The 56870-nt window shown below is 69.6% G+C and carries 53 protein-coding genes and 2 tRNA genes (2 of these 55 running past the window's edge); 35 read left to right on the top strand and 20 right to left on the bottom strand.

The window, feature by feature from the left end; all coding sequences use genetic code 11:
* On the bottom strand, positions 1-342 hold the 5' portion of the coding sequence (locus SACGLDRAFT_RS04500; RefSeq protein WP_005462160.1) for a hypothetical protein. It extends 270 nt beyond the left edge of the window; the window shows 342 of its 612 coding nt (coding positions 1-342); it begins with the start codon at positions 340-342; its stop codon lies off the left edge, out of view.
* A gap of 82 nt (positions 343-424) precedes the next feature.
* Complete coding sequence (locus SACGLDRAFT_RS04505; protein WP_005462164.1) at positions 425-1078, bottom strand: ACT domain-containing protein; 654 nt, start codon at positions 1076-1078, stop codon at positions 425-427.
* Positions 1079-1305: 227 nt separating this feature from the next.
* On the opposite strand from SACGLDRAFT_RS04505, the gene gatC reads away from it, so the two are divergent.
* From gatC to SACGLDRAFT_RS04525, 4 genes are read left to right on the top strand one after another with little or no spacing between them, the layout of a single operon-like run.
* Positions 1306-1605, top strand: coding sequence for an Asp-tRNA(Asn)/Glu-tRNA(Gln) amidotransferase subunit GatC (gene gatC, locus SACGLDRAFT_RS04510; RefSeq protein WP_005462166.1), 300 nt, complete (start codon positions 1306-1308; stop codon positions 1603-1605).
* Entirely contained in the window at positions 1602-3107 is a 1506-nt protein-coding gene (gene gatA, locus SACGLDRAFT_RS04515; RefSeq protein ID WP_005462167.1) for an Asp-tRNA(Asn)/Glu-tRNA(Gln) amidotransferase subunit GatA, read from the top strand. The genes gatC and gatA overlap by 4 nt, the downstream gene beginning before the upstream one ends.
* The gene (gatB, locus tag SACGLDRAFT_RS04520; RefSeq protein WP_005462169.1) at positions 3104-4609 is read left to right on the top strand and encodes an Asp-tRNA(Asn)/Glu-tRNA(Gln) amidotransferase subunit GatB; all 1506 of its coding nucleotides are present in this window, start codon (positions 3104-3106) and stop codon (positions 4607-4609) included. Before gatA ends, gatB begins: the two co-directional genes overlap by 4 nt.
* Before the next feature lie 2 nt (positions 4610-4611).
* The gene (locus SACGLDRAFT_RS04525; protein ID WP_005462171.1) at positions 4612-5154 is read left to right on the top strand and encodes a hypothetical protein; all 543 of its coding nucleotides are present in this window, start codon (positions 4612-4614) and stop codon (positions 5152-5154) included.
* Here the strand turns inward: SACGLDRAFT_RS04525 and SACGLDRAFT_RS04530 are convergent.
* Positions 5114-6301, bottom strand: a complete 1188-nt coding sequence (locus tag SACGLDRAFT_RS04530; protein ID WP_040918550.1) for a PQQ-dependent sugar dehydrogenase — start codon at positions 6299-6301, stop codon at positions 5114-5116. The two genes, SACGLDRAFT_RS04525 and SACGLDRAFT_RS04530, sit on opposite strands and share 41 nt — an antisense overlap.
* A 72-nt stretch (positions 6302-6373) precedes the next feature.
* On the opposite strand from SACGLDRAFT_RS04530, the gene SACGLDRAFT_RS04535 reads away from it, so the two are divergent.
* Positions 6374-7294: a 2-hydroxyacid dehydrogenase gene (locus tag SACGLDRAFT_RS04535; protein WP_005462175.1), complete on the top strand. Its 921-nt coding sequence runs from the start codon at positions 6374-6376 to the stop codon at positions 7292-7294.
* A gap of 72 nt (positions 7295-7366) precedes the next feature.
* On the opposite strand, the gene SACGLDRAFT_RS04540 is transcribed toward SACGLDRAFT_RS04535, so the two are convergent.
* Positions 7367-7819: a hypothetical protein gene (locus SACGLDRAFT_RS04540; protein ID WP_005462177.1), complete on the bottom strand. Its 453-nt coding sequence runs from the start codon at positions 7817-7819 to the stop codon at positions 7367-7369.
* Positions 7820-8020: 201 nt separating this feature from the next.
* Between SACGLDRAFT_RS04540 and SACGLDRAFT_RS04545 the strand changes: the two genes are divergently transcribed.
* Complete coding sequence (locus SACGLDRAFT_RS04545; RefSeq protein ID WP_005462180.1) at positions 8021-8641, top strand: DoxX family protein; 621 nt, start codon at positions 8021-8023, stop codon at positions 8639-8641.
* Between the two features lie 45 nt (positions 8642-8686).
* Here the strand turns inward: SACGLDRAFT_RS04545 and ilvD are convergent, their stop codons facing one another.
* Positions 8687-10531, bottom strand: coding sequence for a dihydroxy-acid dehydratase (gene ilvD / locus SACGLDRAFT_RS04550; RefSeq protein WP_005462182.1), 1845 nt, complete (start codon positions 10529-10531; stop codon positions 8687-8689).
* A 51-nt stretch (positions 10532-10582) separates the two neighbouring features.
* Positions 10583-11140, bottom strand: coding sequence for a PH domain-containing protein (locus SACGLDRAFT_RS04555; RefSeq protein ID WP_005462184.1), 558 nt, complete (start codon positions 11138-11140; stop codon positions 10583-10585).
* 359 nt (positions 11141-11499) lie between these two features.
* Between SACGLDRAFT_RS04555 and SACGLDRAFT_RS04560 the strand changes: the two genes are divergently transcribed.
* The 7 genes from SACGLDRAFT_RS04560 to SACGLDRAFT_RS04590 all read left to right on the top strand — a co-directional run bounded on the left by SACGLDRAFT_RS04560 (position 11500) and on the right by SACGLDRAFT_RS04590 (position 19032).
* Positions 11500-13362 (top strand): acetolactate synthase large subunit, encoded by a 1863-nt coding sequence (locus tag SACGLDRAFT_RS04560; RefSeq protein WP_005462186.1) that lies wholly within the window; start codon positions 11500-11502, stop codon positions 13360-13362.
* Between the two features lie 40 nt (positions 13363-13402).
* On the top strand, positions 13403-13909 hold the full coding sequence (ilvN, locus tag SACGLDRAFT_RS04565) for an acetolactate synthase small subunit (RefSeq protein ID WP_005462187.1): 507 nt from the start codon (positions 13403-13405) through the stop codon (positions 13907-13909).
* Positions 13910-13947: 38 nt separating this feature from the next.
* Positions 13948-14961, top strand: a complete 1014-nt coding sequence (ilvC, locus tag SACGLDRAFT_RS04570) for a ketol-acid reductoisomerase (RefSeq protein ID WP_005462188.1) — start codon at positions 13948-13950, stop codon at positions 14959-14961.
* A gap of 100 nt (positions 14962-15061) precedes the next feature.
* A complete protein-coding gene (locus SACGLDRAFT_RS04575) occupies positions 15062-15319 on the top strand; it encodes a DUF397 domain-containing protein (RefSeq protein ID WP_040918554.1) in 258 nt (85 codons plus the stop codon).
* Between the two features lie 201 nt (positions 15320-15520).
* Complete coding sequence (gene serA / locus SACGLDRAFT_RS04580) at positions 15521-17116, top strand: phosphoglycerate dehydrogenase (protein ID WP_005462190.1); 1596 nt, start codon at positions 15521-15523, stop codon at positions 17114-17116.
* 572 nt (positions 17117-17688) lie between these two features.
* A complete protein-coding gene (locus tag SACGLDRAFT_RS04585; RefSeq protein WP_005462191.1) occupies positions 17689-18729 on the top strand; it encodes a 3-isopropylmalate dehydrogenase in 1041 nt (346 codons plus the stop codon).
* 54 nt (positions 18730-18783) lie between these two features.
* Positions 18784-19032: a hypothetical protein gene (locus tag SACGLDRAFT_RS04590; protein ID WP_005462192.1), complete on the top strand. Its 249-nt coding sequence runs from the start codon at positions 18784-18786 to the stop codon at positions 19030-19032.
* 11 nt (positions 19033-19043) lie between these two features.
* On the opposite strand, the gene SACGLDRAFT_RS04595 is transcribed toward SACGLDRAFT_RS04590, so the two are convergent.
* Entirely contained in the window at positions 19044-19802 is a 759-nt protein-coding gene (locus tag SACGLDRAFT_RS04595) for a GNAT family N-acetyltransferase (RefSeq protein WP_005462193.1), read from the bottom strand.
* Between the two features lie 205 nt (positions 19803-20007).
* On the opposite strand from SACGLDRAFT_RS04595, the gene cimA reads away from it, so the two are divergent.
* Both cimA and SACGLDRAFT_RS04605 read left to right on the top strand, forming a co-directional pair.
* A complete protein-coding gene (gene cimA / locus SACGLDRAFT_RS04600) occupies positions 20008-21621 on the top strand; it encodes a citramalate synthase (RefSeq protein WP_005462194.1) in 1614 nt (537 codons plus the stop codon).
* A 135-nt stretch (positions 21622-21756) separates the two neighbouring features.
* Positions 21757-22536: a fumarylacetoacetate hydrolase family protein gene (locus tag SACGLDRAFT_RS04605; protein ID WP_005462195.1), complete on the top strand. Its 780-nt coding sequence runs from the start codon at positions 21757-21759 to the stop codon at positions 22534-22536.
* A 1-nt stretch (position 22537) separates the two neighbouring features.
* On the opposite strand, the gene SACGLDRAFT_RS04610 is transcribed toward SACGLDRAFT_RS04605, so the two are convergent.
* Positions 22538-23770 (bottom strand): FAD-dependent oxidoreductase, encoded by a 1233-nt coding sequence (locus SACGLDRAFT_RS04610; RefSeq protein WP_005462196.1) that lies wholly within the window; start codon positions 23768-23770, stop codon positions 22538-22540.
* Between the two features lie 87 nt (positions 23771-23857).
* On the opposite strand from SACGLDRAFT_RS04610, the gene gltX reads away from it, so the two are divergent.
* From gltX to SACGLDRAFT_RS04630, 4 genes are all read left to right on the top strand, one after another.
* Positions 23858-25339 carry a glutamate--tRNA ligase gene (gene gltX, locus SACGLDRAFT_RS04615; RefSeq protein WP_005462197.1) on the top strand — a complete coding sequence of 494 codons (1482 nt, stop codon included), beginning with the start codon at positions 23858-23860 and terminating at the stop codon, positions 25337-25339.
* A gap of 177 nt (positions 25340-25516) precedes the next feature.
* Positions 25517-26212, top strand: coding sequence for an HAD family hydrolase (locus tag SACGLDRAFT_RS04620; RefSeq protein ID WP_005462198.1), 696 nt, complete (start codon positions 25517-25519; stop codon positions 26210-26212).
* A gap of 93 nt (positions 26213-26305) precedes the next feature.
* Positions 26306-26377 (top strand) — tRNA-Gln (locus SACGLDRAFT_RS04625).
* 51 nt (positions 26378-26428) lie between these two features.
* Positions 26429-26501, top strand: a tRNA-Glu gene (locus tag SACGLDRAFT_RS04630).
* Between the two features lie 177 nt (positions 26502-26678).
* Here SACGLDRAFT_RS04630 and SACGLDRAFT_RS04635 read toward each other — a convergent pair.
* A complete protein-coding gene (locus SACGLDRAFT_RS04635) occupies positions 26679-27416 on the bottom strand; it encodes an IclR family transcriptional regulator (RefSeq protein ID WP_005462199.1) in 738 nt (245 codons plus the stop codon).
* 94 nt (positions 27417-27510) lie between these two features.
* Here SACGLDRAFT_RS04635 and leuC point away from each other — a divergent pair, with 94 nt between their 5' ends.
* From leuC to SACGLDRAFT_RS04650, 3 genes are all read left to right on the top strand, one after another.
* Positions 27511-28926 carry a 3-isopropylmalate dehydratase large subunit gene (gene leuC / locus SACGLDRAFT_RS04640; RefSeq protein WP_005462200.1) on the top strand — a complete coding sequence of 472 codons (1416 nt, stop codon included), beginning with the start codon at positions 27511-27513 and terminating at the stop codon, positions 28924-28926.
* Between the two features lie 37 nt (positions 28927-28963).
* Positions 28964-29557: a 3-isopropylmalate dehydratase small subunit gene (leuD, locus tag SACGLDRAFT_RS04645; protein ID WP_005462201.1), complete on the top strand. Its 594-nt coding sequence runs from the start codon at positions 28964-28966 to the stop codon at positions 29555-29557.
* Positions 29558-29805: 248 nt separating this feature from the next.
* On the top strand, positions 29806-30660 hold the full coding sequence (locus tag SACGLDRAFT_RS04650; protein ID WP_005462202.1) for an HU family DNA-binding protein: 855 nt from the start codon (positions 29806-29808) through the stop codon (positions 30658-30660).
* An 81-nt stretch (positions 30661-30741) separates the two neighbouring features.
* Here SACGLDRAFT_RS04650 and SACGLDRAFT_RS04655 read toward each other — a convergent pair whose 3' ends face one another.
* The 3 genes from SACGLDRAFT_RS04655 to cofC all read right to left on the bottom strand — a co-directional run bounded on the left by SACGLDRAFT_RS04655 (position 30742) and on the right by cofC (position 34659).
* A complete protein-coding gene (locus SACGLDRAFT_RS04655; protein WP_005462203.1) occupies positions 30742-31659 on the bottom strand; it encodes an NUDIX hydrolase in 918 nt (305 codons plus the stop codon).
* Positions 31656-33923: an RNA degradosome polyphosphate kinase gene (locus SACGLDRAFT_RS04660; RefSeq protein WP_005462204.1), complete on the bottom strand. Its 2268-nt coding sequence runs from the start codon at positions 33921-33923 to the stop codon at positions 31656-31658. The genes SACGLDRAFT_RS04655 and SACGLDRAFT_RS04660 overlap by 4 nt, the downstream gene beginning before the upstream one ends.
* A gap of 64 nt (positions 33924-33987) precedes the next feature.
* Positions 33988-34659 (bottom strand): 2-phospho-L-lactate guanylyltransferase, encoded by a 672-nt coding sequence (gene cofC, locus SACGLDRAFT_RS04665; RefSeq protein ID WP_005462206.1) that lies wholly within the window; start codon positions 34657-34659, stop codon positions 33988-33990.
* Between the two features lie 141 nt (positions 34660-34800).
* Between cofC and SACGLDRAFT_RS04670 the strand changes: the two genes are divergently transcribed.
* The 3 genes from SACGLDRAFT_RS04670 (at position 34801) to SACGLDRAFT_RS04680 (ending at position 37307) form a co-directional block, all read left to right on the top strand.
* The gene (locus SACGLDRAFT_RS04670; protein ID WP_005462207.1) at positions 34801-35520 is read left to right on the top strand and encodes a lysophospholipid acyltransferase family protein; all 720 of its coding nucleotides are present in this window, start codon (positions 34801-34803) and stop codon (positions 35518-35520) included.
* A gap of 2 nt (positions 35521-35522) precedes the next feature.
* Positions 35523-36533, top strand: a complete 1011-nt coding sequence (locus tag SACGLDRAFT_RS04675) for an NAD(P)H-dependent glycerol-3-phosphate dehydrogenase (RefSeq protein ID WP_005462208.1) — start codon at positions 35523-35525, stop codon at positions 36531-36533.
* Positions 36534-36800: 267 nt separating this feature from the next.
* Complete coding sequence (locus SACGLDRAFT_RS04680; RefSeq protein WP_005462209.1) at positions 36801-37307, top strand: cysteine dioxygenase; 507 nt, start codon at positions 36801-36803, stop codon at positions 37305-37307.
* On the opposite strand, the gene SACGLDRAFT_RS04685 is transcribed toward SACGLDRAFT_RS04680, so the two are convergent.
* Entirely contained in the window at positions 37217-37924 is a 708-nt protein-coding gene (locus tag SACGLDRAFT_RS04685) for a pyridoxamine 5'-phosphate oxidase family protein (RefSeq protein ID WP_005462210.1), read from the bottom strand. The two genes, SACGLDRAFT_RS04680 and SACGLDRAFT_RS04685, sit on opposite strands and share 91 nt — an antisense overlap.
* A 61-nt stretch (positions 37925-37985) precedes the next feature.
* Here SACGLDRAFT_RS04685 and pdxR point away from each other — a divergent pair, with 61 nt between their 5' ends.
* Both pdxR and SACGLDRAFT_RS04695 read left to right on the top strand, forming a co-directional pair.
* Positions 37986-39392, top strand: coding sequence for a MocR-like pyridoxine biosynthesis transcription factor PdxR (gene pdxR, locus SACGLDRAFT_RS04690; protein WP_051036173.1), 1407 nt, complete (start codon positions 37986-37988; stop codon positions 39390-39392).
* Positions 39393-39403: 11 nt separating this feature from the next.
* Positions 39404-40501: a D-alanine--D-alanine ligase family protein gene (locus SACGLDRAFT_RS04695; protein ID WP_005462212.1), complete on the top strand. Its 1098-nt coding sequence runs from the start codon at positions 39404-39406 to the stop codon at positions 40499-40501.
* A 33-nt stretch (positions 40502-40534) separates the two neighbouring features.
* Here the strand turns inward: SACGLDRAFT_RS04695 and SACGLDRAFT_RS04700 are convergent, their stop codons facing one another.
* Together SACGLDRAFT_RS04700 and SACGLDRAFT_RS04705 are read right to left on the bottom strand one after the other, a co-directional pair.
* Positions 40535-41101, bottom strand: coding sequence for a DUF3515 domain-containing protein (locus SACGLDRAFT_RS04700; RefSeq protein WP_005462213.1), 567 nt, complete (start codon positions 41099-41101; stop codon positions 40535-40537).
* 16 nt (positions 41102-41117) lie between these two features.
* Positions 41118-41351, bottom strand: a complete 234-nt coding sequence (locus SACGLDRAFT_RS04705) for an Lrp/AsnC ligand binding domain-containing protein (protein WP_040919592.1) — start codon at positions 41349-41351, stop codon at positions 41118-41120.
* 136 nt (positions 41352-41487) lie between these two features.
* Here SACGLDRAFT_RS04705 and SACGLDRAFT_RS04710 point away from each other — a divergent pair, with 136 nt between their 5' ends.
* From SACGLDRAFT_RS04710 to SACGLDRAFT_RS04720, 3 genes are all read left to right on the top strand, one after another.
* Positions 41488-42456, top strand: coding sequence for a thiamine-phosphate kinase (locus tag SACGLDRAFT_RS04710; RefSeq protein ID WP_005462215.1), 969 nt, complete (start codon positions 41488-41490; stop codon positions 42454-42456).
* Positions 42457-42550: 94 nt separating this feature from the next.
* Positions 42551-43021 (top strand): GNAT family N-acetyltransferase, encoded by a 471-nt coding sequence (locus tag SACGLDRAFT_RS04715; RefSeq protein WP_005462217.1) that lies wholly within the window; start codon positions 42551-42553, stop codon positions 43019-43021.
* Between the two features lie 102 nt (positions 43022-43123).
* A complete protein-coding gene (locus SACGLDRAFT_RS04720) occupies positions 43124-43801 on the top strand; it encodes a uracil-DNA glycosylase (protein ID WP_005462219.1) in 678 nt (225 codons plus the stop codon).
* 69 nt (positions 43802-43870) lie between these two features.
* Here SACGLDRAFT_RS04720 and rpmB read toward each other — a convergent pair whose 3' ends face one another.
* Positions 43871-44062, bottom strand: a complete 192-nt coding sequence (rpmB, locus tag SACGLDRAFT_RS04725) for a 50S ribosomal protein L28 (RefSeq protein ID WP_005462220.1) — start codon at positions 44060-44062, stop codon at positions 43871-43873.
* A 150-nt stretch (positions 44063-44212) separates the two neighbouring features.
* Between rpmB and SACGLDRAFT_RS04730 the strand changes: the two genes are divergently transcribed.
* The 5 genes from SACGLDRAFT_RS04730 to SACGLDRAFT_RS04750 all read left to right on the top strand — a co-directional run bounded on the left by SACGLDRAFT_RS04730 (position 44213) and on the right by SACGLDRAFT_RS04750 (position 54006).
* Positions 44213-45823, top strand: a complete 1611-nt coding sequence (locus SACGLDRAFT_RS04730) for a DAK2 domain-containing protein (RefSeq protein ID WP_005462221.1) — start codon at positions 44213-44215, stop codon at positions 45821-45823.
* A gap of 1 nt (position 45824) precedes the next feature.
* Positions 45825-47984: an ATP-dependent DNA helicase RecG gene (gene recG / locus SACGLDRAFT_RS04735; RefSeq protein ID WP_005462222.1), complete on the top strand. Its 2160-nt coding sequence runs from the start codon at positions 45825-45827 to the stop codon at positions 47982-47984.
* A 267-nt stretch (positions 47985-48251) separates the two neighbouring features.
* Positions 48252-51635 (top strand): pyruvate carboxylase, encoded by a 3384-nt coding sequence (locus tag SACGLDRAFT_RS04740; RefSeq protein ID WP_005462223.1) that lies wholly within the window; start codon positions 48252-48254, stop codon positions 51633-51635.
* A 144-nt stretch (positions 51636-51779) separates the two neighbouring features.
* Positions 51780-52601: an arginase family protein gene (locus SACGLDRAFT_RS04745; protein ID WP_005462224.1), complete on the top strand. Its 822-nt coding sequence runs from the start codon at positions 51780-51782 to the stop codon at positions 52599-52601.
* A gap of 160 nt (positions 52602-52761) precedes the next feature.
* Entirely contained in the window at positions 52762-54006 is a 1245-nt protein-coding gene (locus tag SACGLDRAFT_RS04750) for a PucR family transcriptional regulator (protein ID WP_005462225.1), read from the top strand.
* A 140-nt stretch (positions 54007-54146) separates the two neighbouring features.
* Here the strand turns inward: SACGLDRAFT_RS04750 and SACGLDRAFT_RS04755 are convergent, their stop codons facing one another.
* The 4 genes in view from SACGLDRAFT_RS04755 to SACGLDRAFT_RS04770 are tightly spaced (each overlapping or abutting the next) and all read right to left on the bottom strand, a layout consistent with a single transcriptional unit that may run on beyond the window.
* Positions 54147-54644, bottom strand: a complete 498-nt coding sequence (locus SACGLDRAFT_RS04755; protein ID WP_005462227.1) for a hypothetical protein — start codon at positions 54642-54644, stop codon at positions 54147-54149.
* Positions 54641-55171 carry a hypothetical protein gene (locus tag SACGLDRAFT_RS04760; RefSeq protein WP_005462228.1) on the bottom strand — a complete coding sequence of 177 codons (531 nt, stop codon included), beginning with the start codon at positions 55169-55171 and terminating at the stop codon, positions 54641-54643. Before SACGLDRAFT_RS04760 ends, SACGLDRAFT_RS04755 begins: the two co-directional genes overlap by 4 nt.
* Entirely contained in the window at positions 55153-56343 is a 1191-nt protein-coding gene (locus SACGLDRAFT_RS04765) for an MCE family protein (RefSeq protein WP_005462229.1), read from the bottom strand. Before SACGLDRAFT_RS04765 ends, SACGLDRAFT_RS04760 begins: the two co-directional genes overlap by 19 nt.
* On the bottom strand, positions 56343-56870 hold the end of the coding sequence (locus tag SACGLDRAFT_RS04770) for an MCE family protein (protein WP_005462230.1). Its footprint extends 537 nt past the window's final position; the window shows 528 of its 1065 coding nt (coding positions 538-1065); its start codon lies off the right edge, out of view; the stop codon is at positions 56343-56345. Before SACGLDRAFT_RS04770 ends, SACGLDRAFT_RS04765 begins: the two co-directional genes overlap by 1 nt.

Here is a 56870-nt window from a genome sequence, read left to right on the forward strand (position 1 = left end):
CAGGATGCGGAACGCGCCGAGGGCGAGCAACAGCCGCAACACCTGGGCGGGACCGACGAGAAACACCACGGCGGGCACGGTGAGCCCCACGACGACAAGATGTGCCCGATAGCGTCGTAGGTAGGCGTGCAGGCTGCCGCTGGCCCACAACAGCGCGACCGACTCGCCCATGAGCACGGCCAGGGACAGCCAGTTGAGTACGGTGCCGATCACGCCGGGCGTGCCGGGCGTGGTGGCGAGGAAGACCGCCGGAACCGACACGACCGCCGCGGACAGGACAGGTACCGCGAGCCGCTGTTGTACCCGCTGCGTCCGGTGGTCGTGGGGATCGATTTCCGGCATATCGTGCGCAAGGGTACGTGTTCGCCCGCGCTTCGGGTCGTCGAAGCCCGGACGGCACCCGCGCACGGAGCGCGGATGCGGCTCAGTTGTCCAGGACCACCGCCACGATCCCGGCGAGGTGGGCCAGGCGTGCTACTTCGGCGGCGCGGAACATCGGGCCTCCGGGCCGGCCCACGAGGAGCGCGCGGTCGGGCTTGCCCACGGGGGTGGCGGCGAGTTCGGTGCCGAGCTCGCGCCACATCTCCGGCACCCACGACGCCTCGGCGTCGAGTACGGAGGCGCGTTCGAGTGGCAGCCACGGAAGCTCACCCAACGGGGCCTCCGGGGCCGCCGTCGAGGATGCCAGCCGGGTGATGTCGCCGTCGTCGTACTGCACCACGAGCGACCACCCGGCGCGCACGATTCGCGGCACACCGTCGGCGAGCAGCTCCAGCCCCGAGGCGGGGTGGGCCGCGATCTCCTCGACGAGTTCCAGTTCCCGGTGGGTGTCGAGCACCCCCGCGTACGGCCGCACCGCGTCGACCTCGACTCCCTCGACGCTCTCGGCCGCGGTGATCAGCGTGTCGGGCAGCCGTCCCGACGGCAGTTCGACCACGAGGTCGTCGACCGCGACACCGTTTCCGCGTTCGACGACGTCGACACTGAGGATGTCGGCGCCCGCCAGCCCCAGGGCGCTCGCCACGGCGCCGAGGACTCCGGGGCTGTCCGGGAGTTGCACCCGGATCAGGAAGGACAACGTGGACCCCTTTCCTCGGCCAGTGTTCTCACCTCGTCCACTGCTCGTGTTCGCCGACCGATGATTGTGGCAGTTCCGACCCACTCATGGGTAGTCGCCGTGGGCCCGGACCCGAGACGACCGATCGGGGCCACACGCCATAGACTGCCCTGGGTAACACCCGAAATCGACAACCAGAGACAACACTCGCGTCGTCGAGAAACGAGAACATTCCGGGAGTCGCCCGCGTGTCGAACATTTCCCGCGACGAGGTCGCGCATTTGGCCAAACTGGCGAGGATGGCCGTCACCGAGGAGGAACTGGACGTCTTCGCGGGCCAGCTCGACCAGATCCTGGACGCGGTGGCGAAGGTGGCCGAAGTCGCCTCCGACGACATTCCGCCCATGTCGCATGCCGTGCCGTTGACGAACACCTTCCGTGAGGACGAGGTCCGGCCGGGGCTGAGCCAGCAGGAGGCGCTGGCGGCCGCACCGGCGGCGGAGGACGGAAGGTTCCGGGTGCCGCGCATTCTTGGGGAAGAGCAGTGACCGATCTGACGAGGCTGTCCGCCGCCGAACTGGCGGAGAAGATCCACTCCCGTGAGGTGTCCTCCGAGGAGGTGACTCGGGCCCACCTGGACCGGATCTCCGAGGTGGACTCCGAGATCCACGCGTTCCTCCACGTCGACGCCGACGGCGCCCTGGCGGCCGCGCGGGCGGTCGACGAGACGATCGCCGCCGGTGAGCCCGCGTCGCCGATCGCGGGTGTGCCGTTGGCGCTGAAGGACGTGTTCACGACGCGCGGCATGCCCACGACGTGCGGTTCGCGGACGCTGGAGAACTGGGTCCCGCCGTACGACGCCACGGTGACCCGCAAGCTGCGCGAGGCGGGCGTGCCGATTCTCGGCAAGACCAACATGGACGAGTTCGCGATGGGCTCGTCGACGGAGAACTCGGCGTTCGGTCCCACCCGCAACCCGTGGGACCGCGAGCGGGTGCCCGGCGGGTCGGGCGGCGGCTCGTCGGCCTCCCTCGCCGCGTTCGAGGCGCCGTTGGCCATCGGGACCGACACGGGCGGGTCGATCCGTCAGCCCGCGGCCGTCACGGGCACCGTCGGTGTCAAGCCGACCTACGGCGGGGTCTCGCGCTACGGGCTCGTGGCGTTCTCGTCGTCGCTCGACCAGGGCGGCCCGTGCGCGCGGACGGTGTTGGACGCCGCCCTGCTGCACGAGGTCATCGCGGGCCACGACCCGCTCGACTCCACGTCGATCGACGCGCCGGTGCCGCCCGTAGTGAAGGCCGCCCGTGAGGGCGCGAGCGGCGACCTCACCGGGGTGAGGATCGGTGTGGTGCGGGAGCTGTCCGGCGAGGGCTACCAGCCCGGCGTGCTGGCGTCCTTCGACGCCGCCGTGGCGCAGTTGCGTGAGCTGGGCGCGGAGATCGTCGAGGTGTCCTGCCCGCACTTCACGTACGGCCTGTCGGCGTACTACCTGATCGCGCCGAGCGAGTGTTCGTCCAACCTGGCCCGGTTCGACGCCATGCGTTACGGGCTGCGGGTGTCCGACGACGGCGAGCACAGCGCCGAGGAGGTCATGTCCGCCTCGCGGGAGGCCGGTTTCGGTCCCGAGGTGAAGCGCCGCATCATGCTCGGCACCTACGCGCTGTCGTCGGGTTACTACGACGCCTACTACGGCTCCGCGCAGAAGGTCCGCACCTTGATCGCGCGTGACTTCACCGCCGCGTTCGAGAAGGTGGACGTGCTCGTGTCGCCGACGACGCCCACCACGGCGTTCCGCCTCGGCGAGCGCGTGGACGACCCGCTGGCGATGTACTTGGCGGACCTTGCCACGATCCCGGCGAACCTCGCGGGCAACGCGGCGATGAGCGTGCCGAGCGGGCTCTCCGACGACGACGGTCTGCCCGTCGGGTTGCAGATCATGGCGCCGGCCCTGGCCGACGATCGGCTCTACCGCGTCGGCGCGGCCTACGAGGCCGCCCGTGGCCCGGTGCTGGACAAGATGCCTGAGCTGAAGGGAGCGCCGACGACGTGACTGCGGTTGCCGACGTGATGGATTACGCCGAGGTCGTCGAGTCCTACGACCCGGTGCTCGGGCTCGAGGTGCACGTCGAGCTCAACACGAAGACCAAGATGTTCTGCGGCTGCCCGAACCAGTTCGGTGGGGAGCCGAACACGCACGTGTGCCCCACGTGCCTCGGGCTGCCCGGTGCGCTGCCGGTGGTCAACGGCAAGGCGGTGGAGTCGGCCATCCGCATCGGCCTGGCGCTGAACTGCGAGATCGCGGAGTGGTGTCGGTTCGCCCGGAAGAACTACTTCTATCCGGACATGCCGAAGAACTTCCAGACGTCGCAGTACGACGAGCCGATCGCCTTCAACGGCTACCTCGACGTGGTGCTCGACGACGGCGAGGTGGTGCGCGTGGGCATCGAGCGCGCACACATGGAGGAGGACACCGGCAAGTCGCTGCACGTCGGTGGCTCGACGGGCCGCATCCACGGCGCGGAGCACTCGCTGCTCGACTACAACCGTGCGGGTGTGCCGCTGATCGAGATCGTCACGAAGCCCATCGTGGGCATGGGGGCGCGGGCGCCGGAGGTGGCGCGGGCGTACGTGACCGCGTTGCGGGACCTGCTGCGGGCCATGGACGTGTCCGACGTGCGCATGGACCAGGGCTCCCTGCGGTGCGACGCCAACGTGTCGCTGATGCCGAAGGGCGCCACCGAGTTCGGGACGCGCACCGAGACGAAGAACGTGAACTCGCTGCGCAGCGTGGAGCGCGCGGTGCGGTACGAGATGACGCGGCAGGCGGCGGTCCTGGCCTCGGGCGGCAGTGTCACGCAGGAGACCCGCCACTTCCAGGAGGCCGACGGCACGACGTCGCCGGGCCGGGTGAAGGAGACCGCGGAGGACTACCGCTACTTCCCGGAGCCCGACCTGGTGCCGATCGCGCCCTCGCGCGAGTGGGTCGAGGAGCTGCGGAAGACCCTGCCGGAGCTGCCGTGGGAGCGCCGCAAGCGCATCAAGGAGGAGTGGAACCTCACCGACGAGGAACTGCGTGACCTCATCAACACGGGCGCCGAGCAGCTGGTCGCCGCCACGGTGGAGGCCGGTGCGAAGCCGAACGAGGCGCGGAGCTGGTGGGTGCAGTACCTGACCCAGCAGGCGAACACGCGGGAGGTGGAGCTGGCCGAGCTGCCGATCACGCCCGCGCAGGTGGCTCGCGTGATCGAGCTCGTCAACTCCGGCGAGCTGACCAACAAGCTCGCGCGCGAGGTCGTGCAGGGCGTGCTGGCCGGCGAGGGAGAGCCCGACGAGGTCGTGGAGAAGCGGGGCCTCAAGGTCGTCTCCGACGACTCGGCGCTGATCGCCGCGGTCGACGAGGCGCTCGCCGCGCAGCCGGACGTGGCCGACAAGATCCGGGGCGGCAAGGTGCAGGCCGCGGGGGCCATCGTCGGTGCGGTGATGAAGGCGACGAAGGGCCAGGCCGACGCCAAGCGCGTTCGCGAGCTGGTGTTGGAGAGGGTCGGCGCCTGACCGTGTCGAAGCGCGGCCGACGGGAGCCGGGCTGGTCGATCGCTCGGATTTCGTGGCGCGAGTGGCTCGGCCTCGCGGCCGGGCTGCTCGCCCTCGGGTCGTTGTTCCTGCCGTGGACCCAACTGAGTTCCGCGCATCCCGAGGTGAGTGCCGCACTGGCGGAACTGCCGGACGCGGACATCCACCGCTCGGTGTGGCGGACGACGTTCCTCGCTTGGCTGGCGCCGCTGCTGGTGGCCCTCGCGGGGGGCTGCGTGGTGGTGCTCGGGCAGCGGCCCGCGTTGCGGGTGGCGGGCCTGCCGCACGTGTGGGTGGTGGCCGCCTCGGTGGCTGCGTGCGCGACGGCCCTGACGTGGGCGTTCATCGACTGGGAGTTCGGCGAGGAACAGTACGCCTTCCTGGCCGAGAGCGGGGTGGCCGTGCAAGCCGCTCCGGGGCGGTACCTCGCCGCCGTGGCGGTGCTGGTGTCGCTCGTGGCGGCCGTGCTGGACGTCCGCGCGGGGGTCAGTCGCGACCGGAACCGGAGGAAGGCTGCCGCACGATGACGACCACGCGGTCGTCGCTGGAGATCGGTTCGCCGCCGTCCTTGTTGACCGTGCCCGCGACGGCGACGTCGCCCGTCACCTGGGCGAGGCTGCCGAGCCGCCCGTAGGTGACGCCGTCCTCCCCGTCCAGCGTGACCTGCGGTTCGCCGCCGATCGAGCCGTCCTCCGTCAACGGCAGGTTCTGCATGTTGCCCGACTCCTCGGTGGAGACGGCGAGCATGTCGGTCCAGTCGGCGCACCCGCTGACGCCGGGCTTGTCCTTCCAGGTCCAGGCGGGCACGGAGAGATCCTCACCCGCCTCGATCCGGTACACCGCGTCGTGTTCGTCGGCCTGGTCGGTGCCCCACAGGCGGGAGCCGTCGGCGGTGCCGCACAGGCCTCCGGGAGCGTGCAGTCCGCTCGCGTAGACGGCGGAGTCGGCTTTCGGATTGCCCTTCGCGGGTCCCCCCGCGGGGTCGATGCGCAGCACTTTCCCGGCCAGTGAGGCGGGATCGGCGGCTGCCGTCGCCTTCCCCGCGTCGCCGGTGGCCACCAGCAGCGCCCCGTCGGGTCCGGAAAGCAGCGCACCCCGGTTGTTGGTCGCCCCCTTCGGGATGCCGGTGAGGACGGGCTTGGGGTCCCGTCCCTGCGCGAAACGCACCACCCGGTTGTCCTCCGACGTGGTGATGTAGGCGAAGACGAGACCGTCCTCGGCGTACGTGGGGGAGAGCGCGAGCCCGGTCAGACCGCCGTCGCCGGTGGCCTCCACGTCCAGCTTCGCGACCTCGCGTGGCTCACCGTCGGTACCGACGAGGAACACCCGGCCACTGCGTCGCTCGCCCGCGAGGACGGTCACGGCGGACCCGTCGGACGGCAACGGTGCCACGGCCGACACCGTGTCCAGGCAGGTGGCGATGACGGCCTTGTCGTAGTCGGTGCACCCTTCGGGCGGAGGGACGGGGGTCTCCGACGTCGACGGCCCTCTGGGAGTGGGGGCCTCGTCGACCTCGGGAAGTTCCGGTTGCGGTGCCGCCTCCGCCGTGAGTTCCGGGGCGTCGTGCCAGTCGGTGGCGGCGGTCGAGTCGTCGAACCGTGCGCAACCGGCGGGTAGTGCGGCCACAGCGGCCAGGACCGCTATCGGCCATGAGCGTCTCGGACCCCTGCGCACAATGGCCCAGCCTAGGCGGGGCGAGGTGAACTTCGGGTAAGTGGGGCGCGGCGCATCGGCCACGATGGGGGAGTGACCATCACCGTTCTCGTTCCCCACGACGACGGCGTGACCGCGCTGTCGGAGGTGCCGGGTGTGCGGGCCGTGCGCTACGACGTCGACTCCCTCGCCGAGGGGGTGCCCGCAGAGGCCGCCGAGGCCGAAGTGCTCGTCCCCGGTGCCAAGCCCGCCGCGTTGCTGCCGTTGCTCGACGCCATGCCGAGGCTGCGATTGATCCAACTGCTCTCGGCCGGCGCCGAGGACTGGATCGACCGGGTGCCCGACGGCGTGCTGCTGTCCACCTGCCGGGGTGCCCACGGAGGGAGTACCGCCGAGTGGGTCCTGGCCGTCCTGCTTTCCCTCTATCGGGGGCTTCCGGAGTTCGCGCGGGCCCAGCGGGAGCGGACGTGGAGCCCGAGCACCTCCCGCACCTTGCAGGGCAGCAGGGTCCTCGTGGTGGGGGCCGGTGACGTCGGCCGGGAGGTACGGCGCAGGCTCGTTCCGTTCGACGCGTGGGTCACGATGGTGGGCTTCACGCCCCGCGAGGGCGTCCACGGGGCCGAGGAACTGCCGGAGCTGTTGCCCGACGCCGACGTGGTGGTGCTGGTGACGCCGCTGACGTCACGGACGCGGGGGATGGTGGACGCCGCGTTCCTCGCCGCCATGTCCGACGGTGCGGTGCTCGTCAACGCCTCCCGAGGCCCGGTCGTGGACACCGACGCGCTCCTGGCCGAACTCACCGCGGGCCGATTGAGCGCGGCCCTGGACGTCACAGATCCGGAACCGCTGCCTCCCGACCACCCGTTGTGGACCGCGCCGAACGTGCTCATCACCCCGCACGTCGGTGGAGCCGTTCGTGACGCGCGGCGTCGCTCGTACCGGGTGGCGGCCGCCGAGATCGAGCGCTACGTGCGCGGGGAGCTGCCCAACAACCTGGTGCAGGGCGAGTACTGACCTCGGCCCGGTGACGACCGGAGGCGGTCTCCTCCGGTGCGGACGTCGGTGTCGTAGGGCGTCGTCGTGACGTCAGTGGCCGCCCACCGACGTCACGACGACCCAGTGCTCGTACTCCTCTTCGGACACCGAGACGATCGGGCTGCCCGTCGGTGAGGCGGAGACGAACTCGAACGTCGTCGTGTGCTCCCGGAGGACGGGGAGGAAGCCCCCGTGCTCGGGCGGGCGGGCGAGAAGCCACGGCAGGGTTGAGGCGCCGGGGCCGGTGAGGCAGATCAGGCACGCGCCGTCGTCGTCGAACAGGCCGACGTCGCGGCCCGTGTCCCGCCACGCCTGCTCGGTCCGTTCCGACACGTCGTCGGCCTCGGAGTCGATGCGGACCGCGGGAGCCACGCCCCCCGAGGCCGCGGCCTTGATCGCCGCCAGCGGCGTGACGCCGGAGGCCTCCTCGATCTCCCCGAACACCGTGAATCCCGCCGCCCGAAGGATCGCGATCCGGCCGGCCGGGGTCACCTTGCCCGCCATGCTGTCGTCCCCCTGTTCGCTCAGGACGGCGGTGCGACGCCGTGGAACACGTGGTGGCTTACGTCGCCGGAGGCAGAGGCGGCACCAGTGCCGTGCGTCCCCCGGTGACATCGGTGAGATCTCCGATGTGACGTGCTCACGTGGGCTCGGTTGCCGAAAAGGGCAACATCGTGGCCGGGCGTTACTCTACGCTGCCCGCCCATGACGATTCACGACAACGACGGATTCGACGCCCCGACGACCGCGTTTCCGACCGCCGCTTTCGACAGCAGCGGCTTCACGACGTCGGAGGCGCTCGTGGACGACTCCGAGCCCGCACGCCCCGTCGAGTCGATGCACGGAGGAGTCGACTTCGGGCTCTTCGTCGTCCGGCTCGCGGTCGGCGGACTCGTGATCGCCCACGGATTGCAGAAGCTGGGCCTGCTCGGGGGCCCCGGCATCGACGGCTTCGCGCAGGCACTCACGGCGATGGGGTTCAGCGACCAGACGACGCTGCTCGCGTGGGTCACCGCACTGGCGGAAGTGGGGGGTGGCGCGTTGCTGGTGCTGGGACTGTTCACGCCGTTCGGCGCGGCGGCAGTGCTCGGCGTGCTCGCCAACGCCGTCTACGTCAAGTTCGAAAACGGGTTCTTCGCAGCGACGGGTGGGTTCGAGTTCGACCTGTTGATCGCGCTGATCGCGTTCGCGTTGCTCTTCACCGGTGCGGGCCGCGTGTCGATCGACAAGAACACCCCGTGGCGGCGCAAGCCGTGGCCGCTCGGGCTGGTCTCGCTGGTGATCGCCGCCGGGCTGACGACGGCCGTCGTCGTGCTGTTCCGGTGAGGGCGTGGGGGCGAGCGGCGAACCGCATCGCCCCCACGCCGTCGATCACTTGTCGGGGTCGCGCACCGCTCCGGTGTCGGCCGAGGTGGCCATCCGCGCGTAGGCGCGCAACGCGGCGGGGACGGGCCGGTCGCGGTCGACGGGTTGCCACGGTCGTTCCGAGGCCTCCATCTTGGCTCGGCGTTCGGCGAGCACGTCGGCGTCGACGAGCAGTTCGAGCTTGCGCTCGTGGATGTCGATGAGGATCTGGTCGCCGTTCTCGACGAGGCCGATGGTGCCGCCCGCGGCAGCCTCGGGGGAGATGTGGCCCACGGAGATGCCCGAGGTGCCGCCCGAGAATCGGCCGTCGGTGATGAGCGCGCACACCTTGCCGAGTCCGGCTCCCTTGAGGAACGCCGTCGGGTGCAGCATCTCCTGCATCCCCGGCCCACCCGCGGGGCCCTCGTAGCGGACGACGATGACCTCGCCCGGCTGTACTTCCTTGTTCAGGATCGCCGAGACGGCCTGCTCCTGACTCTCCACGACGCGGGCGGGTCCCTGGAAGCGCCACAGTTCCTCGTCGACACCGGCCGACTTGATCACGGCGCCGTTCTCGGCGAGGTTCCCGCGCAGCACGGTGAGGCCACCGCTGGCGGTGTAGGCGTGCGCGACGTCCCGGATGCAGCCCTTCTCGGCGTCGGTGTCGAGTGAGGACCACCGGTTCGACGTCGAGAACGCCTCCGTGGTGCGCACTCCACCCGGCGCGGCGTGGAACAACTCCAGCGCGCGTTCGGACGGCGACTTGCCTCGGATGTCCCACGTGGACAGCCACTCCTCCAGGGAGGAGGAGTGCACGGCGTGTACGTCGGTGTTGAGGAACCCACCCCGGTGCAACTCGCCGAGGATGGCGGGAATGCCGCCCGCCCGGTGCACGTCCTCCATGTGGTAGTCGGAGTTCGGTGACACTTTGGACAGGCAGGGGACCTCGCGACCGATCCGGTCGATGTCGTCGAGGGTGAAGTCGATCTCGCCTTCCCGCGCGGCGGCGAGGATGTGCAGGACGGTGTTGGTGGAGCCACCCATCGCCATGTCGAGCGCCATCGCGTTCTCGAAAGCCTGCTTGGTGGCGATGGAGCGGGGCAGCACGGAGTCGTCGTCCTCGCCGTACCACCGCTTGGCGAGCTCCACGACGGTTCGGCCCGCCTCGACGAACAGTTCCCGGCGCGCCGCGTGAGTGGCCAGAGTGGACCCGTTGCCCGGCAGGGAGAGGCCCAGCGCCTCGGTGAGGCAGTTCATCGAGTTGGCGGTGAACATGCCCGAACACGAGCCGCACGTCGGGCAGGCCGACTGTTCGACGAGCGACAGTCCTTTGTCGTCGACGGACGAGTTGGCCGAGGCCGAGATCGCGGTGATGAGGTCGGTGGGAGCGTGGGCGACGCCGTCGACCACCACCGCCTTGCCGGCCTCCATCGGGCCACCGGAGACGAAGACCGTGGGGATGTTGAGCCGCATGGCGGCGTTGAGCATCCCCGGCGTGATCTTGTCGCAGTTCGAGATGCATACCAACGCGTCGGCCCGGTGCGCGTTGACCATGTACTCGACCGAGTCGGCGATGATCTCGCGGGAGGGCAGCGAGTAGAGCATGCCGCTGTGTCCCATGGCGATGCCGTCGTCCACCGCGATGGTGTGGAACTCGCGGGGGACGCCCCCGGCCTCGCGCACCGCCTCGGCGACGACCTCACCGAGATCCTTGAGGTGTACGTGCCCCGGCACGAACTGGGTGTAGGAGTTGGCGATCGCGACGATGGGCTTGCCGAAGTCGCTGTCGGTCATGCCGGTCGCGCGCCACAGGGAGCGGGCTCCCGCGGCGTTGCGGCCGTGGGTCGTGGTTCGGGAACGCAGAGCAGGCATGGGCAAACTGTACGCCCGGCTCGGACGCCCGAAACCGCCGGTCGCTGCTCGTCACCGGCCTTCGGTGTCGTCGGAGCGTTCGGTCGTCGCCTCCGCGTCGGACCGGTTCCCGGCCTCTCGGCCGGCCTGCCCGTCCGTCTTCGGCTCGGCGGAATCCGTTTCCTCGGCAGAGTCGAGGACGCCCGAGGGATCGGGCACCCGGCCCTCGCTGACCAGCGACAGCACGGGCAGGTGCCGGGTGCGCACGGAGGGCAACGGCACGGTGGTGTCGTCGGTGAGCACCGCGACCACCGTGGACTTCGGGGTGATGGTGAAGCCCTTGATCGCGTCCCACGGCACGTCGCGGGTGCCGAGCAGGGTACGCACGGTGAGGCCCTCGCGCGTGGCCGTCGTGCGGGTCCTGACGATCCACACCGCCAGCACGATGGGCACGAGCAGCAGCACCAGCAGGTACGGCAGTGCGGCCGCGAACGGGAACATGCACATGAACAGCATCAGCACGCCGATCAGCGCGGTTCCCGGAACTCGGAACACCGCCCTGTGCCCGCGTTCGCGGGTGTCGGTGTCGGTACCGGTGTCGGCGTTGTCGTCGCGTCGTGTCGCTGTCATGGTCGTGTCCTGCTCTCCATCCGCCACTCCACGATGGTGCACCGCAGGTCGGAGGCCGGGCCACTCGGGGGCTTCCGATTGTTGAAGGGTCCAGTATCCGGGATCACTGTCCCGCAGAGTTGACACTTCTCGCCGTGGACCATTAACGTCATCAGCGTGACACCGCAGATTGTTCTCGTACTTCCCCAGCGCGTCGACGCGTAGGGGATTCTCTGCGTCGACGCGCGGCCCTCGTGCGACCACACCTGGTCGGCGGGGGTTTTTTGTTGCGCTGACGACGTGGACGTGACCTCCCCGCCCGCGAAGACGACCGAAAAGCCCTGACCAGACAACCGGACGAACCCACGAGGCGAGAACCGATGACCAGCGCCACCTCGCGATCGGACACGACCGCCGGGTCGACCCCGAACCCGGCGTCACCCGCCAACTCTGGCCCCCGCCCCAAACCGGCCCCACCCGCAGGAACACCCGTTCGGGTGACGGGCGCGCAGTCTCTAGTCAGGTCACTCGAGGCCGTCGGAGTAGAGGTGGTCTTCGGCATTCCGGGTGGCACGATCCTTCCGGCGTACGACCCGCTCCTCGACTCCGCCAAGGTCCGGCACATCCTCGTGCGGCACGAGCAGGGCGCGGGACACGCGGCGACCGGATACGCGCAGGCCACCGGAAAGGTGGGCGTGTGCATGGCGACGTCCGGCCCCGGAGCGACCAACCTGGTGACGCCGCTTGCGGACGCCTACATGGACTCGGTGCCGGTGGTGGCCATCACCGGGCAGCAGACCCGGACGCTGATCGGCTCGGACGCGTTCCAGGAAGCCGACATCTGCGGCATCACCATGCCCATCACCAAGCACAACTTCCTCGTCACCGAGCCCGCCGACATCCCGAGGGTGATCGCCGAGGCGTTCCATCTGGCGGGCACCGGCCGTCCCGGTCCCGTGCTGGTGGACATCCCCAAGGACGTGCTGCAGGAGACGACGTCGTTCGTGTGGCCGCCCGAGATGCGCCTGCCGGGATACCGGCCCACCCTGCGCCCGCACGGCAAGCAGGTCAGGGAAGCGGCCCGTCTCATCACGCGGGCGAAGCGACCCGTGTTCTACGTCGGTGGCGGGGTGATCAAGGCCGGTGCGTCCGAGCAGTTGCGGGAGCTGGCCGAGCTCACCGGGATCCCCGTGGTGACCACCTTGATGGCACGTGGCGCGTTCCCCGACTCCCACCCTCAGCACCTGGGGATGCCGGGCATGCACGGCTCGGTGGCGGCGGTCGCGGCGATGCAGCGCGCGGACCTGCTCGTGGCGCTGGGCGCGCGGTTCGACGACCGGGTGACGGGCAAGCTGGAGTCGTTCGCGCCCGACGCCACGGTGGTGCACGCCGACATCGACCCCGCGGAGATCTCCAAGAACCGCAAGGCCGACGTGCCGATCGTGGGTGACTGCGCCGAGATCATCACGGAGCTGATCGCGGCGGTGAAGAACGAGACGGCCGAGGCCGAACCGGCGGATCTGTCCGCGTGGTGGCTGCAGCTCAACTCGTGGCGGGACACGTTCCCCGCGGGCTACGAGTGGCCCTCCGACGGCACCCTCGCCCCGCAGTACGTCATCGAGCGCATCGGGAAACTCGTGGGACCCGACGCCATTTACGCGGCCGGGGTGGGACAGCACCAGATGTGGGCGGCCCAGTTCATCTCCTACGAGCATCCGCGGTCGTGGATCAACTCGGGGGGCCTCGGCACGATGGGCTTCGCCGTGCCCGCGGCGATGGGTGCCCAGTTCGGCAGGCCCGACAAGCAGGTGTGGGCCATCGACGGCGACGGCTGTTTCCAGATGACCAACCAGGAACTCGCCACCTGCGCCATCGAGGGCGCGCCCATCAAGGTGGCCGTCATCAACAACGGCAACCTCGGCATGGTGCGGCAGTGGCAGAACCTCTTCTACTCGGAGCGGTACTCGAACACCGACCTCGGTACGCACAAGCACCGCATCCCGGACTTCGCGCTGCTGGCCGAGGCGCTCGGCTGCGCGGGGCTGCGCTGTGAGAGCAAGGACGCCGTCGACGACACCATCCGCAGGGCCATGGAGATCAACGACCGTCCGGTCGTGATCGACTTCGTGGTGGGCAAGGACGCGCAGGTGTGGCCGATGGTGGCCGCGGGCACGAGCAATGACGAGATCATGGCGGCGCGAGGAATCCGGCCGCTGTTCGACGAGGACGAGGTGTCGCAGTGAGGTTTCCGCGTACCGAGGAAGGAAAGGAGCGGAAACGCTCATGAGCCACCACACTCTCAGTGTTCTGGTCGAGAACGTGCCCGGCGTGCTCGCCAGGGTCTCCGGCCTGTTCTCCCGCCGTGGTTTCAACATCGAATCCCTCGCCGTGGGACCCACGGAGAACCCCGAGGTCTCCCGGATGACGATCGTGGTCGCTGTCGATCAGCAGCCACTCGAACAGGTGACCAAGCAGCTCAACAAGCTCGTCAACGTCATCAAGATCGTGGAACTCAACCCTGCCCAGTCGGTGCAGCGGGAACTGCTGCTCGTGAAGGTCAGGGCCGATGCCACGGTGCGTAGCCAGGTGCTGGAGACCGTGCAGTTGTTCCGGGCGAAGGTCGTCGACGTTTCGCCGGAAGCGCTGACGATCGAGGCCACCGGCACCGCCGACAAGATCAACGCACTGCTGCGCATGCTGGAGCCCTACGGCGTGCGTGAGCTCGTGAAGTCGGGAATGGTCGCGGTGGGGCGGGGCGCCCGCTCGATCACGGCGACGGCGACCCGCTGACGCCCGCCCAACCGAAGTGAAAGGAAGTACCACCCCTCATGTCAGTTGAGATCTTCTACGACGCCGACGCCGACCTCGGAATCATCCAGGGCCGCAAGGTCGCCGTGATCGGATACGGCAGCCAGGGCCACGCGCACGCGCTCAGCCTGCGGGACTCCGGTGTCGACGTCCGCATCGGGCTTCCCGAGGGGTCGAAGTCGCGAGCCAAGGCCGAGGAGGAGGGGCTGCGGGTCCTCACGACGGCGGAGGCGGCCGCCGAGGCGGACCTGATCATGATCCTCACGCCCGACACGAAGCAGCGCGCGATCTACGAGCAGGACATCGCACCGAACCTCAAGGACGGCGATGCGCTGTTCTTCGGCCACGGCTTCAACATCCGCTACGGCCTCATCAAGCCGCCCGCCAATGTGGACGTCGCGATGGTGGCGCCCAAGGGGCCGGGCCACCTGGTGCGCAGGCAGTTCGTGGACGGCAAGGGCGTGCCGTGTCTCATCGCGGTGGAGCAGGACCCGAGCGGCAACGCGCAGGCGCTGGCGCTGTCGTACGCGGCGGCCATCGGAGGTGCCAGGGCGGGCGTCATCAAGACGACGTTCCGCGAGGAGACCGAGACCGACCTCTTCGGTGAGCAGGCCGTGCTGTGCGGTGGCGCCTCCGCGCTCGTGCAGGCCGGTTTCGACGTGCTGACCGAGGCCGGTTACGCGCCGGAGATCGCCTACTTCGAGGTGCTGCACGAGCTGAAGCTGATCGTCGACCTCATGTACGAGGGCGGGATCGCGCGCATGCGGTACTCGATCTCCGACACCGCGGAGTACGGCGACCTCACGCGCGGTCCACGGGTGATCACGCCCGAGGTCAAGGAGAACATGAAGGCGATCCTTCGGGAGATCCAGGACGGCACGTTCGCCAAGGAATGGGTCACCGAGGACGAGCAGGGTCGCCCGAACTTCGCCAAGCTCCAGGCGGCCGGCGCGAAGCACCCGATCGAGGAGACCGGTCGCAAGCTGCGCGGCCTGATGTCGTGGGTGGACCGGCCGATCACCGAGACGGCCTGATCCGTACGGACATCGGGTTCCCCGGGAAAGCGTCGCCGTTCTCGGGGAACCCGGTCCGTTCCTCGTGACCACGGATCGCCGGATGCCCTACCGTGCCCCCATGAAGAACGCTTCTTCCGTCGTCGACGACAAATCCGGCGTCCGTGACGAACTCGACCTCTCCTCCGCGCGGTGGCGGCGTCTTCCCGGAGACGCCGGGGACGCCGTGGAGTACGCCTTCATACCCCACACCGACGGCGTGACGTACATGGCCCTGCGTCAGGCCTTCGAGGGCAACGACACCGTGCTGGTTTTCACGCCGTCCGAATGGGACGCCTTCCTGCTCGGCGTCAGGGACGGCGAGTTCGACCGTCCGTAGCCGATTTTCGCACTGTTCGAGACGAACCGAACACCCCGGAGTATTCGCGGGTGACCGCATCCGGACCGCGTTTTTCTCCTCAAGACGCATTGCGGTGACGGGGTCGTCCGGGACTAGACTTCCTGCTTCGAGGGCACAGTGTCGTGGCCTGTCGGTAAGCGTCTGGGAACGGCCCCAAACCTCTGAGACGAAAGGCGCATCGTGAGCAATTCCAGCCAGCCCGTCGTTCTCCTCGCCGAGAAACTTGCCCCGTCCGCGGTCGAGGTATTCGGCGACGAGGTCGAGGTCCGGCACGTGGACGGCACCGACCGTCCCGCGCTGCTGCAGGCGGTGAAGGAGGCCGACGCGCTCCTGGTGCGATCCGCCACCAAGGTCGACAAGGAGGTTCTCTCCGCGGCCCCGAAGCTGAAGGTCGTCGCGCGAGCGGGAGTCGGTCTCGACAACGTCGACGTCCCCACCGCCACCGAGCGCGGGGTGCTGGTGGTCAACGCGCCGACGTCGAACATCGTCTCGGCGGCCGAGCACGCCATCGCCCTGCTGCTGGCCGTGGCCCGCCGGGTGCCCGCGGCCGACCAGAGCCTGCGGGGTGGGGAGTGGAAGCGCAGTGCCTACACGGGGGTGGAGCTGTCCGGCAAGACCATCGGTGTGGTGGGCTTCGGCAAGATCGGGCAGCTCGTGGCCGCGCGGCTCGCCGCGTTCGACACCAAGTTGCTCGCCTACGACCCCTACGTCTCGGCCGCGCGAGCGGCGCAGCTGGGTGTCGAGCTGGTGTCGTTGGACGAGTTGTTGGAGCGCTCCGACGCCATCACCATCCACCTGCCCAAGACCCCCGAGACCAAGGGACTCATCGACGCCGCCGCGCTGGCGAAGGTCAAGCCGGGCGTGCTGGTGGTGAACGCCGCTCGGGGCGGCCTGATCGACGAGAACGCGCTCGCGGAGGCCCTGCGCGAGGGACGTGTCGGTGGCGCGGGCATCGACGTGTTCGCCGAGGAGCCCACGACGTCGAGCCCGCTGTTCGAGCTGCCCAACGTCGTCGTCACCCCGCATCTGGGCGCCTCGACCCGCGAGGCGCAGGACCGGGCGGGCACCGACGTGGCCCGGTCGACGTTGCTGGCGCTGCGCGGTGACTTCGTGCCGGACGCCGTCAACGTCGCGAGCGGCAAGGTCAGCGAGGAGGTCCGGCCGTACCTGTCGCTCACCCAGAAGCTCGGCACCGTGCTCTCCGCGTTCAGCACCAAGCCTCCGGCGTCGGTGTCCGTGACGGCGGCCGGGGAACTCGCCAGCGAGGATGTGAGCGTGCTGCAACTGGCCGCGCTGCGCGGGGTCTTCGCCGGCGTGGTGGAGGACCAGGTGACGTTCGTGAACGCTCCCCGGCTCGCGGAGGAACTCGGCGTCCAGGTGAGCGTGTCCACCGAGCCCGAGAGCCAGAACTACCGCAGCCAGGTCACCGTGCGCGTCGTACACGGCGACGGCAGCTCGCACTCCGTCTCCGGTGCCGTGACGGGCAAGGACGAGGTCCCCAAGCTGATCGAGGTCAACGGCAGGCACTTCGACATCCGCGCCGAGGGCCACATGCTGCTGCTGGAGTACCCCGACCGGCCGGGCATCATGGGCCGGGTCGGCACCCTGCTCGGCGAGGCCGGCATCAACATCGAGGCCGCGCAGATCAGCCAGACCACCGACCGTTCCGACGCCGTGATGCTGCTGCGGGTCGACCGCGCCGTCGGCAGCCACATGCTCGAACCGATCGGTGCCACCGTCGATGCCCGGATGATCCGGGCGCTGAGCTTCGACTGATTCCCCGGACCCGAGAACCGGCTGCCGGTGGCCGATGAGGCCGGGCGGCCGGTTCTCGGACTATGAAAGGCCCGCGACGTGATCGTGAATCGGGGGACGAGTTCGCCGACTACGGGATGATGTGGACGAATCCCGTGGGGTTCGAGGACTCGGCGTGAATCGAGGCCGACCGGGACACTGTGTACGGCTTCGGTGAGAACGCGTCCGCGCGGATTAAGAACGGGGTCGTCGGGCCGAACTCGGCTCGGATTACTACGCCGCGGAGTGAGCCACGGGTTTTCGGTCGGGACGGTGCCGGGCGGGCGAAGCCGTGGGGCGCCGACCGGGCCCGAGGCCCGATGGAGTTCCACTATGGATCGGCACGGGAGTGGAAGGGTGGGGAACCACACCACTTTCGGGTGCCTTTTTCTCCGATTCCCATGACACGATTGAGTGACGAGTGTTTGTCCGGCTGCGGCGTATGGGTGGTCGTGCTTCGACCGATTGGCAACCAACGGTAACCTGCCGTCGCTGGAGTTCGATCGCGGATGGGCTTCCGGGGCGCCGGGTGCCTGACTGACGGAGGTGTGTGGATGCGGCTCGCTGTGATCCCCGGCGACGGGATCGGACCCGAGGTCGTGACCGAAGCGCTGAAGGTGCTTGCCGAGGTTGTCCCGAACGCTGAGATCACCAAGTACGACCTCGGCGCGTCCCGCTGGCACGCCACGGGGGAATTGCTGCCCGAATCGGTGCTGAACGAATTGCGCCAGCACGATGCCATTCTGCTCGGTGCCGTCGGTGATCCGAGCGTGCCGAGCGGCATCCTCGAACGCGGGTTGCTGTTGCGCCTGCGGTTCGAACTCGACCATCACGTCAACCTGCGGCCCGGCCGGCTCTATCCGGGCGTGCGCGGCCCGCTGGCCGACCCCGGTGAGATCGACCTGGTCGTGGTGCGGGAAGGCACCGAGGGTCCGTACGCGGGCAACGGCGGCCTGCTGCGCAAGGACACCGAGCAGGAGATCGCCACGGAGGTCAGCGTCAACACGGCCTTCGGCATCCGCAGGGTGGTGGCCGACGCCTTCGCTCGTGCCGAGCAGCGTCCCCGCAAGCACCTCACGCTCGTCCACAAGACGAACGTCCTCGAACACGCCGGTTCCCTGTGGTCGCGGATCGTCGAGGAGGAGTCGCTGGCGCACCCCGACGTCACCGTGGCGTACTCGCACGTGGACGCCGCGACGATCCACCTCGTCACCGACCCGAGCCGCTTCGACGTCATCGTGACCGACAACCTCTTCGGCGACATCATCACCGACCTCGTGGCCGCGGTCACCGGAGGTATCGGACTCGCCGCGAGCGGCAACCTCGACATCACGCGGCGTAACCCCAGCATGTTCGAGCCCGTGCACGGCAGCGCGCCCGACATCGCGGGCCAGAACCTCGCCGACCCCACCGCGGCTGTGCTGTCGGTGGCGTTGATGCTCGACCACCTGGGCGAGCGGGAGTCCGCGCGCCGTATCGAGGCGTCCGTGGCGTTCGACCTCGCGACTCGCGACCAGAACTCGCCCGGCAGCACCCAGGCCATCGGCGACCGCCTGGCCGCGCTCGTGTCCTCGAACACCCGCCAGGCGAGCTGACCGACCGAGACCGGGCCGTCGTTTCCGGGCCCGGTCTCGGGGTATCCCGCCGCCATGCGTGCTTGGTTGAGGAACCTGCTGGGACGCCGGGAACCCGCGTCGTCCAGTGCGCCGGAGGCCGACGTCGCCGACGACCCCGCGACGGCGCGGACGCGGGCCACGGGCGGCAGGCCGGGGGACGAGCGGGGTGCCAACGCCTCGTCCACCGGTCCCGGTCACAACGACACGTTCGTCGGCAGGATCGAGGGTGACGACCTCGGTTACGCGGGCGAGACGGGGGCCGAGCGGCGTAGCGAGAACTGACACCGTGGACGTTACGAGTCGCCTTCGGGACCCGTCGCCGTGCGGTAGTGGTAGCCGCAGAGTTCGGTGAAGCCGGCGCGCGCGTAGAGGCGCCGGGCCGTGACGTTGTCCCGCTCCACCTGGAGATAGAGGTGGTCGGCATGCCGCGCGGCGGCCCAGCGGGCCAGCGCGGCGACCACCGCACGCGCCGCGCCCTTGCCCCGAGCCTTCGGAAGCGTCGCGATCCCGAACAATCCCGCCCAACCCGTGTCGACGACGGCCCGGCCCACCGCCACCACCTCGCCGTCGCGCACCGCGCGGGCGAACCCGGTAGGTCGTCCCACCCGCTCCAGCAGCGCCCATTCGGCCCGGCGGTCACCGCCGTGCACGGCGTGCCAGGTGTCGAACCACGCTCGTGTCGGCTGCTCGTCCACCACCACCCACGGTGGAGGCGGGCCGAGGCGGCCGGCGACTCGCGCGGTGACGGCCGTCTGCAACGACATGGGACTCTGCTCGCGGTAACCGCGCTCGGCGAGCAGGGAGTCGAGTGAGTCGGGGCACGCCCCCGGAGTGATCTGGAACCGCGCGAGCGTGCCCCGGCGGGCGTAGAACGCCTCCGCCTCCGCGATCCGGGACGTCAGGTCAGAGGCATCCGCGTGGGGAAGTACCGACCGCACCCACCACGCCGCGTCGGCGGCGTCACGTAGCCACCAACCGTCCACGCACCGCACGGTCTCGGCGGGTACCGCGCGGGCCGTTCTCTCCTGCAGCAGGCGCGCCAGTTCGGGCAACGACGGACTCCTCACGAAATGGACTCACGGGCGTGTCGGAGGGTAGTTGTGGCAGGATGTCCGGCGTGACCACCTCTCGCGTGATCATTATCGGCAGGCGCGCCGGGTAGTGCTGAACCAGTCAGCACCCGGCGCGCGGACCTCTCGCATCCTCGGCGAGGGGTCTTTTTTGTTGGTCCGCTAACCCCTTTCGCAAGGAGATCCCGTGAGTCGCACGGAACCCGCAGGAACCCCGCTCGGTGACCGATTCCACCTGTACGACACGACATTGCGCGACGGAGCCCAGCGGGAGGGCATCTCGTACTCCATCACCGACAAGTTGGCCGTGGCGAGGCTGCTCGACGATCTCGGGGTCGGGTTCATCGAGGGAGGCTGGCCCGGCGCGCTGCCGAAGGACACCGAGTTCTTCGCCCGCGCCGCCGCGGGAGAGCTGGAGCTGCGGCACGCGGTGCTCGTCGCGTTCGGCTCCACACGGCGGGCGGGGGTCGCCGTGGCCGACGATCCGCAGGTGCGGGCGCTGCTCGACTCGCAGGCCCCGGTCGTGACGTTGGTGGCGAAGTCGGACGTCCGGCACATCGAGCGGGCGTTGCGTGTGGACGTCGACGAGGCGTGCGCGATGGTGAGCGACACGGTGTCGTTCCTCGTCGGCGAGGGCAGGCGGGTCTTCGTGGATGCCGAGCACTTCTTCGACGGCTACGCACACGACCCGGACACGGCACTGCGGGTACTCGACGCGGCGGGCACGGCGGGCGCCGACGTCGTGGTGCTGTGCGACACCAATGGTGGGCAGCTGCCCCTGGGCATCGCCGAGACCGTGCGGGAGGTGGCCGAACGCACCGGGTTGCGCCTGGGCGTCCACTGCCAGGACGACACGGCGTGCGCCGTGGCCAACACCGTCGCCGCCGTGCAGGCCGGGGTGACCCACGTGCAGTGCACGGCCAACGGGTACGGCGAGCGCGCGGGTAACGCCGACCTGTTCGCGGTGGTGGGGAACCTCGTGGCGAAACTCGGGATGCCGGTGCTGCCACCGTCGCGCATGGCGACGTTGACCCGCACCGCGCACGCGTTGGCCGAGCTGGCCAACATTGCGCCCGACACTCACCAGGCCTACGTCGGTGCTTCGGCGTTCGCGCACAAGGCCGGGCTGCACGCGAGCGCCATCAAGGTCGATCCGTTGCTGTACAACCACATCGACCCGGCGACGGTGGGCAACGACATGCGGGTCCTCGTGACCGAGATGGCGGGACGGGCGAGCCTGGAACTCAAGGGACGGCAGCTCGGCGTCGACTTCGCGGGAAAGCCGGAGGCGTTGGCGGGCGCGCTGAAGAAGGTGAAGGCCCTGGAGGCGGAGGGCTGGTCGTTCGAGGCCGCGGATGCGTCGCTGGAGTTGTTGTTGCGTTCCGAGGCCGATGACCTGCCGGTCGAGGCGCCGTTCCGGCTCGAGTCCTATCGGGTGGTGCTCGAACGCCGCATGGACGGCGACGTCGTGTCGGAGGCCACGGTCAAGGTGCACGTGGGTGGGGAGCGGGTCATCGCGACCGCCGAGGGCAACGGTCCCGTCCACGCGCTGGACGCCGCGTTGCGGCAGGCGTTGCGGGGGCACCTGCCCTGGTTGGACAGTGTGGAGCTGTCCGACTACAAGGTGCGCATCCTCGCGGGCAAGTCGGGCACGGACGCCACCACCCGTGTGCTGGTGGAGTCGAGCGACGGCGACCGGAGCTGGACCACCGTGGGCGTGCACCCGAACATCGTCGAGGCGAGCTGGCTGGCCCTGTGCGACGCGCTCGTGCACAAGTCTCTGGCGCTCTCCCGCTCCTGACCGGTGTGTCCGCAGGCTATGCACTCGTGTCCGCAGGTTATGTACGGGTGTTCGCAGCGCACGACGCGAACACCCGTACGCAGACTGCGGACACGCGTACCCAGCCTGCGGACACGGCTCGGTTAGGATGCTTTCGTGCGTTTGGCTCGGATCGCTCACTCTGAGGGCGTCGCGTTCGTCTCGATCGAGGCCGAAGGCGACAACGACGACGCGGCCCAGGTTCTGGAGATCGCGGACCACCCGTTCGGAAAGCCCAACTACACGGGCAGGCGGTGGCCGCTGGCGGACGTCCGGCTGTTGGCGCCCATCCTGCCGACGAAGGTCATCGCGGTGGGCCGCAACTACGTCAAGCATGCCGAGGAGTTCGGCAACGAGGTCCCGGCCGACCCGATGATCTTTTTGAAGCCGTCGACGAGCGTCATCGGCCCCAACGCGGCCATCAAGCTCCCGCCCGCCTCCTCGCGTGTCGACTTCGAGGGCGAGCTGGCCGTGGTCATCGGCAGGCCCATCAAGAACATCCCCGCCGAGGCGGCTCCCGCCGCGATCCTCGGCTACACGATCGCGAACGACGTCAGCGCGCGCGACCTCCAGGCCGCCGACGGCCAGTGGGGCAGGGCCAAGGGCTTCGACACGTTCTGCCCGCTCGGCCCGTGGATCTCCACGGACGTGGACCCCGCCGACCTGCGGCTTATCTCCGAGGTCGACGGCGTGGTGAAACAGGACGCCCGCACCTCGGAGATGGTGCACAAGGTGAACGACCTCGTGGCGTTCGTGTCGTCGGTGATGACTCTGCTGCCGGGCGACGTGATCCTCACCGGGACGCCCGAGGGCGTGGGGCCCATCGACGAGGGCCAGCAGGTGTCGATCACCGTGGAGGGCATCGGCACCCTCACCAACCCGGTTCAGGCCGCCTGACTCATCGCCGCGCGAACACGGGCGCTCGTTCGGGCCGCGGCCCGACGCCGATGACGAGGGCGGGCACGGTCGACAGCCACGGTGCCCGTCGCAGCAGCGTCGTGAACGATTTCGGCGGCCCCGAGCGCCTGCCCTCCACGGTCGGTGAGACGACCGCTCGGTGCAGTATCTGCTGCAGTCCCTGCACCACCACGGTGGGCAGGAGCCTCCGGTGTCGGACGGCCGCCAGGGTCCGCTCGTCGACACGGCCTCGGCGCAGCGGACCCGCCAGTAGGCGTGCGGCGCCAACGGCGTCCTGCACGGCGAGGTTGATGCCCACCCCGCCCACCGGCGACATCGCGTGTGCCGCGTCGCCGATGCACAGCAGTCCGTCGACGTGCCACCGCTTCAGGCGGTTCAGGCGGACGTCGAGGTGTTTGACCTGATCCATCGTGGTGAGTTCGTCGACGCGGTCGGCGAGTTCGGGCAGCAGCTCGGCGACGTCGCGCCGGAACGCCTCGATGCCGCGTCGGCGCAGGTCCGCGTCCGAACCTTTCTTGTTGATGTAGGCGATCTGGAAGTAGTCCCGCCTGGGGATCAAGACGCCGAACTTCGTGCCGTTCATGCGCGGTCGGAGCCGGTCGACTCCCTCGCCCGGCGCGCGGCTGAGGCGGAACCACCACACGTCCATGGGAACGGGCAGTTCCTTGGGCCGTAGCCCCGCCTGCTCGCGGGCCAGGGACCAGCGTCCGTCGCAGGCCACGGTGAGGTCGGCGAGCAGTGTGTGCGTGGTCCCGTCCTCGGTGCGGTAGCGCACGCCCGTCACCCGGCCCCGTTCCTTGACGAGTTCGGTGACCTCCGAGCGCATGCGTAGCGTGAAGGTGGGTTCCTCGGCCGCCGCGTCGGCGAGCAGGTTCAGAAAGTCCCACTGCGGGGTGATGGCGATGTACGGGTGGGGGTGTCCGAACTTGCCCAGGCGCTTGAGGTCACCGACGACGACCTGACCACCGTCGTCGGTGGGGAAGGCGACTTCGGTGATCTTCGTCTGTGGCAGGCGGGCGAACCGTTCGCCGAGTCCCAGATCGTCGAGGAGACGAATGGTGGAGGGGTGCACGGTGTCGCCCCGGAAGTCCCTCAGGAAGTCGGCGTGTTTCTCCAACACGGTCACGTCGATGCCCGCTCTGGCCAGGAGGAGCCCCAGGACCATCCCGGCGGGGCCGGCGCCGATCACGGCACATCTTGTCCGCTCGCTCATCGCCGCTCCTATATTTCAATCATTGTTGAATAAAATTACGATGCACGAATTCGCGGCCCCCGTCAAGGGAGATACGCTGACAGAGCTATGAGTGAGACGAAGGCTGTACGTGCCCGCTTCTGTCCGTCGCCCACCGGTACCCCGCACGTCGGGCTGATCCGAACGGCGCTGTTCAACTGGGCTTTCGCCCGCCACCACGGCGGCTCTCTCGTGTTCCGTATCGAGGACACCGACGCCGCGCGCGACAGTGAGGAGTCCTACGAGGCGCTGATCGAGGCGCTGCGCTGGCTCGGTCTGGACTGGGACGAGGGTCCCGGTGTCGGCGGCGAGTACGGGCCGTACCGGCAGAGCGAGCGCGGCGACATCTACGCGGAGGTCGCGCGGAAGCTGCTCGAAGCCGGGGAGCTGTACGAAGCCTTCTCCACGAACGAGGAAGTCGAGCAGCGCCGCCGTGAGGCGGGGCAGGACCCGAAGCTGGGCTACGACAACTTCGACCGCGATCTCACCGAGGAGCAGAAGCAGCGCTACCGCGAGGAGGGGCGTACCCCCGTGCTGCGGCTGCGGATGCCGGACGAAGACCTCACGTGGAACGACCTCGTGCGCGGGGAGATCACGTTCAAGGCCGGCACCATCCCCGACCCCGTGCTCGTGCGGGCCAACGGGAAGCCGCTCTACACGCTCACCAACCCGGTCGACGACGCGCTCATGCGCATCACCCACGTGCTGCGGGGAGAGGACCTGCTGCCCTCGACGCCGCGTCAGCTCGCCCTGTACGCCGCGCTGCGACGGATCGGCCTCACCGACTTCACCCCGGAGTTCGGGCACCTGCCCTACGTGATGGGCGAGGGCAACAAGAAGCTGTCCAAACGCGACCCGAAGTCGAACCTGTTCAACTACCGTGAGCAGGGCTTCATCCGGGAGGGTCTGCTCAACTACCTGGCCCTGCTGGGCTGGTCGATCGCCGACGACCGGGACGTCTTCACCGTCGAGGAGCTCGTGGAGGCGTTCCAGATCACCAAGGTCAGCGCCAACCCGGCGCGGTTCGACCCCAAGAAGGCCGAGGCCATCAACGGCACGCACGTGCGCGCGCTGCCCGTCGAGGAGTTCGTCCGGCGCACCGTGCCGTACCTGACCGCGGCGGGAGTGCTGCCCGAGGAGCCCAGCGAGGAGCAGCTGGAGAAGTTCCGCGCCATCGCGCCGCTCGTGCAGGAACGTGTCACCGTCCTGTCGGACGCCGCGAACCTGGTGCGTTTCCTCTTCGTCGACGAGGACGCGTTCGCGCCGGAGGAAGCCGCCGCGGCCAAGGCCCTCGGCCCGGACTCCGAGCCCGTGTTGCGTGCCTCCGTGGAGGCGCTCGAAAAGCTCGACGACTGGCGTGCCGACGCCATCGAGGCGGCGTTGAAGGAGGCCCTCGTGGAGGGGCTGGGGCTCAAGCCGCGCAAGGCGTTCGCCCCCGTGCGGGTCGCTGTGACCGGGCGCACTGTCTCGCCGCCGTTGTACGAGTCGATGGAGCTGCTCGGCCGAGAGATTTCACTCGGGCGGTTGCGTCGAGCGCTGGCAGACCACTGAGCGTAGAGGTCGTTGGGCGAAACGGAGGCTCGTTTATCACCTACTCAGCAGAGTTGGTGAGGCGAAATCTCCCCTAGCCTCGCGGGGGTGGCTTTCGCTCCTGGCTTTCCTTCCGCATCGCACGCTGTCTCGGAACTCGACGGTGCTCCTCCTTGGACACCGCCCGAGCTGAGTTTGGTGTGCCTGGACATCGACGACACACTGATCGACTTCACGGCGGCGGGTCGAAGCTCGCTGGAGAGTCTGATCGGCAGAGCCGACATGTGGCCGCTGTGGGAACGGATCACGGACGATCACGTCGCTCGGGTCGTGGCGGGCGACCTCGCGTACGCCGACATGCACACCACCCGCACCCGTGCGTTCCTCGCCGAGCTCGGTGTGGCCGTCGACGCCGCCCAGGCAGGGGAGTTCGAGCGGCGCCGTAAGGAACGTCTCTGGCGTTCCTTACGGCTGTTCGACGACGTTCTGCCCTGTTTGGAATGGCTTGTGGCCGCCGGGGTGAAATTGGCGGCTGTGACGAATGCCTCAGGCGGGCATCAGCGAGACAAACTCGCCCGCCTCGGGCTCGCGGGTTTTTTCGACCACGTCGCCATCGCAGGCGAAATGGGGGTCGCCAAACCCGATCCTGTGATGTTCCACAAAGTCTGTTCCGCCGTCGGCTGTGATCCGGCTCGCGCCGTGCACGTCGGCGACAAACTGACCACCGACGCCGTCGGTGCGCGGGACGCCGGTCTCGGAGGGGTGTGGCTCGACCGGCGCGGCCGCGACGACGTCGACGTCCCGGCGGGCGTGCACGTCCTGCGCACCCTCTCCCAGCTCCCTGAGCTGCTGGTTTCCGAGTTTGCCCGGCTCGGCGTCCCCGTCCAGCGGTGAAGTAGGGACCCCCCGGTGTGAGGCCGTTTCGGGGCATGCTCTATATTTCTTTCCAGCGGCGCCGATCCGGAGAGATTCGGTGAGGGGCTGCGATGGGGTATGGTGTAATTGGCAGCACGACTGATTCTGGTTCAGTTAGTCTAGGTTCGAGTCCTGGTACCCCAGCGCGAAGCGAAAAAACCGGTCTGGTAAGATTCTCTTCGCAAAGAACGACAAGCCCCCGTCGTCTAGCGGCCTAGGACGCCGGCCTCTCACGCCGGTAGCGTGGGTTCGAATCCCATCGGGGGTACTGGAAAAAGACCCTCTCCGTGATCGTACCGGAGAGGGTCTTTTCCTTTGTCCATCGGCGTGTCCGCAGCTTGTGCACGCGTGTCCTCAGTTCCCGCACGCGTGTTCGCACTTCATGGACGCGCCGCGGCTCGTCGCGTGCTCGTCGCCGGACGAGCCGTCGGCGCCCCTCGCTCGGTCAGAGACGCTCCTGGAGCTCCTGGGCGGCCTGCAGAAGGTCGTCGGCCCACTTCGCACCCGGACGACGTCCTATGCGGTCCACGGGGCCCGACACGGACACCGCCGCCACCACGTTGCCCGCGTTGTCGCGTACCGGAGCCGACACGCTCGCCACGCCGGGTTCCCGCTCCGCGACGCTCTGCGCCCAGCCGCGGCGACGCACCTCCAACAACGTGCGCTCACCGAACACGGCGTCCGCCAACACCGCCTGGCGCGTGTGCGCGTCCGCCCACGCCACCAAGACCTTCGCGCCGGACCCCGCCGTCATCGGCAGTCGGGCACCGACCGGCACCGTGTCCCGCAGGCCACTCGGCGGTTCCGCCGCCGCGACGCACACTCGTACGATGCCGTCCCGGCGGTACAACTGCACGCTCTCGCCCGTCAGGTCCCGCAATTTCGGCAGCACCACGCTCGCCGCGTCGAGCAGCGGATCCACCGTGCCGCCGCCCAGCTCCGCGAGCGCCGGCCCCGGTCGCCACCGGCCGTCCGGGCCTCGCCGCAGCATGCGGTGTACCTCCAACCCCACCGCGAGGCGGTGTGCCGTCGCGCGGGGGAGTCCCGTTCGCGCACACAACTCCGCCAGCCCGCACGGTTGTTCCGCCACTGCGCGCAAGACGGAGACGGCCTTGTCCAGAACGCCGATTCCGCTCTGCTGGACCTGTTCGGCCCCATTGTTGCTAACATCGGGTTGTCCCACGAGGCGATACTACAATCTCGCGATTTGGGAAGTCCACGTTTCACGAAGTGAGTCCGCTCGCTTTCCGAGCGACACGTTCAATGGAGGAGCCCTGATGACCGAACGGCGGGGCCGCACCCTGGCGGAAAAGGTGTGGGACGCACACATAGTGCGTCGAGGCGACGGCGCCGAACCGGACCTGCTCTACATCGACCTGCACCTCGTTCACGAGGTCACCAGCCCGCAGGCCTTCGACGGGCTGCGGCTCGCGGGTCGGAAGGTGCGGCGCCCCGACCTCACGATCGCCACCGAGGACCACAACGTGCCCACCGTGGGCATTGAACTCCCGATCGCCGACCCGGTGTCGCGGACCCAGGTGGAGACGCTCCGGCGCAACTGCGAGGAGTTCGGTATCCGGCTTCATCCGATGGGGGACGACGAACAGGGCATCGTCCACGTCATCGGTCCGCAGCTCGGCCTCACACAGCCCGGCATGACCGTGGTGTGCGGTGACAGCCACACCTCGACCCACGGTGCCTTCGGCGCGATGGCGTTCGGAATCGGCACCTCCGAGGTGGAACACGTGCTGGCCACGCAGACGCTGCCGCTGCGTCCCTTCAAGACGATGGCCATCAACGTGGAGGGGGAGCTGCGTCCGGGGGTCACGGCCAAGGACATCATCCTCGCCGTGATCGCGAAGATCGGCACCGGCGGTGGCCAGGGTTACGTGCTGGAGTACCGCGGCAGCGCCATCGAGTCGCTGTCGATGGAAGCGCGCATGACCATCTGCAACATGTCCATCGAGGCGGGCGCCAGGGCGGGCATGATCGCGCCCGACGAGACGACCTTCGCGTACCTGAAGGACCGCCCGCACGCCCCGAAGGGAGCAGAGTGGGACGCCGCCGTCGCCGAGTGGCGTGAACTGCGCACCGACGACGACGCCGTGTTCGATGCCGAGGTCCACCTGGACGCCTCGGAACTGACCCCCTTCGTCACCTGGGGCACGAACCCCGGCCAGGGTCTGCCGCTGTCGGAGTCGGTGCCCGACCCCGCGCAGATCGCCGACGAGAACGAGCGTCTGGCCGCGGAGAAGGCCCTGTCCTATATGGATCTGACCCCCGGAACCCCGCTGCGGGACATCGCCGTGGACACCGTCTTCCTCGGGTCGTGCACCAACGGGCGCCTGGAGGACCTGCGGGCCGCCGCCGAGGTGCTGCGGGGCCGGAAGGTGGCCGACGGGGTGCGCATGCTCGTGGTGCCCGGCTCGATGCGAGTGCGGCAGGCCGCCGAGGCGGAGGGGCTGCACGAGGTCTTCACCGAGGCGGGCGCCGAGTGGCGAGCGGCGGGCTGCTCGATGTGCCTGGGCATGAACCCCGACCAACTCAAGCCGGGGGAGCGCAGCGCCTCGACCTCCAACCGCAACTTCGAGGGCAGGCAGGGCAAGGGCGGCCGGACCCACCTGGTGTCGCCGCTCGTGGCCGCCGCCACCGCCGTGCGGGGCACCCTGTCCTCGCCCGAGGACCTCGACTGACTTCCCGGCCACGAACCACCGACGAGGAGCACATGTCATGGAACCGTTCACCACACACACCGGCGTCGGGGTTCCCCTGCGCAGGTCTAACGTGGACACTGACCAGATCATCCCGGCCGTCTACCTCAAGCGCGTGTCCCGGACCGGCTTCGAGGACGGCTTGTTCGCGGGCTGGCGGTCCGACGAGCAGTTCATCCTGAACCGCGAGCCCTACAACCGGGGCTCCGTGCTCGTGGCGGGCCCCGATTTCGGCACCGGGTCGTCGCGTGAGCACGCGGTGTGGGCGCTGATGGACTACGGCTTCCGGGTCGTCATCTCCTCCCGCTTCGCCGACATCTTCCGCGGCAACTCGGGCAAGCAGGGGCTGCTCACGGCGCAGTGCGAGCAGGCGGACGTCGAGCAGTTGTGGAAGCTGCTGGAGAACGAGCCCGGCACCGAGGTGTCCGTCGACCTCCGTGAGAAGACGGTGCGGGCAAAAGACTTCGTCACCCGTTTCGACATCGACGACTACACGCGTTGGCGGTTGCTGGAGGGGCTCGACGACATCGCGCTGACCCTGCGGCACGCGGACGACATCACGGCGTTCGAGAAGCGGCGTCCGTCGCACAAACCCGTCACCACTCCGAGGTAGAACTGCGGCCCCGGATTCCTCCGCCATCGCAAGGGGAATCCGGGGCTCGTACCCGGTCGCGAGAACCGGTCCCTCATCACACCGAACGGCACGCGAAACGGGCTCCGGAGGGCCCGTGGAGGCGTAACGGCGCACACGATAAGGAAAAAATCCGCGTGCCGTTTGGAATTTGTGCTGCGTTGGTAATACCGTGTGCGCATGTCGGCCGGTGTGGCCGGGTAACACGTAGTTCTTCTTGGAGGACTGGAATGGCCAACAAGGCCCAACTCATCGAAGCTCTCTCAGAGCGCTTGGGCGACAAGAAGGTCGCGGCGCAGGCTGTCGACAACCTCGTCGACATCATCATCCGTACGGTCCATAAGGGCGAGAAGGTCAACATCACCGGTTTCGGTGTGTTCGAGAAGCGTGCTCGTGCCGCACGTACCGCCAGGAACCCGCGCACCGGCGAGACCGTGCGTGTGAAGAAGACCAATGTTCCCGCCTTCCGTGCGGGCACGACATTCAAGGACGTGGTGAGCGGAGCCAAGAAGCTGCCGAAGGCAACCACCAAGCGCAGCACGGCTTCCACCTCGCGGACCTCCTCGACCTCGTCGAGGACGGCCGCCACGCGCCCCACTTCCACACGCACCACCACGAGCCGCACGCGTAGCACCACGGGTACCACGGCTCGTGCCACGTCGGCTCGTTCGACCAAGGCGACGACGGCCAAGAGCACCGCCAAGAGCACGGCGAGCAAGACGGCGCCGAAGACCACCACGAGGACGACGAAGGCGACCGCCACCAAGACGGCGCCGAAGACCACCGCCAAGTCGACCACCAAGTCGGCTTCCACGCGGTCTACCGCCACGAAGACGACCAAGCCGAAGACCACCGCGAAGACGACGAAGTCGGCGAGCAAGACGACTCCGGCGAAGTCCACGACGAAGACCAGCACCACGAAGGCGCCGAAGACCACCGCCAAGACCTCCACGCGGTCGACGGCGAAGAAGGCGCCTGCCAAGACCACGAAGGCGGCCGCGAAGACGACGACGCGGACCACCGCGCGGGCGACGGCGCGCGCCACGTCGCCGGCGAAGAGGACCACGCGGAAGAGCGCGAAGTAAAACCGGACGCCGCACCCCGCGGCGTCCGGTTCTTTCGGCGGGGCTCCCGAGCTCGCGGTCGGGGAGCCCTGCCGTGGGAAGTCAGGACGGTGTGGGCAACGCGCTGGGCAGGTAGTGCGCGGCCACGAGCCGCGGCGTCTCCCGCCGAGTGTCGAAGGACAAAACCCACACCGAGCCCTTCTTACTGGGCACCTCTCCGGTGAGTTTCCGGGTCAGCGTGACCTCGTCCCGTCGCGCCAGAGCGTCCAGCAGGCCGGGGATGACACCGCCTTGGCTGCACACGACCGCGGTGCGATGCGAGCCCGCGATGGACAGCAGTGACTGGACCCCGGCCTCGGGGTCCTTCCGGTACGACTCCTCCGACAGCATCGGGTCGAGCCGCACGTCGTCGCCGAGGTCCTCCGCCACACCGCGTACCGTCTGCACACAACGCAGGCGTGGCGCCGAGTACACGACTTCGGGGTGAAACGCGTGGAGCAGTGGTCGTAGCGCCGAGGCCTGCCGTCGCCCCGAGTCCGAGAGCGGACGCAGGTCGTCGTCGCCCGACCAGTCGTCCCGGTTACCCGCCTTCGCGTGGCGGACCAGCAGCACGGTGGCGGTGTCGATCAGGAGTTTCTCGGCCCGCGAGCACACGTCGCGGTCGCCTTCGTAAGTGAGCAGCGACCGCGCTTCGGGTACCGGCAACCACCGGAGCTCGTCCACTTCCTCATTCGGAGCGAACTCCCCCGAAACCGGCTTCGCCGTGAAGTAGTCCACAGTTTTCGGCGAGCCGTTCACGCTGTATTCGACGGTGGTGAGAAAGCTTCCGAGAACGGCGTTGTAGCCCGTTTCCTCGGTCAGCTCTCGTACGGCGGCGACGGGAGCGGTCTCTCCGGGGTCGAGTTTGCCTTTCGGCAGTGACCAGTCGTCGTAGTGCGGCCGGTGCACGACCGCGATCTCGTTGCCCGCGGGGCCACTGCGCCACAGCACTGCCCCCGCGGCCTTCACGATCTTGTTCACCCTGTGGCTCCGTGCCTGCGCAGCATTTCCATCTGGTGGTCGCGGACCTGCCCGCTGTCCGTCGGAGAGGGTACCCATTCGCCACTCGGGCGTAGGACCCAGCACCGGGTCATGGGGTCCAACGCGGAGTCCAGCAGCGCGTCGAGCTGCGCGGTGAGGCGTGGGTCGGACACCCTCACCAGTGCCTCGATCCGACGGTCGAGGTTGCGGTGCATGATGTCGGCGCTGCCGATCCAGTGGGTGCCGGCTCCCCGGAAGTGGAAGACGCGGGAGTGTTCGAGGAAACGTCCGAGGATCGAGCGCACCCGGATGTTCTCGCTCAACCCCGGAACACCGGGCTTGAGCGAGCAGATGCCCCGCACCACCACGTCCACGTCGACCCCGGCCTGGGAGGCGCGGTAGAGCCCGTCGATGACTTGCTCGTCGACGAGCGAGTTGCACTTGATCCGCACCCCGGCCGGTTTGCCCGCCTTGGCGAGCGAGATCTCGTTCTCGATGAAGTTCAGCAGCCCGCGACGGATGCCGTTGGGGGACGTGAGGATGTTGCGGTAGGTCTGTTGGCGGGAGTAGCCGGTGAGGACGTTGAACAGGTCGGTCAGGTCGGCGCCGACGTCGGGGTCGGCGGTGAACAGCCCGAGGTCCTCGTACAGTCGCGCGGTCTTGGGGTTGTAGTTCCCGCTGCCCACGTGGCAGTAGCGACGAATCGTGGAGCCTTCCTGCCGCACCACCAGGGCGATCTTGCAGTGCGTCTTGAGGCCGACGAGTCCGTACACCACGTGCACCCCGGCGCGTTCCAGCGTGCGGGCCCACGTGATGTTGGCCTGCTCGTCGAACCGGGCCTTGATCTCGACCAGCGCCACGACCTGTTTGCCGCGTTCGGCGGCCTCGATCAACGCGTCCACGATGGGGGACTCGCCGGACGTGCCCGACGTGCGGTACAGCGTTTGCTTGATGGCCAGCACCTTGTCGTCGGCGGCGGCCTGCTCGATGAACCGCTGCACGCTCGTGGAGAACGAGTGGTAGGGGTGGTGCACCAGCACGTCGCCCTCGCGCAGCGTCGCGAACACGCTCTTGGGCGTCTCGCGCTCCCCGAACGCGGGGTGGGTGGCGGGGACGAACGGCGGGTCCTTGAGTTCCTTGCGGTTCAGCGAGTGGAGCTGGTGCAAACAGCTCAGGTCGAGCAGACCGGGGACCTCCACGACGTCCTGCGGGTCGACCTCCAATTCGCGCAGCAGGAGTTCGAGCACGTGCTCGCTCATGTCGTGGGCGACCTCCAGCCGCACCGGAGGGCCGAATCGACGTTGCGCGAGCTCCCGTTCGAGCGCCTGCAACAGGTCCTCGTCGCGGTCCTCCTCCACCTCGAAGTCGGCGTTGCGGGTGACCCGGAACACGTGGTGCTCGCTCACCTGCATGCCGCTGAACAACTCGTCGAGGTGTGCGGCGATGAGTTCCTCCAGCGGCAGGAACGTCGCGGTGCGACTGTCCCGGCTCTGCTCGATGCGCACGAGGCGGGGCACGTTGTTGGGCACCTTCACCCTGGCGAAGCGCTCGGTCCCGTCACTGGGGTCGCGGACGGTGACGGCGAGGTTGAGCGACAGCCCGGAGATGTAGGGGAAGGGGTGAGCGGGGTCGACGGCCAGGGGAGTGAGGACGGGAAAGATCTGCTGGGTGAAGTACTCGGACAGCCTGGCCCGGTCGGCCTCACCCAGGTCCGACCAGGCGACGATGCGGATGCCCGCTTCGGCGAGCGCGGGGCGTACCCCGTTCTCGAAGGCCTGCGCGTGCCGTTTGACCAGCTCGGCGTTGCGCGCGGCCACGTAGGTGAGCTGCTCGCTGGGGGTGAGTCCGTCGGCGCTGCGCACGGTGAGGCCCGTCTGCTCGCGGCGCTTCAGGCCCGCGACCCTGACCATGTAGAACTCGTCCAGATTGGACGCGAAGATGGCGAGGAACTTCGCGCGTTCCAGCAGCGGTTGCGAGGGGTCCTCGGCGAGGGCGAGCACTCGGGCGTTGAAGTCCTGCCACGAGAGTTCGCGGTTGAAGTACCGGTCGTCGGGTAATTCGTTCGGGGAACCGCCGCTGCGGGTCGCGGCCGGCGGGGCGGACGGCACGGAGCCGAAGTCCCGGTGTCGGTCGCCGGTTCGGGGTGGCGGGGAGGTGACGGCGGGACGACGTCCGGGGTCGTCGAGGCTCGCGCGCTCGCCGGGCCGCGAGTCGCCGGTCTCGGAGGTCTGGGTCTCGTCGTTCACACGGCCATTGTCCCCCATAAGGGGAGGTCATGACGCTTTCGCAGAAGGGCGTCACAGTCCGTGGGAGGTTTCCTCGGGACCTTCAGGACAGCAGGCAGGTCCGGTCGAGCACCGTCCGGGTGCGATCGCCGAGTCCCAGCAGGCGGGCGTGGTCGAGGTCCTCGGGGGTGTCGACGTCACTGCGCAGCGACGGCAGGGCCGCCGTCAGCGGCTTCGCGCCCGAGAGCGCGTGCGCGTAGGCCGAGTCGGTTCCGAACCGGGGGCGCAGGCGTTCGCCGGGCGGTGCCAGCAACAGCGTGGTTCCGGTGCCGTGCCGGTCGGCGACGAACGCGCGTTGTCCGTCCGCCTCGGAGATGGCCTCGGTGAGTTCGCGTGGCCGCAGCGCGGGCAGATCGGCCTGAAGGGCGCCGATCACGGCGTTCGGGTCGTCGGCCCGCAGCAGTCGCTCCCCGGCGCGTAGCGCCGCGTTCAGGCTGTCGTGGGGACCGTCGTCGTCGGACGGGACGTCGAGGCCGTGCTCGTCCACGACCTCCACGTCCAGTTCCCGCAGCCGGTCCAGGGCCGCCGGATCGGAGCCGACCACCAGCACCCGGCCGACACCGGCCGCGGCGGTCGCCGCGCTCAGCGTGTCGAACGCGAGTGCGAGTACCAGGTCGGTATGGGAGTATTCGCAGTCCGTGTCCGCGAACACGCCGCGCAGCCGGGATTTGCCCAGGCTCGGCCTCTTCAACGGCACGATCAGATCGACAGCCACGCCACCATCATTACCTCAAAAACACACGGGGCGGCCCGTGGTGGACGCCCCTCCCGTCGGCGTGCGGCGGCTCGTGGCAGGATCGACGGGACCGATGGGACACCCGCCGGACGGTTCGGGGAGAGCTTGGGAGGAACAGCCTTGGCGGATCGCGAGAAGGGTGGTTTCTGGGTCGGCGCGGCCGCGGCCCTGTTCTACCCGCTGACCTGGCTGGGCCGGAGCGTGTACCACAACGCCGAACGTATCCCGCGAAACGGTCCCGTCCTGATCGTGATGAACCACATCTCGCACCTCGATCCCGCGGTGGACGCCGTGTTCGTGCACCGCAACAAGCGGGTGCCACGGTTCATGGCCAAGGACAGCCTGTTCCGGCTGCCGATCTTCGGCAAGATCATCGCCGGTTCGGGCGGCATCCCCGTGTACCGCGGCTCCAGCGACGCGGGCGACAGCCTGCGGGCGGCGCACCAGACCCTGCGCGAGGGCAAGGTGGTGGTCATCTATCCCGAGGGGACGATCACGAAGGACCCGCAGGGCTGGCCGAAGCGTGCCTACACGGGGGTGGCGAGGCTCGCGCTCGACAACGACGTGCCGGTGCTCCCCATCGCTCGGTGGGGTACGCAGCAGATTTGGAACGGTTACACGAAGAAGTTCCGCCCGTTCCCCCGCAAGACCGTGGTGCATTCCGTCGGTGAGCCCATCGACCTGTCGGCGTACCGCGAGAAGGAACGCACCCAGGCACTGTTGCGTGAGGTCACCGAACTGATCATGGATCGAGTGCTGGAACAGCTCGTCGAGATCCGGGGCGAGCAGCCCCCTTCGTCGACCGGTACGGAGTCGACCGGTACGGAGAGGCGCGACTGACGATGGCGGTGCAGCGTGTGGCCGTGCTGGGGGCGGGCTCGTGGGGTACGACGTTCGCGAAAGTCCTCGCGGACGCCGGGCGCGACGTGACGATCTGGGCTCGGAGGACCGAGGTCGCCGAGGAGATCCGTACCCGTCACACCAACTCGTCGTACCTGCCCGGTGTCGAGCTTCCCGACCGCATCACGGCGACCGCCGATCCCGCGGTCGCGTTGGCCGGCGCGGAGGCGGTGGTGCTGGCCGTGCCGAGCCAGAGCCTGCGCGAGAACCTCACCGCGTGGCGCGACCTGCTGCCCTCCGACGCGATCCTCGTCAACCTCGCCAAGGGGGTGGAGCTCGGCACCCTCAAGCGCATGAGCGAGGTCGTCTCCGACGTCACGGGGGTGAGGCCGGGCGACGTGGTGGTGGTCTCCGGTCCCAACCTCGCCAAGGAGATCGCGCAGCGGCAGCCCGCCGCGGCGGTGCTGGCGTGCGCCGACCACGATCGCGCCGTGGCGATCCAGGAAGCCAGCTTCAACTCGTACTTCCGCCCGTACACCAACACCGATGTCGTGGGCTGTGAGCTGGGCGGGGCGTGCAAAAACGTGATCGCGCTGAGCTGCGGCATGGCCGTGGGGCTGGGATTCGGCGCCAACACGGTGGCGACCCTGATCACCCGTGGGCTCGCCGAGACGGCTCGCCTCGGCTCGGCGCTCGGCGCGGACCCGCTCACGTTCGCCGGTCTCGCCGGTGTCGGCGACCTCGTGGCGACGTGCTCCTCCCCGCTGTCGCGCAATCGGACGTTCGGCGAGCGCATCGGACGCGGCGAGACGATGGAGGCAGCCAGGGCCGCTCAGGGCGGTCAGGTGGCCGAGGGCGTGAGTTCCTGCCGTTCGATCCGCGAATTGGCCAACCGGCTCGGCGTGGACATGCCCATCACGGACGCGATGTACCGCGTCTGCCACGAAGGTGTCGAGCCGGCCACGGTGGGCGCGGAGCTGCTGGGCCGTCGGCAGAAGCCCGAGTGGTCGTAGCGCGTTCGCGCTCGTTGTCAAATCGGTCCGAAGGCCGGTCCTTCGTTTGACGCGCACGCCCCTGTCTGTTTGCCTTGGGGCATGTCGGTCTTCGGTGCGTCGGACCCCGCGCTGCGGTGTGGTCGAGTAGTGCGCACCCTTGTGGGCTGTCGCTGTTGTCGCCGGTGATCCCGCGCCGCGCCTGAGACGAGGCGCTTCGGGCGCGAACCGTTCCGACCCGACCGTCCCCTTTCCCCGGCTTTTTCACGTCTTTACGAGGTTTCCCGCATGTTCGCCGTACCCGAGAACACGATCGCGCTCCCGCCCTCCGACCTGCTGACTCGCCACCCGGTGCGTACGGCGTTGGAGTTCGCCGCGGACCGAAGTCGCTGGCGCAACCTCCTTCGCTACGACCCCGACGAGCGGTTCGCCGTGCTGGTGGACACTGTCGGCGGCCACGAGGTGTGGCTGCTGAGCTGGCTGCCCGGCCAGCACACCGGAGTCCACGACCACGGTGCCACCACGGGGGCGTGGACCGTGGTGAGCGGGCGGCTCGTCGAGGAGGTGTACCGAGACCCCGGTACCTCATCGAGCGAGCCCGAACGGCACGTGGTGGCGGCGGGGCAGTCGCGGGTCTTCGGTCCGGGTTACTCCCACCGGGTGTCCAATCCGGGCCCCGACCCGGCGATCAGCGTGCACGTCTATCAGGACGGTGGCCGCACCGTGCGGCCGGTGGCCGGTCCGGAGGCCCGTGCGGAGACGTGCTCGGGGACGGTGATCCCTTCCGGCACGTAGTCCGCCGGGACGGGAGCGCCGAAGACGGTGCGCATGGGGAGAACTCCCGCCCACGTGGTGTGGGCGTCGCGGTCGGCGACGTCGAGCGAGGGGCCTCCGGTGCGCGTCTTCACCGACGCCTCGGCGAGGTCGAGCGCGAGGACCTGCGTGGCGGCCAGCTCCTTGCGGTCGGGGACGCGGGCGTAGTTCCACGAGCCGGGAGCGAGGTGCTCGCTGAGCACACGCAGGGCGTGGGTCTTCCGCTCCTCGTCGGTCACGGGCACGGCGCGGCCGTGGACCACCGCGCTGCGGTAGTTCATCGAGTGGTTGTTCAGCGAGCGCGCGTAGACGATGCCGTCGAGGAGCGAGGCGGTGACGCAGAGGTCGGTGCCCGCCGCGGCGGCGCGCAGGTTTCCCGAGCCGGTGGACCCGTGCAGGTAGAGCGCGTCGCCGTCCCTGCCGTGGGCGGTCGGCAGGACGACGGGTGAGCCGTTCAGGACGAGCCCGACGTGGCAGTACAGCGCCGAGTCCAGGATGTCGTACAGCGCCTCCCGGTCGTTGGTGTACCGCTGGGGCTTGCGGGTCGGTGTGGTGCGAGGGGTGGGGAACAACGGCGGCCGAGGGGACGAAGCTGTCATGCACCTCATCGTTCGACGAGCCAGTGGCATGATGGAATAGCCACTGTTTCATTGCTTCGAGATGCCACTTAGGGGAGGTCTCGTGGGGCACGGTGAGACCGCCCTGCCGGTGACGCTCGACCGCGATTCGGGGGTGCCCCTGGCGGTCCAGCTCGCCGACGCGTTGCGCGAGGCCGCTTCCGGCGGACACCTCAGGGGCGGTGACCGCCTGCCGTCCACTCGGGCGCTGGCGGCCAGTCTCGGCGTCAGCAGGACCGTCACCTCGGCGGCGTACGAGCAACTGCACGCCGAGGGGTGGATCGTGGGCAGGCACGGGTCCGGCACCTACGTCACCACGTCGCCGCCCGCGCCGGTGTCCCGTCGTCCCGTGGTCATGGGTCCCGACCACGTGTCGTCGCCGGACCTCGTGGCCCTGCTGCCGGGAATGCCGTGGGCCGAGGGCATCGACCGAGCCGCGTGGCGGCGGGCCTGGCGCGCGGCGGCGGACACCCCGCCGTCGGCGGTGGCCGAACGCGCCGGACTCGTCGCCTACCGGGCCGCCATCGCCGAGCACCTGCTGCGGCATCGGGGGCTCGACGTGGCGCCGAACTCTGTGCTCGCCACGGCGGGCACCACCGCCGCCGTCGTCGAACTCGCCGCGGCCCTGCTGCGTCCCGGTGACCTGGTCGCGGTGGAGGAGCCCGGTTATCAGCGGGCCGTGGAGGCGTTCCGGCGCGCGGGTGTTCGGGTGGTGCCCGTGGAGGTCGATTCGGAGGGGCTGCGACCGGACACGATCCCCGACGGCGTGCGTGTCGTCTACTGTTCACCGGCCCACCAATATCCGCTCGGGGGCCGTTTGAGCGCCGCCCGCAGGGTCGAACTCGTGGACCGCGCCCGCACCGACGGCTTTCTCGTCGTCGAGGACGACTACGACGGCGAACTGCGCTACGACGTCGCACCGCTGCCGCTGCTGGCCGCGCTCGCGCCCGACGTCGTCGTCCACCTCGGCACCACCAGCAAGATCCTCACCCCCACCCTCGGCGTGGGGTGGATGGTGGCGCCCCCCGGTGTCACCGCCGCGGTGCTCGCCTACCGGGAGGACGCGGGGACCCGAGCCTCGCCGGCGGGGCAGCAGGTGTTCGTGGAACTCGCCCGGCACGGCGACCTCGGACGGCATTTGCGCAGACTGCGCAGGGAACTGTCGGAACGCCGTTCCGGGCTCGTCACCGCGTTGCGGGAGGCGGACGTACCCGTGCTCGGTGACGACGCGGGTGCTCATCTCGTGGTGCCGCTGGAGTCCGCGGACGAGGAACGACGACGACTGGCGCTCGCACGGGAACGTGGATTGCTGCTCGACGGATTGGCCCGGCACTTCGCGGGCATTCCCACCAGCGCGGGCATCGCCGTCGGATACGCGGGATGCTCGCGTGAGACGTTGCAGGACGTGCTCGGGGTGCTCGTCGACGTGCTCCGACTAACCCGAAGGTAGGGTTTTCGCCCATGAGTAGCCGCAAGACCCGAGTGGCCGTCGTCTTCGGCGGTCGAAGCACCGAACACACCATCTCCTGTGTGTCGGCGGGCAGCATCCTGGCGAACCTCGACCAAGACCGGTTCGAGGTCGTGCCCGTCGGTGTCACACGCACCGGTGCGTGGGTGCTCGGTACGACCGACTACGAGACGCTGCGCATTCGGGGCAGGCAACTGCCCGCCGTCGAGGACGGAGCGGCCCTGGTGCTGGCCGGAGACCCCACGACGGGCGGTCTTCTGAGTCTCGAACCGGGCCAGCACGCCGAGGTGTTGTCCGCGGTGGACGTGGTGTTCCCCGTACTGCACGGGGCTTTCGGTGAGGACGGCACCATCCAAGGGCTGCTGGAGCTGGCCGATCTGCCGTACGTCGGGGCGGGCGTGTTCGCCAGCGCGGCGGCGATGGACAAGGAGTACGCCAAGAAGCTGCTCGCGGCCGAGGGGCTGGAGGTCGGCCGCTACGCCGTCGTCCGGCGGGGACAGCGGACGCTGCCCGCCGAGGAACGGGAACGGCTCGGTCTTCCCGTCTTCGTCAAGCCCGCCCGCGCGGGCTCGTCCATCGGCATCTCGCGGGTCACCGACTGGTCGCAACTGGACGAGGCCATCGCGCTCGCCCGTGAGACGGACCCCAAGGTGCTCGTGGAGGCCGAGACCCCCGGTCGCGAGGTCGAGTGCGGTGTGCTGGAGTTCCCCGACGGTCGGGTCGAGGCCTCGTTGCCCGCGGAGATCCGGGTGCTGTCGGACGAGGAGGACGCCTGGTACGACTTCGAGACCAAGTACCTCGGCGAGGACGCCGAACTCGACATTCCCGCGAAGCTCGACGACACGGTCACCGAACGCCTGCGTGAGGCCGCCGTGCGCGCGTTCGGCGCGCTCGACTGCCAAGGGCTCGCCAGGGTGGACTTCTTCGTGGGCGAGGACGGCACGTTGACCGTCAACGAGGTCAACACGATGCCCGGCTTCACGGCCACGTCGGCCTACCCGAAGATGTGGGAGGTCACCGGCATCGACTACTCGACGCTGCTGACCACGCTCATCGAGACCGCGATCGCTCGCGGAACGGGACTGCGCTGAGCGCCGACGCGGTCGAGCGGCGACCGCGTCGGCTCACTCGAAGTCCAGCGGTACGGCGGGCAGCACGTCGGCGACCGTCTCGGAGAGCTGCTGCAATGGGCCGGTGCCCGCGGTCTGTGGCACCGTCAGCGCGATGTAGACGTCGCGATCGACCACGTACCAGGTCGTACTCGCTTCTCCCGGCACGGGCAGCCACTGGACACCGTCGATCGAGCGCAGCGTCGACGATCGCGTCAGCTCCGGTGGCCGGTCCAGGCCACAGCGCAGCACGACGGGCTCCCCGTGACCCCATGCGAGCGTGGCGGGCGGTGCGGGTTCGGCGAGTTCCCGGCGGGCGAGTCGTTCGCCGGAGGACTCCAGTTCAAGTGGCGCGGCCTCGACGAGACTCGTACATTCGGACGAACCCGACTGGGGGGCGGGAATGGAGACGAGCGGAAGCGGGCCGGACGCGTCGGGCCCGTCCTTGTCGGAAGCGTCACGATCGGGCTCGCCCGGCGACAGGACGAAACCCAGTACCGCGACCGTCACGGCCAGCGCCGTGGCGAGCACCGCGGCGAGGACGACGAGGCTCCGGGGCGGAGCACCGGTTTCGCTCACCACCCCACTACAACACAGCTCACAGATGCACCACGGGGCAGGTGAGGGTACGGGTGATGCCTTCCACGTTCTGTACGCGGGCGACCACGAGCTGCCCCAGTTCGTCCACGTTGTTGGCTTCCGCGCGGACGATGACGTCGTACGGCCCCGTGACGTCCTCCGACGTGGTGACGCCGGGGATACCGGCGATCTCGGCCGCCACGGCGGCGGCCTTGCCGACCTCGGTCTGGATGAGGATGTATGCGTGAACCACGGCGCTGTTCCCCTTCATGTCCGACGATGGCACGTCAAGGTAGGAATGTAGGCAGCAACGTACCGCAGACCTGCGACGATCGGGGGCGCGTCGGTCCAGGTTCCTTCCGCGGAGAGCGCGATGACCGGAGGTGTGTGTGGGAGACAGTCCCGCGTCCGGGGCGGACACCGTCGCGGCGATCGGTGAGTTCGGGCTGATCCGCCGGGTGACGGAGAACATGCCGCAGCCGTCGACGACCCTGCTCGGACCGGGCGACGACGCCGCCGTCGTGGCCGCGCCCGACGGCCGGGTGGTCGCCACCACCGACGCCCTCGTGGAGGGCGTGCACTTTCGACTGGACTGGTCCACGCCCGTCCAGGTGGGCCGCAAGGCGGTGGCCGTGAACCTCGCCGACATCGCCGCCATGGGCGCCGTGCCCACGTCGATCGTCGTCGCCCTGGCCTGCCCCTCCGACACCCCCACGGCCGTGGTGACCGAGTTGTTGGAGGGGGTGACCGCCGAGGCGGGCCGCGTCCATGCCGGAGTCGTGGGCGGGGACATGGTGCGCGCGGACCACATCATGATCAGCATCACGGCGCTCGGCGATCTCGGCGGTCGGCCGCCGGTCACGCGGTCCGGAGCGCGCCCCGGTGACGTCGTGGCCGTGTGCGGGCGACTCGGGTGGGCCTCCGCCGGACTCGCCGTGCTGAGTCGGGGTTTCCGCTCGCCGGTGAGCGTGGTGAACGCCCAACGCTGCCCCGATCCGCCGTACGCGGCGGGGCCCGCGGCGGCGCTCGCGGGAGCCACCGCGATGATCGACGTCTCGGACGGGCTGCTGGCGGACCTCGGGCACCTCGCCGAGTGCTCCGGCGTGGGCATCGACGTGCAAAGCGACCGGCTCACCGTGCCCGAGCGGTTGGTGGATGTGGGGGCCGCGCTGGGCGCGGACCCGATGCACTGGGTGCTCACCGGGGGAGAGGACCACGCGCTCGCGGCCACGTTCCGGTCGCTGTCGGACCTGCCCGAGGGTTGGTACCCGATCGGGTCGGTCGGCGCTTCCGAGAGCGGCGTCACAGTGGACGGTGTGCCGTACGACCGCGAGGCCGGCTGGCGGCACTGGAGTTGAGTCCTCACGCGGTCGGAAGCCCGACGGCACGCGCCATACTGGAGTCCGAGCGACGACGGCGGCAACGGTGCCGGAAAGAGTGTGAGGAGAGCCAGTGGACATCCGTACGGTGCCGTTCGACCATCCCGACGCGGTCAAGCTCATCGACGCGGTCCAGCAGGAGTACATCACCCGTTACGGTGATCCCGATGTGACTCCCGTCGACCCGGTGGAGTTCGCCCCGCCCAGGGGGCTCTTTCTCGTCGGCTACGTCGACGGCGCGCCCGCCGTGTGCGGTGGGTGGCGTGCGCACGACGTCGCGGAACCGCCGCTTCTCCCCGGCGACGCGGAGATGAAGCGGTTGTACGTGGTGCCCGCCTTCCGGGGGCGTGGACTGGCCCGGAGGATGCTCGCCGAGCTGGAGCGCACGGCCGTCGCCGCGGGCCGGAAGCGGATGGTGCTGGAGACGGGCGCCAAGCAGCCCGAGGCCATCGCCCTGTATCGCTCCTCCGGCTACGAGGACATGCCCGGTTTCGGTGTCTACGCGGGCGACGAGCTGAGCCTTTGCCTGTCAAAACCCCTCTGACACCGTGTCCGCAGCCCGCGTACGCGTGTCCGCAGAGCATGACCGCGTGTTCGCACTTCCCGTACGCTCCGTGGTAATCCCGCTGGGCTAAGCTGCCGAGTCGTGACCGCACGACCACTGCACGAGATCATGGACCCCGGCTGGGCGAAGGCGTTGGAGCCGGTCGCCGACCGGATCGCCGCGATGGGCGACTTCCTGCGCGCCGAGATCGCCGCGGGACGGACGTACCTGCCTTCCGGCGACAACATCCTTCGCGCGTTCCGCCAGCCGTTCGACGAGGTGCGAGCGCTGATCGTCGGTCAGGACCCGTATCCCACGCCGGGACACCCCATCGGACTGTCCTTCGCCGTGGCGCCCGACGTCCGGCCGCTGCCGAAGAGCCTCGTCAACATCTTCCGCGAGTACTGCGACGACCTCGGCTACCCGCCACCGTCCAACGGCGACCTGACACCGTGGGCGGAGCAGGGTGTCCTGCTGCTCAACAGGGCGCTCACCGTGCGTCCGGGGAAGCCGAACTCCCACCAGGGCAAGGGCTGGGAGGAGATCACCGAGCGGGCCATCGTGGCGCTGGTCGAACGCGACAAGCCGCTCGTGGCGATCCTGTGGGGCAGCAACGCGCGCAAGCTCAAGCCGTTGCTCGGCTCGGTGCCGTGCGTGGAGTCGGTGCACCCCAGCCCGCTGTCCGCACGCAACGGATTCTTCGGCTCCCGTCCGTTCAGCCGCGCCAACGCGCTGCTCGAACAGCAGGGCGCCGAGCCCATCGACTGGAAGCTGCCGTAGGAACCCGCACACGCCGAACGGCTCGGCGACCTTCCGGCCGCCGAGCCGTTCGCTCGGAAAGCTCTGGCTTCAGCCCCGGACGACCTTGCCCGCCTTCAGGCAGGAGGTGCACACGTTCAGGCGCTTCTTCTGGGAAAGTCCGACCCTAGCGTGCACGGTCTGGATGTTCGGGTTCCACCGGCGGTTGGTACGCCGGTGAGAGTGTGAGACCGACTTGCCGAAGCCCGGCCCCTTGCCACAGACGTCGCACACGGCAGCCACGTCGAACACTCCTCGAAAGATCGGTAACGAACCACCCGGCGGTACCGGGCAACTCGAACAGGGTAACTGGTGTGCACTTCCCCGGCTCATCGGGGTCGTTACCCTCGCTTCTGGCGATGCCTCGATACCGGCTTACGGAGGATAACGCGGGTGCGGCCCTCGGACGATTTGGACTCGGACGCGGTACGGCGATGGATCGACGTCTGCGTTCGTGACCTGCGCGCGTTGCGGGCCGAGATCGACGGCATCAACGTCTACCCGGTTGCCGACTCCGACACGGGCTCGAACCTGCTGCACACGATCACCGCTGCGCGGGAGGCGTTGGAGGGGACGGCCGTGCCGGGCGCGGGCGAGGCGTTGGCCGTCGCGGCCGAGGCCGCGGTGCACGCGGCGAAGGGGAACTCCGGCATCATCCTGTCGCAGGTCCTGCGCGGCATGGCGAGCTCGGCGGCCGGGGTCGACGTGCTCGACGGCGCCGCGCTCGCCACCGCGTTGCGTTCCGCCGACTCCGCCGCGACGAGGGCCGTGGCACGCCCGGTGGCGGGCACGATGCTGAGCGTCCTGCACGCCGTGTCCACTGCTCTCCCCGACGGCGACGGGGACACGGACGCCGCCGGGGTGGCCACGCTGGCCGCCAAGACGGCGGCCGAGGCACTCGCGAACACCCCGAACCAGTTGGCCGCGCTCGCCGTCGCCGGCGTGGTCGACGCGGGCGGGCGCGGGCTGGTGGCCGTGCTCGACGCCCTCGTGGAGACCCTCACGGGGCAGCGAACGTCGGTTCCCGTCCAGGTCACTTCCCACACGCACGCCGACGAGACCCCGGCGCCGCGCACGTGGGAGGTGATGTACCTGCTCACCGTCCCCGACCCCACGCCGGGTGAGCTGTCCGGACTGCGCAAGGCCCTGTCGGCCCTCGGTGACAGCGTCACGGTGGCGGAGGCGGGAGAACGGGAGTACGCGATCCACGTGCACTGTGCCGACATCGGTGCGGCGCTGGAGGCCGGACTCGACCACGGCAGGCCCCACCACGTACGGGTGGAGCCGCTGCTGACCCCCGGTCCCGCCGAACCCTCCGTCGCGGCGGCCGACCGTGCGGTGGTGGCCGTGGTGCACGGGCAGGCGTTGGCCGACCTCATCGGCGGCGAGGGCACCCCGGTTCTTGTGGTCGACGCCGACGGCGAGCCGAGCACCGAGGACCTCCTCACGCTCGTGACCGGGACGGCAGCCGCCCACGTCACCGTGTTGGCGGGCGGGGTGCGGTTGACCGCCGCCGCCGAGCGCGTCACCGGACACCCGATGCTGGAGGACCGGGACGTGGTGGTGGTGCCGTGTGCCTCGCCGGTGCAGGTCCTGGCCGCCCTCGCCGTCCACGACCCCGAACGCCGGGCCGGGGCCGACGTGGTCGCCATGGCCGAGGCCGCGGCCGCAACCCGACGCGGCGAGGTGGTGGTGGCCGCCGAGGACGCCATCACGTGGGTGGGTAGGGCCACCGCGGGGGACGCCGTGGGATTCATCGACGGCGAGGTGGTGCTCATCGAGCCCGGCGACGTCGAACGGCGAATCGAACGAGCCGCGACCGGTGTGCTCGACCGCATGCTCGCGGTGGGCGGGGAGCTGGTCACCGTCCTGGTGGGGGAGCACGCTCCCGACGGAATCACGGACGTCCTGGCCGAACACCTGCGCGCCGAGCGGCCCGATGTCGAACTGGTGTGCTATCCCGGTGGGCAGACCGATGCGGTGCTGCTGATGGGTGTGGAGTGACATGGCGGTGTTGGCGGACCGGCTCACGGACGTCGTGGGCGCACGGACGGCGAACGCGTTGGCGTCCGCGCTCGATCTGCACACTGTCGGCGACCTGCTGCGGCACTACCCGCGTCGCTACGCCCAGCGCGGTGAACTCACCGACATCGCGGGCCTGGAGATCGGCGAGCACGTCACCGTGCTCGCGCGCATCGAGAGCACCACGAAAAAGCCCATGCGCACCCGCAAGGGCTCCATCCTGGAAGTCACCATCACCGACGGCTCACGCCGGTTGACGTGCGCGTTCTTCGGCAACCAGACGTGGCGCGAACGCGAACTGCGGCCCGGCAGGACGGGACTGTTCGCGGGCAAGGTCACGGCGTTCCGCCGCTCGCTCCAGCTCGCCAACCCCGAGTACGAGCTGATCGACTCCGACTCGGACGACGGGCTGTCGACGGTGGACGACTTCCTCTCCCGGATCATCCCCGTGTATCCCGCGGCGCAGGGGCTGCCGTCGTGGCGGATCTCCAAGGCCGTGCACCAGACGCTGGAGATGCTCGACGCCGAACCCGACCCGCTGCCGGAATGGCTTCGCCGGGAACACGGCCTCCCCACGTTGTTCGAGGCCCTGCACGCCATCCACCGGCCCCGCAGCGACGCCGAGCTGCGCAGCGCGCGCATGCGACTCAAGTGGGACGAGGCGTTGGCGGTGCAGCTCGTGCTGGCGCAGCGGCGCCGGTCGACCGGGGGCAGGACCGCGCCCGCGTGTCCGCCGAAATCGGGCGGTATCGCCGAGGCGTTCGACGAGCGGTTGCCGTTCCGGCTCACCGAGGGGCAGCGCGAGGTCGGGGAGGCGATCAGCGCCGACCTGGCGGGTGAGCACCCCATGAACCGCCTGCTCCAGGGCGAGGTCGGCAGCGGCAAGACCGTCGTCGCGCTGCGGGCGATGTTGCAGGTGGTCGACGCGGGAAGGCAGGCGGCGCTGCTCGCGCCGACGGAGGTGCTGGCCGCGCAGCACGCCAGGTCGCTGCGGGAGTTGCTCGGCGATCTCGCGCGGGCCGGGGAGCTGGGTGGCGCGGAGCGCGCCACGCGCGTCACGCTGCTCACCGGGTCGCTGTCCGCGCGGCAGCGCAAACAGGCGTTGCTGGACGCGGCGAGCGGTGCGGCGGGCATCGTGGTGGGCACACACGCGCTGCTCGGCGAGCACGTGTCGTTCGCCGACCTGGCCCTTGTGGTGATCGACGAGCAGCACCGGTTCGGCGTCGAACAACGGGACGCGCTGCGCTCGCGGGCGGGCGAGGACATCAGCCCGCACGTGCTGGTGATGACCGCGACCCCCATCCCGAGGACGGTCGCCATGACCGTGTACGGCGACCTGGAGACGTCGTCGCTGCGGCAGCTTCCGTCCGGGCGTTCGCCGATCTCGACCACCGTGGTGCCCGCCGCGGAGAAGCCCGCGTGGCTCGAACGCGTGTGGCAGCGGCTGCGCGAGGAGGTCGCCGAGGGACATCAGGCCTACGTCGTGTGCCCCCGGATCGGCGACGAACCGCCGTCGGAGAAGACCGAACGTCCTCCCGTCGCGGTGCTCGACCTCGTGCCGGAGCTGGAGAACGGCCCGCTGGCGGGGTTGCGGATCGGCGTTCTGCACGGCCGGCTCCCCGGTGACGAGAAGGACGCGGTGATGCGTGCCTTCGCCGCCGGGGAGCTCGACGTCCTCGTGGCCACCACGGTGATCGAGGTCGGTGTCAACGTTCCCAACGCCACGGTGATGGTCATCATGGACGCCGACCGGTTCGGGGTCAGCCAGCTCCACCAGCTCCGGGGCCGGGTCGGCCGGGGGAACGTGCCGGGATTGTGCCTGTTGGTCACCGAGGCGCTCGAGGGGACGTCCGCTCGGGCGCGGCTCGCGGCCGTCGAATCGACCACCGACGGGTTCGAGCTGTCGAAGCTGGACCTGGAGTTGCGCCGGGAGGGGGACATCCTCGGCGCGGCACAGTCGGGCAAGCGTTCCGGGCTCAAGCTGTTGTCCCTGCTGCGGGACGAGGAGATCATCGCGCGGTCCCGCCGGGTGGCTCAGCGGGTGGTGGCGGCCGATCCGGAGCTCACCGAGCATCCGGGTCTCGCCGCGCTGGCCGCCGACATGATCGACGATGAGCGTGCGGAGTACCTGGAGAAAACCTGACCCGCCGTGTCCGCAGCCTGTGCACGCGTGTCCGCAGTCTGTGCACGGGTGTTCGCATCTCACGATGAGGAACGGGCACCAGTCGTCGCGTGAGGTGCGGACACGCGTACGTGAGGTGCGGACACGCGTGCATGAGGTGCGGACACGCCGTTCCGGGGTATCCACGGCGCGGAGCGCATGAGGCCCGTCACGGGCTGTTGATCTCCCTTTGAGCACGGCAACCGAGGTAACGTGCTCGCGACCGATCCATACGAGGAAGGAACGGGCATGTTCCGCAAGGTACTCGTCGCCAACCGTGGTGAGATCGCGATCCGAGCGTTCCGGGCAGCGTATGAATTGGGCGCGGGAACGGTCGCGGTGTTCCCCCACGAGGATCGAAACTCCCTTCATCGGCTGAAGGCCGACGAGGCGTACGAGATCGGGGAACCGGGCCATCCGGTGCGGGCGTACCTGTCGGTCGACGAGATCGTGGGGGCCGCCCAGCGGGCGGGGGCCGACGCGATCTACCCCGGATACGGCTTCCTCTCCGAGAACCCCGACCTCGCCCGCGCGTGCGCCGAGGCGGGAATCACCTTCATCGGCCCGAGCGCCGAGGTCCTGGAGCTGACGGGTAACAAGGCGCGGGCCGTGGCCGCCGCCCGCGAGGCGGGCGTGCCCGTACTCGGCTCGTCCCAACCTTCCTCCGATGTGGACACCCTCGTGGAGGCGGCCGAGGAACTCGGTTTCCCCCTGTTCGTCAAGGCCGTGGCGGGCGGCGGCGGTCGGGGCATGCGGCTGGTGCACGACCGTGCCTCGCTGCGGGAGTCGATCGAGGCCGCCGCTCGCGAGGCCGAGTCGGCGTTCGGCGATCCCACCGTGTTCCTGGAGAAGGCGGTGGTGGAGCCCCGGCACATCGAGGTGCAGATCCTCAGCGACGGCACGGGCGACGAGAACGGCGTCATCCACCTGTACGAGCGCGACTGCTCGGTGCAGCGCAGGCACCAGAAGGTGATCGAGCTGGCGCCGGCGCCGAACCTCGACCCGGAACTGCGGGAACGCATTTGTGCCGACGCCGTCCGCTTCGCCCGTCAGATCGGCTATCGCAACGCGGGCACGGTGGAGTTCCTCGTCGACCGGGACGGCAACCACGTCTTCATCGAGATGAACCCGCGCATCCAGGTGGAGCACACGGTGACCGAGGAGGTCACCGACGTCGACCTGGTGCAGGCGCAGATGCGGATCGCCGCGGGCGAGACGTTGAGCGACCTCGGCCTGTCGCAGGACACCGTGTACCTGCGGGGCGCGGCGCTGCAGTGCCGCATCACCACCGAGGACCCGGCCAACGGGTTCCGCCCGGACACCGGCATGATCAGCGCCTACCGCTCGCCGGGCGGGTCGGGCATCCGCCTCGACGGCGGCACCACGTTCGCGGGCACGGAGATCAGCGCGCACTTCGACTCCATGCTCGTCAAGCTCACCTGTCGAGGCCGCACGTTCGGCGCCGCCGTCGACAAGGCCCGGCGCGCGGTGGCGGAGTTCCGCATCCGGGGCGTGGCGACGAACATCCCGTTCCTCCAGGCCGTTCTCGACGACCCCGACTTCCGGGCCGGACGGGTCACCACGGCGTTCATCGAACAGCGCCCGCACCTGCTGACGGCACGGCACTCGGCCGACCGTGGCACGAGGCTGCTCACCTATCTCGCCGACGTGACCGTCAACAAGCCCCACGGTGAGCGGCCTCGGGTGATCGACCCGGTGAAGAAGCTGCCGTCCGTCCCGAAGGGGGAACCACCCGCCGGATCGAAGCAGAAGCTCACCGAACTCGGCCCCGAGGGATTCGCGCGGTGGCTGCGTTCGTCGCCGTACCTCGGCGTCACCGACACGACGTTCCGGGACGCCCACCAGTCGCTGCTGGCCACGCGCGTGCGGACCAAGGATCTGCTCGCGGTCGCCCCGGTGGTGGCGAAGACCCTGCCGCAACTGCTGTCGGTGGAGTGCTGGGGTGGAGCCACCTACGACGTGGCACTGCGGTTCCTCGCCGAGGACCCGTGGGAGCGGCTCGCCGCGTTGCGCGAGGCCATGCCCAACATCTGCCTCCAGATGCTGCTGCGGGGCCGCAACACCGTGGGATACACGCCGTATCCCACCGAAGTCACCGAGGCGTTCGTGGAGGAGGCCACCGCCACCGGCATCGACATCTTCCGCATCTTCGATGCCCTCAACGACGTCGAACAAATGCGTCCCGCCATCGACGCGGTGCGGGCCACGGGGACGGCGGTGGCGGAGGTGGCGCTCTGCTACACCTCCGACCTGTCGAACCCCGAGGAGAAGACCTACACGCTCGACTACTACCTCAAGCTCGCCGAACAAATCGTCGGTGCGGGCGCGCACGTCCTCGCCATCAAGGACATGGCCGGGTTGCTGCGAGCCCCCGCCGCGGCCAGGCTCGTGAGTGCGTTGCGCAAGGAGTTCGACCTGCCCGTGCACGTCCACACGCACGACACGGCGGGCGGTCAGCTCGCGACCTACCTCGCCGCGATCAACGCGGGAGCGGACGCCGTGGACGGTGCCGTGGCCTCGATGGCGGGCACCACGTCGCAGCCGTCGTTGTCGGCCCTCGTGGCCGCCACCGACCACTCCGACCGGCCGACCGGCCTCGACCTGGGCGCGGTGAGCGATCTCGAACCGTACTGGGAGGTCGTGCGCAAGATCTACGCGCCGTTCGAGGCCGGACTCGCCTCACCCACCGGCCGTGTGTACCACCACGAGATTCCGGGCGGGCAGTTGTCGAACCTGCGCACCCAGGCCGTGGCGCTCGGGCTGGGCGACCGGTTCGAGGAGATCGAGTCGATGTACGCGGCGGCCGACCGCATTCTCGGCCACCTCGTGAAGGTCACGCCATCGTCCAAGGTGGTGGGTGATCTCGCGCTGCACCTCGTGGGCGCGGGTGTCTCGCCGGAGGACTTCGAGGCCGACCCCGGCAAGTACGACATCCCCGACTCCGTCATCGGGTTCCTGCGCGGCGAGCTGGGTGACCCGCCCGGCGGCTGGCCCGAGCCGTTCCGCACCAAGGCGTTGGCGGGCAGGCCCGAGGCCAGGTCCATCGTGGAACTGTCGGACGACGACAGGCGGGCGCTCGCCGACGACCGCAGGGCGACGTTGAACCGGCTGTTGTTCCCCGGCCCGACGAAGGAGTTCGAGACTCACCGGCACGCCTACGGCGACACGAGCGTGTTGCCGAGCAAGGACTTCTTCTACGGGTTGCGGCCCGGCGAGGAGTACGCCGTCGACCTGGAACCGGGCGTTCGGCTGCTCATCGAGCTGGAGGCCATCGGTGAGGCGGACGAGCGCGGTATCCGCGTCGTCATGGCGTCGCTGAACGGACAATTGCGGCCCATCCAGGTCCGCGACCGTTCGGTGGCCAGCGACCTGCCCGCGAAGGAGAAGGCCGACAAGAACAACCCGAAGCATGTCGCGGCACCGTTCGCCGGTGTGGTGACGGCGACGGTGTCCGAGGGCGACACCGTCAAGGCGGGGGACACGGTGGCGACGATCGAGGCGATGAAGATGGAAGCCGCCATCACCGCACAGGAGAGTGGCCGGGTGGCACGCCTGGCCATCAACTCGGTGCAGCAGGTGGAGGGCGGCGACCTGCTGGTGGTGCTGGAGTAGCCGGTCCGTTCCGAGGCCACCGGCGGGTGCTCGGTGGCCTCGGAGACCGGTGCCGGTCCGGTCGGCCGACGTCGCCACGCAACGGAAAGGGCACCGAGGAGCAGTCACGGATCGGCGAGCATGGTCGAGCACTAGTGTGATCCCATGCGTGTTCACGCCGTGGCGCAGTGGCAGGGAGCGGGCTGGTCGAACGCGGAGACCCGGCTGCCGACCGGATGCGCCGAACTCGCCTCGCTCGCCGAGGAGGTCCTGGGCACCTCGGTGCTGCGCGTGCCCGTCGCCACCGCCGGGTCCCCGACCGAACGGGGGGTGCGCAACCGCGCCGCGCTGCTCGCCGGGCGCGCTGCGCAGTTGGCGGCGTTGGAAAACCCCGAGGGCCCGGTTCTCACACTCGGAGGTGACTGCGGCGTCGACCTCGTGCCGATCGGGGTCGCCCGCTACCGGTACGGGCCGAACCTCGGGGTGCTGTGGTTCGACGCGCACGCCGACGCCAACACCCCGGAGACCTCACCGTCGGCCGCCTTCCACGGCATGGTGCTGAGGGCGCTGCTCGGCGAGGGCGACGACGACTTCGTCGCGAACCCGGCGGTGGCTCCCGGACGCGCCGTGCTGGTGGGCACGCGCTCGTTCGACCGCGCCGAGGAGGAGGCCGTGCGGTCCGGGCTGCTGCGCCACGTGTCCTCGCCCGCGGAGCCCGACCGGGTGGTCGCCGCCGTGCGGGCATCCGGCGCCGAGGCCGTGTACGTTCACGTCGACGTCGACGTGCTCGACCCCACGGCGTACACGGGCACGCACTATCACGAACCCGGCGGCCTTACCGTCGAGCGGCTCGTCGCCTGCCTCGACGCGCTCGCCGAGTTCGACGTCGTCGGAGCGGCGATCACGGAGTGCACGGCGGGGGACCGGACGGAGTCGTCGACGTTGATCCCCGTGGTGGAGGCGTTGGCTCGGCGCCTGGGGGCCTGAGCGCAGACGTTGTCATCGCCGCACAACACAGCCGGAAGATTTCGTCATATCAGCACGAAGATCGGCCGTTCTTGTGATTCCGGTGATACCTTTTTGATCATTGCTGAACCGGGGCGTGGCGAGTGGCATCCCTCAACGTTGTGGGAAGGAGCTTGTCGGTGTGACGGGACAATCAGCGGACGAGGCCGTCGAGTCGACCATGCTTCCGAGCCAACTCGCGCAGATCATGCGGCCCGAGTTGGAAAGCGTCGCCGACGAGATCGTCGCCGAGATCCGCGCGCTGATCCCGGAGTACCGCCGCCCCCTCGACGGCCCTTACGGCAAGAGCATCAAGGCGGGAGTCCGGCACGCGGTGTCACTGTTCGTGGCGCAGATCGCCGATCCGAGCGCGTCCACGAAACATGCTCACGAGGTGCATCGCAGGCTCGGCCAGTACGAGATGCGGGAGGGCCGCAGCCTCGACACCCTGCAGGCTGCCTACCGGGTGGGCGCGCGCGTGGCATGGCGGCGGATCATGAAGATCGGGCGCAACAGTGGGTTCTCGTCCACTGTGATGTCGCAGTTGGCCGACGCGATGCTCGGGTTCATGGACGAGCTGGCCTCGGTGGCGCTCGACGGGTTCCTCGAGGCGAAGGCGTGTTCGGCCGACGCGCTCGACACCTGGCGGCGGCGGTTGCTCCAGTTGATCCTCGAACGTCCCGCCGTGCCGCCCGAGGCGATCGAGGAGCTCGCCCAGCTCGTGGGGTGGCCGACGCCGAAGACGGCCACGCCGGTGGCCGTGCGGCCGTTGGTCCCGCTCCGGGGTGCCCAGCGGCCCACCCTCGACGCGGACGTGCTCGCCGAACTCAGCGGGGTCGAGCCCCGGCTGCTCGTCCCCGGTGTCGTCACGCGGGAACGGATCGCCGCGCTGGAGCAGGCGCTGCCGCGTTGCCGGTTCGCGGTGGGGCCGTGCGTGCCGTTGGACTCGGTGGCCGATTCCCTGCGATGGGCGCGCAAGGCTCTGGTCCTGGTCGACGAGGGGGCGTTGCCGCCGCGCAGGGTGGTGTGGGTGCAGGAGTGCCTTCCGGCGGTGTTGTTGCATTCGGACGAGTCGCTGGCCCAGCAGTTGCGCGGCAGGCTGCTCACGGCACTGGACGGGTTCACGGCCCGGCAGCGGGAGCGGATGCTGGAGACGTTGCGGGCCTGGCTGGACGCGCAGGGACACGTGCTCGACATGGCCGAGCGGTTGTCGGTGCACCCGCAGACCGTGCGGTACCGGATGAGGCAGTTGGAGGCGGTGTTCGGCGACCGGCTGCGTGACCCGGACGCGCGGTTCGAGCTCGAACTGGCGCTGCGTGCCCTGCCGTCGGCTCCCTGGCGGAACGGCGCGGTGCCTCGCCCCCGGACCACCCCCACCCCGACGTAGGACCGTGTCCGCAGGTTGTGCACTCGTGTCCGCAGGTTATGAACGGGTGTTCGTAGCGTGTGCTGCGGACATCCGTACGCAGGCTGCGGACACGAGTACACCAAGTGCGGACACGGGTTCACAGGCTGCGGACACGGTGGTCAGAGTTGGGAGAGGTTCGTCAGCAGCCAGCGGTCGTCGTGCTTCGTCGCGGTGACGAGCAGTTGCGCCGCCGCGGTGGTGGGTTCGCCGTCCCCGCGGACGGAGACCTGATCGGCGAACACCAGCACCTCCGCGCGCTCGGACGTCAAGGACAGCACCGCGGAGTCCACCACCCGCGTCGTGACGGTGAGGCGTTGCTCCGGCGCCTTGTCGCTGACCTGGACGAACAATTGCCGGTACTGCTCGCGTGCAGGGTCCCGCAGCAGGTCCTCGGCGGCACGCCGGGTGCTCTCCACGTCGTCGAACCGGTAGGTGAGCACCTTGTTCACCGCTCGCGTGACCGCCGAACGCACTTCCACCGTGGCATCGGTGTCGACGTGGGCGAGGTTGCGTGCCGTCTCCGACGTCCGCAGCGAGTCGGCCAGCACGGTGCAGGTGGCGCCGATGCCCGCGAGCAACGCCGCGACCACCAGAAGTGTCAGGACTCGGCGGTTCACTCCGGACCCCCCACGGCGACCGTCTCGAACGTCTCCACCTTCCAGCCCTCGTCGGTGTGCCGAAGGCGGGCGCGGTAGCGGTTGCGCGCGTATCCCGGTTCGGCGCCTGCGCGGACGCTGGTGACCTCCACGGCGGCGAGCAGGACGGCCCGGCCGTGGTCGGCGTCGAATTCGCTCAGCGCCGCGTGGAGCACCCTCCCCGTGACGGTGGTTCCGGCCTGCTCGGGGGTCGTGAGCGTGGTGGGGTCGGCGTTCGCCAGTTCGGCGTGCAACGCGCCCGTCGTGGCGGACAGCCACCGTCGCAGTCCCGCCTCGACGTCGTCGTGGTCCATTGTGGTCAGCTCCACCATACGTTCGCGGCCCTGCCGCAGTGCTTCGTCACGTGCCTCGGCGGTGTTCAGACCGTCGTCGGTGATCGCGCCGACCCACGACAGCGCCGCCCAGACGGCGAAGACGGCCGCGACGACGACCGCCGTCCCCGCGAGCGCGGTCAGGCTCGTGGCCCGGCTCAGCCTTCGTCGAGCCACAGCAGGTCCTCCAGGGATTCACGGGTTCCCTCGTCGTGGGTCACGTCGAGACCGCCGGGGATCGCCACCGAGGGCAGTCCGCCCTTGGGGACGTGTTGCGAGGTGCGCGCGGGCGTCGTGCCGTGGGGCAGGGTGCACGCGGCGGCGGTGTTGAACGGCGCGGCCCCGGTGTCCTCCCCACTGCGATACTCGGTGCCCTCGTAGCCGCGGAAACACGGCAGGGGGTCGAAGAATGTCAACGCCACCGAGAACTTGTCGCCGTCGAGGGCGGCGGAGGTGGCGGCGGTGGCCTTCGGCAGCATCACGAACAGGTGGTTCAGTCCGTCCACCCTGGCCGAGAACAGTTGAGAGGTCGTCAGCAGGTTGGCGATGAGCACCGAGAGGCCGGGATCGGTGTCGCGCAGCAGTGCGCTGACCTCCGTGGCGGCTTCGGGGGCCCGAGCGATGAGTTCCCGGAGATCGCCGTCCGCCTCGGCGAGTTCGGCCGCGAACTGCTCGGCGTTGTCGGCGAACGACCGCCAAGCATCGGCCGACTCGGCCTGGGTGCGCAGCACCGTCGCGCCGTCCCGGATGAGTGCCGAGGTCTGCGGCAGGTACTCGGTGGCGGTGTGGGTGAACTCGCGTGAGGAGTCCAACAGCAACTGCAGGTCGTCGCCCGTGCCGTGGAAAGCGGTGTAGAGCTCGTCCACCACCGTGCGCACCGAGTCGGTGGGAACGGACTCGGTGAACGTGGTGAGGTTGTTCAGCAGGGTGTCCACGCTGAGCGGCAGTGTGGTGGAGCCGCGGGGAATCACCGACCCGTCGGTGAGGTACGGGCCGCCGTCCGAAAGGGGTTGAAGGTCCACGTACTGCTCGCCGACGGCCGACCGGTTGGCGACGACGGCGCGGGAGTTCGCGGGGATCGGCGGCGCGTCGTCGTCGATCACCAGGTCGGCCTCCATGCCGTCGTCGGTGAGCCGCAGCGCGCCGACCTCGCCGACGGCGACGCCCCGGTAGGTGACCTCGCTGCCGGTGAACAGTCCGCCCCCGTCGGCCAATTGCAGCCGCACGACGGGACCGCCGGCCCCGAAGAGCCTGTCGAGGCCCGCGTAGCTCGCGCCGACGAACGCGGTGGCGGTGAGCGCCACCACGGCGAACGCGACGAGTTGGGTCTTGACCCGCCGGGTGAGCATCAGCGGTCACCTCCGTCGGCCGGGGTGTCGGTGGTCGGCAACGGCAGCATGGGGATCGGGGCGGTGTAGTCGTCGGCGGGCACGACGTGCACGAAGGCGTTGAGGTAGTCGCCCTCGACGCTGTCGAGAACGGCGTCGGTGAAGGGGAACGTCGCGAGGATCTCCAGGGACCGCGGCAACGACTGGCCCGCGTCGGCGAGCCCCCGGAGCGTGGGGGCGAGGGCTTCGAGGTCGGCCACGAGGTCCTCTCTCGTCTTGTGGATGACGTCCACCGCGACGTCGGACAGCTCGTCCAGGGAATCGAGCATCGTCACGAGCAGCTCCCGCTGGTCGCGCAGTTCTGCGAGGCCGGGGGTGAGGTCGTTGAGTGCGCCCCGGATGGCGTCCTCGCGCTCGGAGAGCGTGGCCGAGAGCCGGTTGAGGCCGTCGAGCGCGTCCGTGATCTCGTCGCGGTGCGCGTCCAGATCGGACACCAGGTGGTCGAGGTGGGAGAGGAACTCTTTGATCTCGGTCTCGTTGCCCGTCAG

Source organism: Saccharomonospora glauca K62 (genome assembly GCF_000243395.2).
GTDB classification, from domain to species: Bacteria; Actinomycetota; Actinomycetes; order Mycobacteriales; family Pseudonocardiaceae; genus Saccharomonospora; species Saccharomonospora glauca.

Excerpts from the sequence above, each read along its gene's own strand:
- SACGLDRAFT_RS04540 (WP_005462177.1), bottom strand. The coding sequence starts at position 7,819 with ATGGCGGGCAAGGTGACCCCGGCCGGCCGGATCGCGATCCTTCGGGCG.
- SACGLDRAFT_RS04545 (WP_005462180.1), top strand. The coding sequence starts at position 8,021 with ATGACGATTCACGACAACGACGGATTCGACGCCCCGACGACCGCGTTT.
- ilvD (WP_005462182.1), bottom strand. The coding sequence starts at position 10,531 with ATGCCTGCTCTGCGTTCCCGAACCACGACCCACGGCCGCAACGCCGCG.
- SACGLDRAFT_RS04555 (WP_005462184.1), bottom strand. The coding sequence starts at position 11,140 with ATGACAGCGACACGACGCGACGACAACGCCGACACCGGTACCGACACC.
- SACGLDRAFT_RS04560 (WP_005462186.1), top strand. The coding sequence starts at position 11,500 with ATGACCAGCGCCACCTCGCGATCGGACACGACCGCCGGGTCGACCCCG.
- ilvN (WP_005462187.1), top strand. The coding sequence starts at position 13,403 with ATGAGCCACCACACTCTCAGTGTTCTGGTCGAGAACGTGCCCGGCGTG.
- ilvC (WP_005462188.1), top strand. The coding sequence starts at position 13,948 with ATGTCAGTTGAGATCTTCTACGACGCCGACGCCGACCTCGGAATCATC.
- SACGLDRAFT_RS04575 (WP_040918554.1), top strand. The coding sequence starts at position 15,062 with ATGAAGAACGCTTCTTCCGTCGTCGACGACAAATCCGGCGTCCGTGAC.
- SACGLDRAFT_RS04585 (WP_005462191.1), top strand. The coding sequence starts at position 17,689 with ATGCGGCTCGCTGTGATCCCCGGCGACGGGATCGGACCCGAGGTCGTG.
- SACGLDRAFT_RS04590 (WP_005462192.1), top strand. The coding sequence starts at position 18,784 with ATGCGTGCTTGGTTGAGGAACCTGCTGGGACGCCGGGAACCCGCGTCG.
- SACGLDRAFT_RS04610 (WP_005462196.1), bottom strand. The coding sequence starts at position 23,770 with ATGAGCGAGCGGACAAGATGTGCCGTGATCGGCGCCGGCCCCGCCGGG.
- gltX (WP_005462197.1), top strand. The coding sequence starts at position 23,858 with ATGAGTGAGACGAAGGCTGTACGTGCCCGCTTCTGTCCGTCGCCCACC.
- leuC (WP_005462200.1), top strand. The coding sequence starts at position 27,511 with ATGACCGAACGGCGGGGCCGCACCCTGGCGGAAAAGGTGTGGGACGCA.
- leuD (WP_005462201.1), top strand. The coding sequence starts at position 28,964 with ATGGAACCGTTCACCACACACACCGGCGTCGGGGTTCCCCTGCGCAGG.
- SACGLDRAFT_RS04650 (WP_005462202.1), top strand. The coding sequence starts at position 29,806 with ATGGCCAACAAGGCCCAACTCATCGAAGCTCTCTCAGAGCGCTTGGGC.
- SACGLDRAFT_RS04660 (WP_005462204.1), bottom strand. The coding sequence starts at position 33,923 with ATGGGGGACAATGGCCGTGTGAACGACGAGACCCAGACCTCCGAGACC.
- SACGLDRAFT_RS04675 (WP_005462208.1), top strand. The coding sequence starts at position 35,523 with ATGGCGGTGCAGCGTGTGGCCGTGCTGGGGGCGGGCTCGTGGGGTACG.
- SACGLDRAFT_RS04680 (WP_005462209.1), top strand. The coding sequence starts at position 36,801 with ATGTTCGCCGTACCCGAGAACACGATCGCGCTCCCGCCCTCCGACCTG.
- SACGLDRAFT_RS04685 (WP_005462210.1), bottom strand. The coding sequence starts at position 37,924 with ATGACAGCTTCGTCCCCTCGGCCGCCGTTGTTCCCCACCCCTCGCACC.
- pdxR (WP_051036173.1), top strand. The coding sequence starts at position 37,986 with ATGCCACTTAGGGGAGGTCTCGTGGGGCACGGTGAGACCGCCCTGCCG.
- SACGLDRAFT_RS04695 (WP_005462212.1), top strand. The coding sequence starts at position 39,404 with ATGAGTAGCCGCAAGACCCGAGTGGCCGTCGTCTTCGGCGGTCGAAGC.
- recG (WP_005462222.1), top strand. The coding sequence starts at position 45,825 with ATGGCGGTGTTGGCGGACCGGCTCACGGACGTCGTGGGCGCACGGACG.
- SACGLDRAFT_RS04740 (WP_005462223.1), top strand. The coding sequence starts at position 48,252 with ATGTTCCGCAAGGTACTCGTCGCCAACCGTGGTGAGATCGCGATCCGA.
- SACGLDRAFT_RS04745 (WP_005462224.1), top strand. The coding sequence starts at position 51,780 with ATGCGTGTTCACGCCGTGGCGCAGTGGCAGGGAGCGGGCTGGTCGAAC.
- SACGLDRAFT_RS04765 (WP_005462229.1), bottom strand. The coding sequence starts at position 56,343 with ATGCTCACCCGGCGGGTCAAGACCCAACTCGTCGCGTTCGCCGTGGTG.